Genomic DNA, 54,031 nt, shown 5'->3' on the forward strand with positions numbered 1-54,031 from the left:
CATCGTGCTGGCTGCAGCCAGCACGATGCACTCCGGATCCGCCATCCGGCCGGTGCCGACGCGGTCACAGGCCAGCAGTCCAGCCTGCGGAGCCAGAGGCAGCACCCGGGGATCGTCGTGGAGCCTGCTCCAATTGCGCTGAACGGCCGGGTGTTGCCACATGGCCGTGTTCATGGCGCTTGCGGCCAGAACCGGGCACTCGCAGGCCAACAGAAGGCTGGCCAGCAGTCCCTGGCCATCACCGTGCACCCATCGCGCCAGAGAGCTTGCGCTGAGGGGCGCCACAATCAGCAGGTCTGCCCATTCCGCGAGCTCGATGTGCAGAGGCCGTGGGCGAGAGGGATCCCATTGGTCAGCGTCCTGAAGGCAGGGATTGCGACTGAGACACGCCAGTGCGACAGGACTCACCAGTTGAGAACCGCTGCTGGTGACCACACAGCGGACCTGCGCCCCCTCCTTGATCAGCGCGCTGACCAACAGTGGAGTCTTCACAGCCGCAATGCTTCCGCAGGCCGCAACAATCACCCGCTGTCCTTGCAGCAGCCCGGCCATGGATCAGTCCTCGTCGAAGGGTTCCTGATCGATCAGGTGGACGTACGGGCGCGTGAGCTCGGGGCGATGGATCGCGAGAGCACGCAACAAGTGCCAGTCGCTCAGACCCGCAAACGGGGTGGGGTAGTCGTCGTCTTCCAGGCGTCGGGCCAGGGAAGCCACCGACGCTTCATCGAAGGAAGCCAGACGCTCCGGCGTAATCGGCATGCAGAGCGTGGACGCTCGCTTCATTGTGCCTGGCCTCTTGCACAAAACACAGACGCTAGGTTTCAGGCACGGGGGGTTAGCTCAGTTGGTAGAGCGCTGCGATCGCACCGCAGAGGTCAGGGGTTCGAATCCCCTATCCTCCATTCGTAGTCATCGCTGAGGACATGGATTGGACGGCCGAAGCCGAACAAGCGCTTCGCGAAGTTCCTTTCTTTGTTCGTCCAGCTGTGCGTCGCAAAATTGAGGCGCTAGCAACAGAACTCAGCCGAAATCTGATCGACGAGGCCTTCTACCAAGAGGCACGCGCCAAATTTTCACGCCGCTCGTCATGACCACGTTTGGCATCACCCGCAGAAGCTGGCGACCGCTTCTGCTGACGCTGCTGGGATGCGCTGTGATGGCGTCGATTCCTGTGCGGCCATCAGCCTTACTCACCTACGTCTTGATCCTCATGGCCGGCGGTCTGGCACGCCGCTGACCCAGGCCCATTGATCGGCAGCTGCGGGCCATGAGGTAAAAGAGAAGCTGAAAGGCCCTTGGTTGATGTCTCAGTCAAAACGAGAACAGGTTGTGAGTCACCTGCGCTACATCCGCCAAGAACTGCGGGAGATGCACCAAGGTGTCATGGAAGACGGCCTTCTCCCGGAGGCAGGCGAAGTGCGTGGCGTGATGGCACAGATGGAAGCCCTGCTCGAACTTCTCGAGGGCAAGAGCTCTCGCAAGGCCAAGGCTGAATCCGACTGATTTCAAACAGCCACTTGCCAAGTGGTGAAGTTCAAGCTTTCCTTCGCCAGTCCCCATCATCCGGCCCGGGCTGAGCCTGGGCTTTTTTCTTAGAAGTCCAAGATGTAGCGCCTGATAAAGGCAAAAACACCACAAATGGTGTATACAAAGGTCGGCAGGGTCTGGGTCGGGTGATGGGGATCACCGGTGCACCTCCCTGCCTCTTCCCTGAGCGGCTGCCCTCATGACCGCCCGTCTTCAGTCGACCAGGCTTCAACGCAGTCTTGGTGAAGCTTCAACCCGCCTCGATCATTGGGCGACCAATCCATGGCGCCGCATCTCCCTGCTCCTGATCGCGCTAACGGGAAGCTTCATGTTGGGGAATGGAATCGCCGCAATCTCCGGATCCCTGAATTTGATGGATCCCCTGGCAGCGATGCTGAGTGTGGGCGTGCTGGAAGTGATGGTGCGCGTGAGGCGTCACTGGGCCCGGGATCATCAGACGCATCTGGGCCGACAGCTTCTCGACATGGTTCGGATCGGCCTTCTTTACGGCCTTCTGCTCGAGGGATTCAAGCTGCTCTGACGCCCTGATTGGCACCGACCTGATTGGCGCCGCAGCGCACGGACAAAACCACGTTCAATCCATACCCTACGGATAGATCTGCTGAAGTTCTGGCCATGGCTGGTGAGCGTTTCTATCTCGAGCTGGAGCCCCCTGAAGAACGCCTACGCCACGCTCCTCACGTGGTGATCGTTGGCGGCGGCTTCGCCGGCGTCAGAGCCTGCAAAGCCCTGGCCAATGCCGACGTTCGAATCAGCCTGATCGACAAACGCAACTTCAATCTGTTTCAGCCGCTCCTGTATCAGGTGGCCACCGGCTTGGTGTCCCGAGGGGATGTGGCCACACCCCTGCGGCAGCTTGTGGGACGGCAGCGCAATGTGCAGGTGCTGCTGGGTGAAGTGACCCAGATCAACCCTGAAGGCAAGCAGATCGTTTTCAACGGCAAGGGCTACGGCTACGACTATCTCGTTCTGGCCACCGGTTCAGGCAGCACGTTCTTCGGCCATGAAAACTGGCGCACCTTTGCGCCACCGATGAAGATCCTCGAACACGCTGAAGAGATCCGCCGGCGCCTGTTGATGGCGATGGAGCAGGCGGAGCAGACCCCTGACCCGGAAGCGCGTCGCTTCCTGCAAACCGTTGTGATCGTGGGCGGCGGCCCCACGGGCTGCGAAATGGCAGGAGCCACCTCAGAACTGATGCGCAATGCCATGCGCCGTGAGTTCCGCCAGCTCAATCCGGCTGATACGAGAATCGTTCTGGTGGATCCCGGCGACCGTGTGCTGCGGGCGATGCCGGAAGCGCTGTCTCAAGCAGCCCAGGAAACCCTTGAGGCCCTCGGCGTGGAAATGCTCTTCAAGGGTCGGGTGCAGACGATGCAGCCCGGCGAAGTGACCGTGGGCACTCCCGATGGAGACCAACGACTTCAGGCCGCCACCGTGATCTGGACAGCTGGTGTACGCCCCTCCCATCTTGGCAAAAAGCTGGCCGACGCCATCGGCTGCGAAACCGACCGGAGCGGACGGGTGATCGTGGAACCGGACTTCTCGGTGCAAGGCCACCCGGAAATCCGTGTGGTGGGCGATCTCTGCTCGTACAAGCACACCAAAGACGGCAACCCCCTGCCGGGGATGGCGGGTCCCGCCACCCAGGCCGGCGGTTTCGTTGGCAAAGACATTGCCGCCATGGTGGGCGGACAATCGCGTCCAACATTCAGCTGGTTTGACTTCGGCAGCATGGCCGTGCTCGACCGGGTTGACGCGGTAGCCGATCTGCGTGGTTTCAAGTTCAAGGGTGGCATCGGTTGGCTGCTCTGGGCTGCCGCCCACCTCGCCTTCATGCCCGATCGGGAAAACCGCTACACCCTGCTGATCAAATGGATCTTTGCAGTGGTGTCGCAGTCGAGAGCATCGATGCTGCTCACGGGGATGCCCAGTCAACACATGGGACTGGATGCCCCAGATGCTGCATTCCCAATGCAGCCTGGCTCTGGCCCCTCGATCGCCGAACCCGGAGCTGCCCTACGGGCCGCGATGGATTACTACTCCAACCAGGTGTCCGGGCTCCCCACTCAGAGCGAAAGCGGAGACTCCGCAGCCGCCATTAAATAAAGCAGTGCCATCCGGATCGGGATGCCATTGCGCACCTGATCCTCCACACGATTGGCGCTCAGATCATCGAGAAGGGCACCGCTCATCTCCACACCCCGGTTCACCGGGCCAGGGTGGAGCACAGGAATGGGAACCTGGCAGACCTGCAGTCGCTCATGGCTGAGCCCAAAGTCGCGGTGATAGCGATCCAAGCTGGTGAGCATGTGCTGACGCATGCGCTCCTTCTGCAAACGCAGGGTCATCACCGCATCGGCTCCGGCCAGCGCATCATCAAGATTGCGCACCACGGTCAATGCGCCCCGATCAGCAACGGGGTCTGAGGCTTGTCCAGGCGGCGGCTGGGCTACGAACTGCGCAAAGGCCTCAGGAACAAGGCTTGGCGGACCGCAGAGAATCACATCCGCGCCACAGGCGGTGAGGGCCCAGAGATTGGAGCGCGCCACTCTGGAGTGGAGAACATCGCCCACGATCACAATGCGGCGTCCGCGCAGGGCTTCCGGCAACGGGTGACTGGGGTTGAAATGCTGCGCCAGGGTGTAGAGATCGAGCAGCCCCTGGCTTGGATGGCTGTGCAAGCCATCGCCGCCATTGAGCACCACGGTGCGCTCACCCGTGCGTTCGAGGGCTTCAGCCAACTGCCTGGGCACGCCTGTGCAGCGGTGGCGCACCACCAGCACATCGGCGCCCATGGCCACATAGGTGCGAGCTGTATCGAGCAGGGACTCTCCCTTGCTGAGCGAACTGCTGGAGGGCGAGAAGCTGGAGACGTCGGCAGACAAGCGCTTGGCTGCCAGCTCAAAGCTGCTGCGGGTGCGGGTGCTTGGTTCAAAGAAGAGTGTGGCTACCAGCCGCCCCTGGAGCGCCGGCAGCCGACGCGCGCCGGTGACGGGCATCGCGCTGAAGCGATGGGCCAGCTCCAGAACAGCCGCGTAATCCTCCCTGGAGAAGGTGGAGAGATCGAGGATGTGGCGGTGGGTCCACGCGCTCAACTGGGCGTCCGCTCACTCTGCTGAAGCTTAGTGGGAGGAGATCCATTCGCCCAGGCAGCATTGGGGTGGTAAGCGGCTTGCAGCAGTGGCTTGCGATCTCCCTTGGCCCGTTTGCTCACACTGCGGCTGGCTTGGAGGTACCAGCGCCACGGCCACTCCTGCGCTCGGGCAATCCCGATGCGGGTGGTGGTGACCAGCGCCAGATCCTGAAGCTCCGAAGGGCGCGGAGCGATCCAGAGATCCTGCCCGGAGCAGGCGGAACAACCATCCATCTGCCGGTCGATCCCGAAGCGACGGGCCAGCAGCCCAGGTCCCGCTGCCACGCGCTCAGGCTCACCCGGCAGCGCCACGGCCCTGAGCAACACACCATTGGCCCAGTCCGCCCGATCGGTGACCACATTCACGCAGTGGTGAATGCCGTAGCTCACATACACATAAAAACGCCCAGGCTCCCCGAAGAGCGTCTCGTTTTGAGGGCTCCTGCGCCGATAGCCGTGGCAGGCAGGCTCCTCCTGGGAATACGCCTCGGTTTCCACAATCACGCCCCAGAGCAAGCTGTCGCCCTCTTGGCGTTTCACCAGCAGGCAACCAATCAAGTCGGGGGCGACCAGCTCGGCGGGGCGGCAGAAGAAGGCTGGGAGGAGGGCTGGGAAATCCTTAGCGATGGGAAGGGTATTTATGGATACAACCAGTGCTTAAACCTAGAACCGACATCCCATTCTGATCATGACTTTGCGCTTCCGAATACTTGCCAAAACCGCCAGCTACTGCTAACCAACATTTAAAGTCAATACTTTTTCAACCATGTCGGCAGAGCAATTCAAAAATTTTCTAGATGCCGTCGCAACTAATTCAGAACTTCAAGGAAAACTCAAGGCAGCCGCCAATCCCGATGCCGTTGTGGCAATTGCCAAAGCAGCGGGCTTTACGATCTCAGCTGATGACATCACGCAAGCCCACTCAGTTGCTGAGGATGAACTCTCCGACGACGAAATGATGAATGCTGCTGGTGGCTTCGCAAAAGTCAATCTACCAGGCCCTACGAATTTGGCAGTGAACGGTGGCATAGCACCGCCCAGCAATGAACAAGTCAAAGCATTTAAACAGTTTATCAACAGCATTGGTTAAAATTAATTAATAGCTATCACGGTATCGAATCCCGGCGTTTAATCCAAATTCCAAAATACCCGCAATAAAGATTTACCATTTTATTTAGCTTGTGCAATCATTTCCTTAGCTCAAAAGCTTAATAGCTCGTTCAGATTCGCCACCCCCATGCAATTGGCTCGTCTAGATCTCATGATAATTGCAACTCCTCATAATTCCTTAAACGCGTTAACGACCCCCGATCGAATTGTTTCCAAACTTCTGGAGTGGTGACAGGGAAGCAGACTGCCGCCAGGCTGCATTTCGATCTCCATGCTCGCAGCGATGAACGCCTCAATCCAGGCACGCCGCGACTTTGTCTTTCTGGCTCTTGCAGGGCTGTTCCTCGGCACCCTGGGGATGCTCAACATCCTTGGCCTCACCCGCTTCCTGGAACTGGGGCACATCGGGTCGTGGCCGATCGTGGTGGCCGTTGGCGCCCTTCCCTATCCGATCACGTTTCTGTGCACGGATCTGATCAGTGAGTTGTGGGGTGAGAAGCGAGCCAGCCAGGTGGTGTGGGTCGGCCTCCTTCTCAACGGCTGGGTCGTGCTGATCCTCTGGTTGGGCGGCTTGCTCCCCGGCGTGGAGGGGGCTCCAGACTCCACATTTTTCGAAATCCAGAGACTGGCCTTCGGCTCCGTCTTGGCCTCCATGGCGGCCTACCTCACCGCCCAGTTCGTGGACGTCCGTCTCTTTCACTTCTGGAAACAGTTCAGCGGCGGGCGGGCTCTCTGGTTGCGCAACAACGGTTCAACCCTGGTGAGCCAGCTGGTGGACACCAGCGCTGTGGTGCTGATCAGCCACTACGCCTCCGGCGTCCTCCCCGTTCGCCCCGGCGAACCTGTGGCACCGCAGCTGCTGTCATTCATCGCCAGTGGTTACCTCTTCAAGGCCATGGCCGCAGTGATCGACACCATGCCTTTCATCTGGCTCACCAGCTGGCTGCGCCAGTGGTTGGCCGTGCCTCGCACGGGCAGCGAAATCGGCGGAAGTGACGATCCGATCATGCAAGGCGTGACATCGAGCGCATCCTTGCCAGGCTTGAACAAGTGGACCTAATTCAGATGGACGCCGCCCTCTCCGGATTCAACCTGGGCACAGTTCTGCTCTTCGGCAGTGGACTGTTCGTGCTGACCACCCTCTTCTTTGGCACCCGAGGCGGTTACTACAACACCGACAAGTACGACGGCAACGGCACCGCCCACTGAGCGCCAGGATCTCTGTCAGTCGTGAAACGGCCATGACCTCTTCGCTCCCGGGCCCGGTGGACCACACCGATGCCATTCGTTTAGCCCTGCAGAGCTGGCCGGACGTGGACCGGTACCTGCAGAGCTGCAAAGGGGTGATCATTCCTCTGGGTTCCACCGAGCAGCACGGACCGACCGGTGCCATCGGCACCGATGCCCTCACCGCTGAAGCCGTGGCCCTGGAACTGGGACGACGCAGCGGTGTGCTGGTCACGCCGGTGCAGGCTTTCGGCATGGCCGAGCACCACCTCGGCTTTGCCGGCACCATGAGCCTTCAGCCCGCCACCCTGCTGGCCGTGTTGCATGACATGGTGCTCTCCCTGGCCACCCATGGATTCGAGCGCATCTTTGTGGTGAACGGCCATGGGGGCAACATGGCCACCACCAGGGCCGCCTTCGCCCAGGCCTATGGCACCGCTGCCAGCCGCGGCCTCGAGGTGGCACCCCGTCTGCGCTGCAAGCTGTCCAACTGGTTCATGGCCGGCCCAGTGATGCGGCGGGCCCGCGAGCTTTACGGCGACCGTGAAGGCCAGCACGCCACCCCCAGCGAAATCGCCGTCACCCTGCATCTGCACAACAGCCTCATCGCCAAACAGCGGGCGCTGCCGGAGGCGGCCCCCTGCGGATCCATTCATGGGCCAGCCGATTTCCGCCGCCGCTATCCCGACGGGCGCATGGGCTCCGATCCCTATCTGGCCAAACCGGAACATGGCCTGGAGCTGTTGAACACGGCCGCGGAGGCGTTGCGCGAGGATCTCAGCACTTTCCTCACTGCCGCATGAGCAACATCACGGCCGACGACGTGCGCAAGGTGGCCCACCTGGCCCGGCTCGATCTCCCTGAGGACACCATCGCCACCTACACCGGTCAACTGGAGCGGATCCTGGATTACGTCGACCAGCTTCAGGCCGTTGACACCGAAGGCGTGCCGGCAACCACCCGCGCCGTTGAGGTTGTCAATGTCACCCGTGAGGACAAGGTGGAAGCAACCGAAGTGAGGGAAGATCTGCTGGAGCAGGCTCCCCTGCGGGAGGGAGATTTCTTCCGAGTGCCGAAGATCCTGGCCGAATGAGTCAGGGTGAGTGAGGCCGCCGTGGCTGGGTTTTGATGGCACTGCGGTCGACGAAACCCAACCAACTGCGCTGCAGGGCGCGGCCAGGAATGAAGCGGGCGGCGCGGCGCATCTTGCCCTTGCGGTGCTTATGACTGCGCACGCCCACGAGGATGTCGTAGAGGAAATTGGCCCCATCCGCTCGGGTTTCAAAAATGCCAAGCCGTTGCGGTGATCCCTTGGCATCGAGAAGGGGTTTGGTGGCCTCGTAAGCGGGCTTGTACTCAAACCAGGGCACCGATGGCCAGAGATGGTGCACCAGGTGATAGTTCTGACCCATGATCAGCCAATTCATCAGCCTGCCTGGATAGATCCGGGCATTGGTCCAGCGATTTCTGGAGGTGAAGGGACGGTGGGGCAGGTAGTCGAAGAAGAGCCCGAGGGTGACTCCCACCATCAGAGCCGGCGCGAACCAGCAATTGAAGATGAAAGGAAGAAAATCAAAGGTGACTGCAGCGGCGATGATCGTGAAGAACACAGCCCGCTCCAATCCCCACTGCATCAACTCCCAGCGCTTCCAGAGCTTGCGCTGAAAGAAAAAGACCTCGTGATAAAAAAATCGCGGAGCGATCAGCCACAGCGGGCCGAAGGTGCTCACGATGTGGTCGGGATCATTCTTTGGATCGTTGACATGGGCGTGGTGCTCAAGGTGTACCCGGGTGAAAACCGGAAAACTGAAACCCAGCAACAACGCCGACCCATGCCCCATCAATTGATTCACCCAGGGCACGGGATGGGCCGATTTGTGGCAGGCATCGTGAACAACGGTTCCCTCCAGATGCAGCGCCAGAAACCCAGTGATCAGCAGCACCGGCAACGGCCAACCAGCAGCAAACCAGCCCCAGATGGTGAGCGCAGCGAAGGCATAGCCACCCAGGAACAGACCCACCGTGGGGTTCCAGGCAGCCGGAGGGTCAACGAACTGTTTGGGAACAGATCGCCAACGCACCTCCGCAGCCGGCATTTCAGGTTGTGCGAAAGCCTGGGTCATTCAGCGAAAGCGCGTCAGCCGACTGCTAAGAGCCACCAAATTAGAGAAACGGATGCCCACCGGGGGACTTGAACCCCCACGACCGAAGCCACTGGTACCTAAAACCAGCGCGTCTACCAATTCCGCCAGATGGGCAAGGTGGCAACTTTAGGCAGCAGCCCAGAATGGGTTGATCCATGGAGCCCGCGATGCTGGCCACCCTTGCTGGAGATCTCTGTCTGGTGTTGGGCCTGGCGGTGCTGCTGCTTCCGCTTCTGGTCACGGAACTGAGCCGACCCCGCGATGGAGTTTGGGGTGCGGTGGTTTTGCTGCTTGGGCTGGTGCTGGTGACCAGCAGCGACCGCCTCCGGGGTGCACCGATGTTGGCGGTGGTTTGCGCAGGGCTGCTGATCAGCCGCCTCGGCAGCGAAGTGGCTCAGTCCCGCTGGCAGCAGCTGAGCCCCGAAGAACAACAGCGCTTGAAATCCACTGAGCGCTGGTCCACCAGCCTCCAGCAGCTCTCTGCCACCCTCAACGCGCTGCTGAGCAACACCGGCCAGGCCCTGGGAAGCCTGAAACCCAAAGCGCCAGCGGCTGACCGCCCTGAAGGCAGCAGCCGCACGGGCAAGCGCTGGGTCAGGCCCGAACCGCAAGCCGCTGACGCCCAAGACGCCAAAGCTGAAGCGGCGAAAAGCGAAGCAGTGAGCGAGGCCGTGAGCGAAGCAGTGAACGCTGAAGCACCAGAACAAGAAGCCCCGGAACCGACAGCGCCTGACCAAGAAGCCGCAACCCCACCCAGCGAAGACGGATAATTCCGGTTGCAGCTGCCCCAACGTGAGCAAGGAGACCCGCGACGCCGCCGAGGGACGTCCCTCCTACAAGGACACGCTCAACCTGCTGCAAACAGGCTTTGGCATGCGCGCCAACGCGGTGAAGCGGGAGCCGGAGCTGCAGGCCTTCTGGCGCGACAACGGCATCGATGGGCAACTGGGGCTCAACAACAGCGGGCCCACCTTCACGCTTCACGACGGGCCTCCCTACGCCAACGGTGCCTTGCACATGGGCCATGCCCTGAACAAGGTGCTCAAGGATGTGATCAACAAATATCAAGTGCTGCAGGGCCGCAGGGTGCGCTACGTGCCTGGCTGGGACTGCCACGGTCTGCCGATCGAACTCAAGGTGCTGCAGTCGATGGATCAGGAACAGCGCCAAGCGCTGACACCGATCAAGCTGCGCAAGAAAGCCGCTGCTTACGCCCGCAAGCAGGTGGATGGCCAGATGAAGGGCTTCCAGCGCTGGGGCATCTGGGCCGACTGGGACCAGCCCTATCTCACCCTGCAGAAGGAGTACGAAGCCGCCCAGATCAAGGTGTTCGGCGAGATGGTGCTCAAGGGCCACATCTACAGGGGCCTGAAGCCCGTGCACTGGAGCCCCAGTTCCCGCACCGCCCTGGCCGAAGCCGAGCTGGAATACCCCGACGGCCACACCAGCCCCAGCGTGTATGTGGCCTTTCCGGCGGTGGAGGTTCCCGTCCCCCTGCGGGAGACCCTGCAGAGCCATGGCGTCGAGCTGCCCGCTGATGCGGCCGCCCTTGGCCAGGCCCTGCAAGTGGCGATCTGGACCACCACCCCCTGGACGCTTCCCGCCAACCTGGCGGTGTCCGTCAACGAACGGCTCGACTACGCCTTGGTCGACGATGGCAACGGCCGGTTGCTGGTGGTGGCTGCCGAACTGATCGAGTCGCTCAGCAAAACCCTCGAGCGTCCCCTCCAGCAGCGCGCCACGGTGAAAGGTGCCCTGCTTGCTGGGCTCGTCTATCGGCACCCGCTGCTGGATCGCACCAGCCCCGTAGTGATCGGCGGCGACTACATCACCACCGAATCCGGCACAGGCCTTGTGCACACCGCCCCGGGGCATGGCGTCGACGACTTTCATACCGGCCAGAAGCACGGCCTGCCCGTGCTGTGCCCCGTGGACGAAGCCGGCACCCTCACCGCAGAGGCAGGTCCTTTCGCAGGCCTGAACGTGCTCAAGGACGCCAATCCAGGGATCATCGAGGCCCTCGAGCAAGCCGGAGCACTGCTCAAGCAGGAGGCCTACAGCCACCGCTACCCCTACGACTGGCGCACCAAGAAACCCACCATCTTCCGCGCCACGGAACAGTGGTTCGCGTCGGTGGAGGGCTTCCGCCAGGACGCCCTCGACGCCATCGACCAGGTGCAGTGGACCCCAGCCTCAGGTCGCAACCGCATCGAAGCGATGGTGAAGGAGCGGGGGGACTGGTGCATCTCCCGCCAACGCACCTGGGGAGTGCCGATCCCCGTGTTTTATCACCGCAGCAACGGCGAGGTGCTGCTCAACGCCGACACCCTGAGCCATATCGAGACGTTGATCGCCGCCCACGGCGGCGACGTGTGGTGGGAGAAAGACGAAGCAGATCTGCTGCCACCCGCCTACGCCGACCAGGCCGATCAATGGCGCAAGGGCACCGACACCATGGATGTGTGGTTCGACTCCGGATCCAGCTGGGCTGCCGTGTCAAGCCAGCGAGAGTCGCTCAGCTACCCCGCCGACCTCTACCTCGAGGGATCCGATCAGCACCGCGGCTGGTTCCAGAGCTCGTTGCTCACCTCCGTGGCCGTCAACGGCCATGCCCCCTACAAACGCGTTCTCACCCATGGGTTCGCCCTCGACGAGAAGGGGCGAAAGATGAGCAAATCCCTCGGCAATGTGGTCGACCCGATGGTGATCATCGAGGGAGGCAAAAACCAGAAGCAGGAGCCGGCCTACGGCGCTGATGTGCTGCGGCTCTGGGTGAGCTCGGTGGACTACTCCACCGATGTGCCCATCGGCGCCGGAATTCTGCGCCAGCTCGCTGACGTTTACCGGAAAGTGCGCAACACCAGCCGCTACCTGCTCGGCAATCTGCACGACTTCAATCCCGCCACCGATGCCATCGCGGTGGAGGACCTGCCCCTGCTGGACCGCTGGATGCTGCAGCGCACGGCTGAAGTGATGGATGAGATCACGGAAGCCTTCGAGAGCTACGAGTTTTTCCGCTTCTTCCAGCTGCTGCAGAACTTCTGCGTCACCGACCTCTCCAACTTCTACCTCGACATCGCCAAAGACCGGCTGTACGTGAGCGCCCCGGCCGACCGGCGCCGGCGTAGCTGTCAGACCGTGATGGCCTTGATCATCGAACGCCTGGCCGGCTTGATTGCGCCTGTGCTCTGCCACATGGCCGAAGACATCTGGCAAAACCTCCCCTACCCGGTGGAGGAGACCTCGGTCTTCCAACGCGGTTGGCCAACCGCTCCGGACCGTTGGCGCGACGCGTCCTTGAACGAACCGATGCAGCAACTGCGCGAACTGCGGACATCAGTGAACAAAGTGCTGGAAGACTGCCGCAGCCGTGGGGAGCTGGGCGCATCGCTAGAAGCAGCGGTTCGCCTTGAGGCCCACAATCCAAGCCTGCAATCGGCTCTGCAGTGGCTCAACGACCAGGGCCATGCCGAGGTGGATGGGCTGCGTGACTGGCTGCTGGTGTCCCAGTTGCAGATTGGCGGTGAGCCCTGGGCGGAACTGCTCGCCAACCATGACGACGACGTCGCGCTCATTGAAGTGGCCCGGGCTCGCGGCAGCAAATGCGAGCGCTGCTGGCATTACGAGAGTGATGTGGGCCAGCATGCCGACCACCCCCATCTCTGCGGCCGCTGCGTCAGCGTTCTGGGGAGGCTTTGACCCAGTGCTCGTCGCTCAGCAGAGCGCCAGGCTGCATCGGACCTGCCAAAACAATCTCATTGGCTGGTGATAACGGACCTCGCAGCACTTCAACCTGATCCAGCAGCGTGCCCTCGGGCAGAACAGAGGCGTCTGGATCAAACGCGGTGGGGTGGGTTGTGCTGCTGCTGAAGCCTCGAAAAATCAAGAGTTCGAAAGGCTCCGCATCGACCCGTCCCCGCAAGCGCACCACACGGTCGGAATGTTGGCGGGTGCGCTCCTCGAGCGCGTGAACCAGATCATCGTCAACCGGCATCAGAATTCACCGGCCACGCGCCCTTGGCGCGGGAGGCGCACCAGCAGCCACTGCAACAGACCCACCGCATAGGCCACAAGAGCCACATAGCCGATGAAGGCGGCAACGGCTTCCGTCCACTGGCCGCCGAATACAAAATCAAACAGACGTTCGGCAACCCGGTGCAGTCCCTGGGGCGCTTCCAGCCAGATCTTGCACTCGGCAGCCTCCAGCGCGCGGGCACAGCCCAGCGCCGATCCCGACATCCCCACGGCAAACACCGCAAACACCGTGAGGGACCAGCGCCAGATGCGCACGGTCATCGGCAGAGCCCGGCCCGGGGGACTATCGGCCAGTTCCTCGTTGAGATCCACCCAGAACCACACCGATCCAGCCATCAGCAGGGGGGCCAGCAAGGCCGTGACGTAACCAATCGGCCTCTGATCGGTGAGCAACAGCACGCTGATCGCCAGCAGGCTGGCCACCTTCCAGTAAATGCTCAGCAGACGCACGAGGGCCGGATCACGGCGCACTCCAGCCCAGATCAGCAGGATCAAGGGAAGACCGAGAGCAATCGTGGCGCCCAGGCGGTAGGTCAGCCACACCAGGGTTCGGGTCGTGAGATCAGGCACCAGCCAGGCACATCAGCACGTCATTATCAGTGCCATCCATCAAGACCACAGGATTGGTAAGGTCCAATTCATGGTTCCGTTTAATCCTCTCGATTGGTTCCGGAGTTCGGGTTCCCAAGCGCGTTGCCGCCATGCCCTCTCCCATCAGCCATCCATGGAGGAGGCCGTTCGGGATGTGTCCAGCACCCTTGGGGGCAACGCCGCCGATGTTGCCCTGGTGTTTGTGTCCAGTCACTTCGCCAGTGATCTGCCTCGTTTGCTGCCCCTGCTTCAGCAGCGCTTGCACGCCAGCCACTGGCTTGGATGTCTCGGCGGTGGCGTGGTGGGCACCACCGCAGCCAACGAAGCCCATGAAGTGGAGCAGAACCCGGCGTTGAGCGTGATGCTGCTCAACCTTCCCGGAGCCGAGCTTCAGAGCGTGCAACTCAGCGGCAGCGACCTTCCAGATCTCGACGGTGCTGCGCAGCACTGGCACGAGTGGGTGGGACTGAAGCCGGGATCCAGTCGATCCCTTCTGCTGTTGATCGATCCCACATGCAGCGGCATCAATGATCTGATCAGCGGTCTGGATTACGCCTACCCCGAGGTGGACAAGATCGGTGGAATCGCCATCCCCCACAACGCGGCCCATGGCTCCCTGCTCTGCGCTGATGGCATTGCAGCCGGGGCCGTTGCTCTGAGCATTGGCGGCGATTGGTCTCTCGACCCTGTGGTGGCGCAGGGGTGCCGACCGATTGGGCCGGTGTTTGCCATCGAACAGGCCCAGCGCAACGTGCTGCTGGAACTCAGTGATGGCGAGCGGCGCGACAGCCCCGTGGCTTGCCTGCAGCGGGTGCTTGCAGGATTGAGCGCCGAGGATCGTGAACTGGTGCAGCACTCCCTGTTTCTGGGTGTGGAGCGGCAGGAACTCTCCGCAGGGGCTGCACTGGCCAAGCTGCAGCGGATCCAATCCGAGAGCGAACAGCCGGAACCACAAGCCGACGACGAGCAGGAGCGCACCTTTCTTGTGCGCAACTTGATCGGGGTGGATCCCCGCAACGGAGCCGTCGCTGTCGCCGAGCGCGTGCGCGCGGGACAGAACGTGCAATTTCAACTGCGGGAAGCGCAGGCCTCCCGCCAGGAAGCACGCCAACTGCTGCAAGCCAGCAGGGCAACCGCAGCCACAAAAGCTCCTCTTTGCGGGCTGTTGTTCGCCTGCCTCGGACGAGGCAGCGGCCTGTTCGGTGGCGCTGACGGTGATGTGACCATCGCCCGAGAGGTCATCCCCGATCTCCCCATTGCCGGAAGCTTCTGCAACGGGGAGATCGGTCCCCTCGGCGGCGCGACCCATCTGCATGGTTACACCGCCTGCTGGGGCCTTCTCCGCCATGCACCGCTCGCGTCCTCACCGTCCTGATGCGTCAGCACGTCAATCCCCTCAGCCGGTTCTTTCAGCTGCCGCTGGAGCTGCCTGCTCCGGAGCAACTGTTCGATGATCCCGGCCGTCCCATCCATCTCGACATCGGCTGCGCCCGAGGGATCTGCCTGCAGGAGCTGGCCGCCCTAAGACCGGATCGCAATCACCTGGGTGTGGAAATCAGACGGCCCCTGGTGCGGTCCGCCCAGCGCGATCGGGACCAGCTGGAACGCCTCAACCTGCACTACTTGTTCTGCAACGCCAATGTGAGCCTGGAAGGGTGGATGGCCGCGCTGCCGCAGGATCGCCTGCAGCTGGTGAGCATTCAGTTTCCGGATCCCTGGTTCAAGCGACGCCACCGCAAACGGCGCGTGCTGCAGCCCTCCCTGTTGCTGGCCATTGCCGCAACCCTGCAACCGGGGCGGGAACTGTTTGTGCAGAGTGACGTGCTGGCCGTGATCGACCCGATGGTGGCGTTGGTTGAGCTGAGCGGTTGTTTCGATCGCCCCGCCGAGGACGCCCGACCGTGGCGAGCCGACAACCCCCTGCCGGTACCCACGGAGCGGGAACGCTACGTGCAGGAGCTGGGGCTTCCGGCCTATCGGGTGCTCTACCGGCGCAATCGGCAGCCACTGCCGGATCCTGAAGAGCTGGAGATTGCTTGGCAACGGGTCGATAATCCCGCCAACGACGCAGTCCCCCCGGATGGCTGAGGCTTCAGAACCGTCTCCATGGTTGCTGCGCTGGCAAGGATGTCTCCCCAGCTCGGCAGCCCAACAAAAGCGCCTCGCCAATCTGGCCGGCATTGTTTTGATCCTCCTGCTTGCAGGACTGCCCCTGGTGACGCGCACGGGGCTGGGACTGATCGTGCTGGCGTGTGGTGCGCTCTGGCTGCTGTGGTCGCTCAGCAAGCCTCCCGAGCGGCTGGGTGAAATCAGCGGTTGGCTGCTGCTGTTCCTGGCTGTCGCCGTGCTGGCCACAGGCTTCTCGCCAGTTCCCGCCGCGGCCCTCAAGGGGCTGGTGAAGCTGCTCAGCTATCTGGGGGTTTATGCACTGATGCGCCAGCTTCTCGCCGTTCGCCCTGCATGGTGGGACCGGCTGCTGGCGGCTCTGCTCGGGGGATCGTTGCTGACCGATGTGCTCGCCCTGCGCCAGCTCTATGCCCCCACCGAAGAGCTGGCCCGCTGGGCTGATCCGAATTCAGTGGCCGCAGGAACGATCCGGATCTATGGGCCGCTCGGCAACCCCAATCTGTTGGCGGGCTACCTGGTGCCGATCCTGCCGCTGGCGCTTGTGGCCTGCATCCGCTGGCGCGGATGGGGCAGCCGGGCTTTTGCCGCAACGGCCTTCAGCCTCGGCTGTGCATCGGTGCTCTTCAGCTACAGCCGGGGGGGATGGCTCGCCCTTGTGGCTGCGATCGGCAGCCTGGTGCTGCTGCTGGTGCTTCGCGCCATTCGCCACTGGCCCCCACTCTGGAAGCGATTGGTGCCCCTGGCCCTGCTGGGAGCCGGGGGGCTTCTGCTGGCCCTGGCCGTCACCCAGGTCGACCCGATCCGCACCCGGGTGATGAGCCTGCTTGCCGGTCGCGGTGACAGCTCCAACAACTTCCGGATCAATGTGTGGCTGGCTGCGATCGACATGATCCAAGACCGCCCCTGGCTGGGGATCGGTCCGGGGAACGCAGCCTTCAACAGCGTCTACCCCCTCTATCAACAACCGAAGTTCAATGCCCTGAGCGCCTACTCCGTGCCGCTCGAACTTCTGGTGGAAACAGGCATTCCCGGCCTGATCGCCTGCATCGGCCTCGCCCTTGCCAGCCTGCGCAGAGGCTTGAGAGCGTTGGCGTCCGATGCGGATCTGGCCTTGCCCTGCATCGGCTGCCTTGCCGCGATCACCGGGCTTCTGGTGCATGGCGCTGCCGACACGATCTTCTTCCGCCCCGAAGTGCAGATCACTGGTTGGTTCTGTTTGGCCACCCTCAGCCAATGCCGGCAGAGGGCATGACTGACAGTTCGACAAGCAACTCCCTGGTTCTGGCCGGATTCGATGCAGGCCAGACCCATTGCCGCTGTCGGCTCAGTCGCTGGACCCCGGCTGGCTGGCAGTGTTTGGGAGAAGGCACGGGCACGGGCGTCAGCCATCTGGATGCCCCTGGAGGAGAGGAGCGCTTCCGGGAAGCCATCCGCTCAAGCCTGCATGCCGCCTGGCCCGATCATCAGGACGAGCCCCTATCCGCTGCAGCGGTTGGCGCCAGTGGCGTGGAAGCGGGCACAGGTTTGCAGGCCCGCGCGGCATCCCTGCTCCGCGAGGTGGTGCATCTCCCCAACGATCGCTGCGTCGCCACTGGCGATGAACGCACCGCCCTTCGCGGTGCCTTCGCCGAGCAAGCGGGAATCGTGCTGATCAGTGGAACGGGGATGATTGTGGTGGGACGCAACACCCTCGGCGAAGAACAACGCTGCGGCGGCTGGGGCTGGCGCCTTGATGGTGCAGGCTCAGCCTTCGACCTCGGGCACCAGGGCCTGCAGGTGAGCCTGCGCATGGCCGATGGGCGACTGGCGGATGGACCGTTGCGCGAATCGCTGTGGGAACGGCTCGGCTGCCGGTCGGCCAACGACCTCAAATCCCTGGTGGTGCAGCCAGATCATCAACCTGCTGATCTGGCACGCCTGGCACCGCTGGTGGACGAGGCCGCCGCCCAGGGAGATCGCGAAGCCCAGCGCATCCTTGATCGATCGGCATTCGCTCTGGCCGAAGCCGCCGGCGCTGTGGCCAGGACGCTGCACCTGAAGACCCCCAACCTTTGCGCCCACGGAGGCGCACTCTTGAATCTCACGGAATTCAAGGGCGCCGTACGCCGGTCGGTGCAGGAGCACCTACCCGGTGCTCGCTGGACCCAGCCCCTGGGCGACGCCTGTGATGGCGCCCTGACCCTGGCCCGCGATTGCTGTCAGCTCAAGCCGCATTGAGGTGCTGGTCCGCCGCTTCAGCCAGGCGCTGGGTCCAGTGCTCAACGGCCTTGGGATCGGCCGCCTCCACCATCACCCGCAGGAGTGGCTCGGTGCCACTGGCCCGCACCAGCACACGCCCATCGCCCGCCATGCTGCGCTCAGCCTCCTGCACGAGTGCGGTGAGGGATTGGCAGTCTGCCCAGGCCTTGCGCCGTGAGCGATCAGGCACCCGCACATTCACCAGCTTCTGGGGATAGGCCTCAAAGCTGCGATCCAACCAATCGGCCAGGGTGATCCCCTGGCCATGGCAAAGGCTGGCCAATTGCAGGGCCGTCAGCACCCCATCACCGGAAAGCCCGTGGGCGGAGGAGAGAATGTGGCCAGATTGCTCCCCACCAAGTGCCGCACCACTGCGGACCATGGCGGCGTGCACATGCTGATCACCCACTGGAGTGCGATCAAGCTGCCCACCTCGCGCCTGCCAGGCCCGCTCAAATCCCAGATTGGACATCACCGTGGCCACCAGTCTCTGGTCGGGGAGCACGCCGCTGTCCTGCAGGGCCGAACCCCAGAGGAAAAGCACATGGTCGCCATCAACGATGCGGCCCCGGCCATCCACCGCCAACATCCGATCGGCATCGCCATCAAACGCGAAGCCCATGGCCGCCCCACGCTCCAGCACGGCCCGCCGCAAGGGCTCGAGATGGGTGGACCCGCAATCCACATTGATCCGCTCCCCGTCGGCCTCGCCATGGAGCACCGTGACATCAGCGCCGAGCTCGGAGAACACCGCGGCGCCGCAGGCTGTGGCCGAGCCCCAGCACAGATCCAGCACAATCGGCACACCATCCAGCCGCTGATGGCGCACGCTGCTGAGAAGGTCCTGTTTGTAGAGATCGAGGAGATCAGAGCGCTGGTGGGATGCACCGAACGCATGGGCTTGCGCTGACGCTGGCTCCTCACCGCGCAAACCGGCTTCGATGCGCGACTGCAGAGCTGAGCCAAGCTTGCTGCCATCGGCACCGAACACCTTGATGCCGTTGTCCTCCGGTGGGTTGTGGCTGGCGGACACCATCAAGCCACCGGCTGCTCCAAACCGGCGAATCAGGCCGGGGACTGCCGGGGTGGGACAGAGCCCAAGGGTCCAGACCTCGCGCCCGGCTGCGGTCAGACCGGCCGCGAGTGCAGAGACGAGCATGGATCCACTCGTGCGGGAATCCATCCCGATCAGCACGGGGCCATCCGCGGGGAGAACCCGCCCGCACCAGAAACCCACCTGCAAAGCCAGCGTGGAGGTGATTGCCGAACCGACATGGCCGCGCAGGCCATCGGTGCCAAAACTCACCTGGGCCGGATCAGGACAATCCAGGGGATGGAATGCAGGTGAGGCCATGGAGTCTCATTGATGGAATGAACCTTAAAAGGCCTGACAGCGTTCGCCCTTCCGCGCAAGGACAGGCCCATAGCTGCACGCCAGGGGTTCAACGCCAGCGCTGGGGGAGCAAAAGAATGGCAACCAGTTCCAGCAATGCCCAGGCGCCAACCAACAGCACCACCCATCCAGGCAGCCACTGCAACGGCCAGAGCCAACGCATCCCCCACACCACAAGGGCGACACAGCAGACGCTCAAGCAACGCAGTCGCTGCCGCCGCCCGGGGCGGGGCGTGCGCGGATCCGCACCCATCCATTGCCTGCCACTGGGCACAGAATGGCAGCAGTTCAGAGAGCCTGTGTGAGTGCTGGACCGACGCGCGGACTTCTGCTCCTCGGAGGCACGTCGATTCTCACGCTGATGGCGATCGTGGGCGGGCAGCGGTTGCTGCGTCAGCGAGCCATCGCTGTGACCCCTCGGATGGACAGCGCGCAGGTGTGGGCGCGCTATCGCTGGTCGCTTGACCCGGTGCAGCGCAGGGAAGCGGCCCTGCTCCTGGCCAGCCGCAGCAAAGACTCGCCACAACGCCAGCGACGGTTGCTCGCCGGCCAGGGGTGGGGACCGGCGCCCCTGGCCGCCGTGGCGCTCAAGCAGCAAGCCCTGGCCGCTCAACGGCTGGGCCGGCCTGCAGAAGCAAAACAGCGCTGGCGCAGCCTGCTCGAGCGCTTCCCCACCAGCGCTGCCAGCGCCGATGCCCGTTACTACCTCAAGGGCAAGGACGCGCAGCTGAAGCAACAACTGCTGTCCCAGCAGCCTGCCCATCCCGCCGCCCTTGCAGCAGCAGCAGAACTCCCCGACGACGCCAGTGAGGACAGGCTTCAGGCCAATGCCTTGCACCTGGCACGCTGGGGCCCCCACTGGCCAGGTGCGGCCAGCCTCATGCGCCGCAGCTGCGGGACGCTCAGCGGCATCGGACTCTCGCAAGAGCAACGGCTCAGCCTGGCCTCAGCCCTGGCCGAACTCGGCGATGGCCAGGCCGCGGAGCTCTGCCTTCAGGGCACTCCGCTGCAACCGCCCCAGGAACTGATCATCGGTCGCACCCTGCTGCGCGGAACCCCAGTCCAGAAACGTCGCGGGGAAGCGCTGCTTCTCGACTTGGCCAATGCCCATCCTCAATCCGAGGAAGCCCTCAAGGCTGCGGCTCTCCTCAGTGAGCCACTGAGGCCCAAGCAAGCGCTGCTGGATGCGCTGCCGCTGTCGCTGCAAGAGCGTTCAGCGGATGTGGCCGCAGCCCGCGTGCGCCTGAATGGCGACCCAAACGGACTGGAGGTGTTGACGCGATGGCCTGACCACCCGGCGATCTGGCAACTGCAATGGGATCTGGCCCGTAACGCCTTGCTGGACGACCAGTGGGAGCAGGCCCTCAGCGTTCTGACAACGATCCCGGGGAACAAGCTTCCCGATCCCCTCGCCGCACGGCAGCAGTTTTGGATCGGCTTCAGCCTGGCCAAGCTGGGGAAGCAGGAGCAGGCAGAGCGCGTCTGGGACTCCTTGGTGAAGGACTATCCCCCTGGGTACTACACCTGGCGCGCTGAAGCCCGACTCGGCGGCGGCGATCTGCCAGCCCTGAGGGCGGAGACGGCTGCCGCTGCAACCCGAACCATCAAGGCCAACACCGGGATAGGCCAGGGCTGGAGCCCTTTGAACAGCGGCCTTCCCTTGGTGGATCAACTCTGGAGACTGGGATTACGCCAGGAGGCCTGGGACACCTGGCGCAGTAGCCAAGCCGACGTCAAACCCTCTCCACAAAGCCAGCTGATCGAAGGGCGGCTGCGCCTGGGCGTGCAGGACTACTGGACAGGCCTGAATCGGTTGTGGAGGGCCAATCTGCGGCTGGTTGCGCCCGATGACGAAACGCAGCTGCAGCTGCACCAGAGCCAGCATCCGCGACCTCTTCTTCCTGAGTTCAGCGCCGCAGCGCAGCAGGAAGCGGTGCGCCTGGAATTGCTTCTGGCGATCGCCCGTCAGGAATCGCGCTTTTCCCCGGGCGTGCGCTCACCGGTAGGCGCCGTGGGCCTGTTGCAGCTGATGCCGGCCACTGCTGCGGAGATGGCGGCCGCTCCCATCAGCGACGACGACCTTCAAGAACCCGGTCGCAACGCAATCCTGGGCGCGCGCTACCTGGCCTGGTTACTCGAGGAGTGGCAGGGCAACATCTGGCTCACCGCCGCCAGCTACAACGCCGGACCAGGAGCCGCTGGTTCGTGGCGGAGTGAGGAACTCGCCCAAGATCCGGAGCTGTGGGTCGAGCGCATTCCTTACCCGGAAACCAGGCTTTACACGAAAAAGGTGCTGGGCAATCTCTGGGCCTATCTCAAACCGGACTGGGCAGGTCGTGACCGATCCAGATCCCGCTGATCACGATCACAGCAAGCCAAAAGGCTGTGACCTGAGGCGCCGGCACCACTTTGATTCTGGTGAGGTCCAAGCGGGCGAGCAGGGTGGCTGACGCCAGGATCAACACATCAGAGAGCAGGCTGAGGCTGAGCACGTACAAACCAACGGTGATCACCAGGGTGAGCGTGACCACCAGGCTGAGCACCCGGCTGGAGGCCATGAGCAGGGAGAGCTGACGCAGCAGCAGATCCGGCATGGTGCAGATCACCACCACCACCAGTGCCTGAATCAGCTCGATCGTCCAGAACACTTGGACACTCATCTGATGGGCCTGCGCAAGCCACGTTTCCTCGATCGCCCAGTGGTGGCCGAGGAACAACGACACACCGAAAAGCACAAGGAGCAAGGGAGCTCTCAGGGGCAGCAGCAGAAAGCGCAGAAGTGGCATCAACGTGGCGAAGTTCCCTGGTGGACAGACACCGTTTAGCGATGCTGGATCCGCGGCCAAACGCTAGCAACAGCAGCTGGTTTGTCCTGTCAGGATGGGGTCCCAAACCCTTGCAGGGATGACCGGCACTCCCGAGAGCACCAGCCTCACCGCACTGCAGAAAGGTCTACTGCTCGTGTCGGCAATTGCCTTAGCCGTGAGTTTGTTTCTGGTGCGCAATGGAGGGATGACGGAATCACCTCTCGACCAGCTGGCCCGCCGCTCGCTGGCACCAGAGGTGGCCCTCAGCAATGGCAAGCCCACGATTCTGGAGTTCTACGCCGATTGGTGTGAGGTCTGCCGGGAGATGGCTCCCGCGATGCTGGCGATGGAAAACGCCCACGCAGGCGAACTCGACGTGGTGCTCGTGAACATCGACAACCCTCGCTGGCTCGACCTCACCGACCGCTACGACGTGACGGGGATTCCTCAGCTCAACCTTTTCGCTGCTGACGGTGATCTGCGGGGCCGCTCCCTCGGTGGCCGCACGGAAGGCGAGCTGAACACCCTGGCCGCCGCGCTGGTGACGAACGCCCCATTGCCAAAACTGACAGGCGTTGGCGGCAGCAGCCCTCTGCCAGAGCCGGCCTCGATGGCCTCCGCAGCAGGACCCCGCAGCCATTCCTAACCTGCGCAGCCATTCCCAGGCAGACCGGCCATGATCGACGCACGCCTGTTTCCCAATCCGACGTGACCATGGATCCCCGCTTCCGCGTCGACCTGATCGCTGCAACGCCAAACCCCCAGCAGTGCGTGTACGCCGGCATGCATCAGGACTACAGCGAGGGGTTTGTGGCTGCCGACCGCGCCGACTGGCCTGACGAAACCAAAGCCGGCGAGATCTGCGTGAAGCGTCTTCTGGCCGGAGAGCGCGGTCACTACGGTCCGCTCGAGCACGCCCAGATCGTGCTGAATGTGGGCTGGTTTCCGCACTCGGTGATGCAGCAGGCCCGCACCCACCGGGTGGGGGTGAGCTTCGATGTGCAATCGATGCGCTACACCGGCGATCGCATTGCCAGGGCTGCCGATGGCGACCTGGACCTGGAGGATGTTTTCTATCTCAGGCCAGTGGGGGATTACAGCGATCGCCAGGGCAAGAAATATCACTACAGCCCAGAGTTAAGACAACAAGATCTGGAGCTGTGCAGGCAGGCGGCGGCCCGCTATCGGGATCTGCTTCAAGCTGGATTCGCAGAAGAGCACGCCCGGGGGATTCTCCCGTTTGATTACCGCCAGCACTTCGTGGTGAGCTTCAGCTTGCGCGCTTTTCTGCACTTCATGGATCTGCGCGCCAAGCTCGATGCCCAGCAGGAAATCCGTGAACTCTGCGATTTGCTCTGGCCGCACCTGCAAACCTGGGCCCCTGAGTTCGCGGCCTGGTACGAAAAAAGTCGACTCCATAAAGCGAGACTGGCGCCCTGAAGGCAAGGTTCCCGCAGGCTTTTAAACCTTGGCCAGGGTGACCCGCTCGGGCTGATGCTGATACTTGCCTTGGCGGTCGCTGTAGGTGGTGTCGCAGGGATCACCTTCAAAGAACAGCAACTGGCAGATGCCTTCATTGGCGTAAATGCGGCAATCAGCCCCTGAGCTATTGCTGAACTCCAGGGTGAGATGTCCTTCCCAGCTCGCTTCCGCCGGCGTGGTGTTCACGATGATGCCCAAGCGGGCATAGGTGCTCTTGCCAAGGCAGATCACCGTGATGTTGGGCGGCACCTTCATCTTTTCCAGCGCCACACCAAGCCCATAGGAGTGGGCCGGGAGGATGAAGTAATCACCATCCTCGTCGTGGTGAAGCTCGGTGGGTTCCAAATTGGCAGGGTTGAACCGCTTGGGATTCATCACCGTGCCGGGCACGTGCTTGAAGATCAAAAACTCCTGCGGCGAAAGGCGCAGGTCGTAGCCATACGACGAACAACCAAAACTGAGCACCGGGCGGAGCTTTTGGTCTGGCTCCAAATGACGGACCAGTCCCGATTGAAACGGCTCCAGCATCCCCTGAGCCGCTTGCTCGGTGATCCAGCGATCGTTTTTCAGCATCAGAACCCTCTGCGCAATTCCGTGACCTGATCAGCCAGAGCCATCAGCGAGTCGGGGATGGATGGCCCAGTGATGATCACATCCATCGATGCTGGACGCTGCTCCAGACGACACAGCACCTCCTGTTCATCGAGGTAGCCGAAGGCAATCGCCAAACCGAGCTCATCAAGCACCAGCTGATCAAGATCTCCCCGACTGAGATGGGTGGAGCAGGCGCTCCAGATTGATTGCACCGCATCCACAACCGCTGATTCCGCTTGCGCAGCAGGCTGGGACAAACACTCGAGCACGGCCGGACGCATCCAGATAAGACGGTCACACAGCGTGACCGCCGCATCAGGCCCCTGCACCACACCGCCTTTGAGGAACTGGGCCACCATCACCCGGCTCCCCAGCCCTGCGCTGCGCAGAGCCTGACTTAACACGGTCCCGTAACTACCGCGGTACGGGGCCGTGTGAACCTGCAGCTGTCCTTCCGGTGCCACCAGGTGTAGCGGTGGCCGCGGCTCCAAGGCCGGCAGGCCGCGCAGACCGGCTTGCTCCAGCGTCCGGTGGTCCGCACTGCGGACGTCTCGGGCTCGGTGGCTGGGGCTCAGGCTGGTGGTCATCTCGTTCGCTGGCGTCAGGGCTGGTGTCCAGACGGCCCAGCAGAATTCGAATCTAGCGGTGCGGATCCGATCCACAAGCCCTTTGACACCATCCATGGTGTCTTGGCCCATGGTGTACCGGTCCAACTGGCAGGCTCAAGCAAGCCATCGTCGCCAGGCATGAACACCACCTCCCGCAAGGACGGACGCCAAGCATCCGCACTCAGGCCCTTCGCCGTTGAATGGGATCCCATGGGCTTCGCCCTCAGCTCCGTGATCGTGCGCACCGGCCGAACCGCTGTGCTCTGCAGCGTTTGCCATGAAGAAGGCGTGCCCCGTTGGCGCCGTGACCAGGGCCTCGGCTGGCTCAGCGCGGAATACCGGCTGCTTCCGGGGTCCACCCCCGAACGCCAGCGACGGGAATGGCTCAAGCTCTCCGGCCGCACCCAGGAGATTCAACGCCTGATCGGTCGCAGCTTGCGCGCAGCACTCTCCATGGAGGCACTTGGGGAGAACACCCTGCTGATCGACTGCGACGTGATTCAGGCTGATGCGGGCACACGCACGGCCTCGGTCACTGGAGCCTGGCTTGCCCTGCAGAACGCCTGTGAATCCCTCGTGAAGCAGGGAGTGCTGCAGAGCAATCCGGTCTGCTCGCAGGTGGCAGCCGTTTCGGTGGGACTGCTCGGAGGCGAGGCCCTGCTTGATCTGGATTACAGCGAGGATTCCCAGGCTGACGTGGACCTCAACGTGGTGATGAATGACAGTGGCGAGCTGCTGGAACTTCAGGGCACAGCGGAAGGCAAAGCCTTCAGCAGACAGCAACTGAACCTGCTCCTCGACCGCGCGGAGCCTGGACTGAAGCAACTGATGGACGCCCAGAAGGAAGCGCTACGACTGCGCTGAGCCCCTGGAACCGTGTGCGTTGCTACAGGGTGGGAATCGATCGCTCCTTAATTTCCTTGAAGCGAGGTGCTGGCCATGCCCGAAGTAATCCGCGGCTTCAGCCGCACAGTGCCCCAGCAGGGCCGCATAGGCAACGTGAGCCTCGCCAACGCACCCGCTCCCACCAGCAGAACCCTGTTGGAGGTGATCCGCGACCTCGACGGTGCCAACACGGAGCTGATCGAACGCAACAAGACCATTTTCTTCCCCGGCGATCCGGCGGAAAAGGTGTATCTGATCCGACGAGGTGCAGTGCGCCTCTCTCGCGTTTATGAGTCAGGGGAAGAGATCACCGTGGCGCTGCTTCGAGAGAACAGCCTGTTCGGTGTGCTCTCCCTGCTCACCGGCCATCGCTCTGATCGCTTCTACCACTCCGTGGCCTTCACGAGAGTGGAAATGGTCACGGCTCCCGCCACCTCGGTCCGCCAAGCCATCGAAGCCGATACCTCGGTTGGACTGCTCTTGCTGCAGGGACTCTCCAGCCGAATCCTCCAAACGGAGACCATGATCGAGACGCTCACCCACCGCGATATGTCGTCCCGCCTGGTGAGTTTTCTGCTGGTGCTTTGCCGCGACTTCGGCATTCCTGGAAGCCAGGGGATCACCATCGATCTGCGGCTGTCGCATCAAGCCATCGCCGAGGCCATCGGATCCACCCGAGTCACGATCACTCGTCTGCTTGGAGACCTTCGCAATTCAGGGCTCGTGGAGATTGACCGCAAAAAAATCACGGTTCTCGATCCAATTGCCCTGGCCAAACGCTTCAGTTGAACGTTGGACAGGTGAAGATAGCGGCGTTCAAGCTGCACGCCCTGCGATGAATTCTCTGTGACCGGCTGGTTACTGCTGCTGTCATTGCTGGTGCTTGGGGGTGTGCTCTCGACCTTGGGGGATCGCCTCGGCTCCAAGGTGGGCAAGGCACGCCTGAGCCTTTTCGGCCTGCGTCCCCGCCAGACCGCGGTGGTGATCACCGTGCTCACCGGCAGCTTGATCAGCGTCCTCTCCCTGGGGCTGATGCTGCTCGTCAGCAGGCAGTTGCGCGTCGGCCTGTTTGAGTTGAACGACCTTCAGGCGCGCCTGCGCAGCAGCCGTGCCGATCTCAAGTCCAGTCGGTCGGCACAGCGACAGTCCAGACGACAACTGGAGACAGCGCGCAAGGATGAGATTGAAGTGCGTCGTCGCCTTGAGGAAGCGCGCAAACAAGCCACGGAGCTGAGAGACACCCTCAAACCCCTGCAGGAGCAAACCCGCCGACTGGAAGCCGAACGACAACGCCTGAGCCAGGACGTTCGCCAACGCGATGACGAAATCCGCAGAACCGACCGCGAGCTCGCCGCGGTGCGGGATCGCATTCGCTCCGGCGAAGCCGAATTGAAACAGCTCGAAGACAATCTTCTGGCCCTGCGCCGCGGCAACGTGGCCATCAGCAGTGGTCAGCCCTTGGCAACAGTCACGCTCAGGCTTGAACGCCCTGACCAGGCGCGCCAGGTAATCGACCAGGTGTTGCGGGAAGCCAATCTTCAGGCCTATCAGCAGGTTTTGCCGGGGCAAACACCCGACAAGCAGATCCTCTTGGTGCCCCGTCAGGACATCAAACGCCTGGAAGACGCCATCCGCAAACCAGGCACCTGGGTTGTGCTGCTGCGCTCGGCCGCCAACGTGCTCCAGGGGGAAACGGTTGTGTATGCCTTTCCTGAGGTCAGGCCGAACCTCACCATCACCCGCGATGGCGAGGTGCTTGCCGCAACCGCACTGGCCAGCACAGAAACATCTGCCGAGGAGGTGCGCAACAGGTTGAACCTGCTTCTGGCCTCAACACTGGCGGAGATTCAACGGCGGGGATCGATCAGCAAGGGACTGCAATTCGACTCCCAGGCGCTGAATGCGCTTGGACAGACCTTGATCGAGCGCAGCACCGGGCGGGTTGAGCTGGAGGCGGTGGCCCTTGGCGACACTGAAACAGCCGATCCCGTGGCGATTGAGCTTCGGGTGCAACGCAGCTTCCAATCCGCCCCTGCGGGGGATTCACTGTGACCCGCATCGCCGCCCTGGATCCAGGCCGAAGCAAATGCGGGCTTGTGCTCGTTGACCTGGACTTGGGACGCGTTCTTGAAGGCCAGGTCGCACCGGCAGAGTCCGTCTTGGCAACCCTGGAGCAGTGGCGCGGTGTGGGTCCACTTGAGCGCATGGTGATCGGCAACGGCACTGCCAGTGCCCACTGGCGTGACCAACTGCCAGCGGACCTGCCACTCACCGTTGTCGACGAACGCGGCACCACCCTTGCGGCCAGACGTCGCTACTGGGAGCTCTGGCCTCCTCAAGGTTGGCGGCGACTGCTCCCTGAGGGTCTGCGCATCCCCCCCTGCGATCTCGATGCTGTCGCAGCTCTGGTGATTCTCGAGTCTGCGCTCAACCGCCGATTGCAATGGCCGGCACCGGCTCCCCTCAGAACTTGGCTCGAACCGTGAAGCTGTAATCCCCTCCGGCTTCGAGCCGGTAGTCGGATTTCACCAAAAATCGCTGCAGCGCATCCTGGATCAAGGCGCGTCCGAGCGACGGCTCAACGTTCAATTCACCGCGGTTGAAGAACCACTGAAACTGCCAGAGAAAACCACCAGCCTGAACTTCACCTTCCAGACACTGCTCGCTGAAACTCTGGCGGTGCACCCTCAGATGGGCTGTGGTGACTGGCAACGGTGCCATCACACCGACTCACTCTGAGCAGGGGCAAGATTCAGCGCATTGATGTGATTGCCCGCCCGCTCCAGTCCCTGACGCTGGATGCGTTCCAACCCGGCAAGAACCTCGTTTAAGACCTCCTTGAGCAAAGGCTCTTCTTCACGGCTGAATGCCCCCAGCACGTGGGACACCGTGCGCGCCCGGCGCTCCTCGGGAGAACGCCCTGGAGCGCCGATCCCAATGCGAAGACGGGCGAACTCCTGCGTACCGAGATGCTGAATGGTGCTTTTCAATCCGTTGTGGCCACCGGCACTGCCCCGGGCCCGCAAGCGCAGCCGCCCCAGGGGAAGGTCCATGTCATCGACGAGAACGATGACTTGCCCCAGATTCAAACCAAACCAGTCGAGGGTGGCGCGGATCGATCGGCCGCTCTCATTCATGTAGGTGTTCGGCATCAGCAGGCGCAGCCGATCCGAGCCGGCACCCACATCGGCCAAATCACCTTGAAGCTTGGCCATGGCGCGGAAGCGAGCATGATCCCGGGCAGCGAGCTGCTCGAGAGCCATGAACCCCACGTTGTGACGCGTGGAGGCGTAACGATCACCGGGGTTACCAAGCCCCACCACCAACCGGAGGTCGCCGGACTTGATCACGATCAGTCGGTGCTGACGTCTTTTGCTGCTGGCGTGCTGTCCTTCGAGGACTCAGACGCTTCAGGAAGCCTTTCGGGCTCGGCCATGGCTTTGTTGATTTCCCGTTCGAATTCCTTGGAAGCGGATTGAAATCCCTTCAAGGTTTTTCCCAGGGTGCGACCGAGCTCAGGCAGACGTTTCGGACCGAAGACAAGCAATGCCACGGCGCCGATAACGGCCATCTCAGGAAGGCCGATTCCAAACACATTCATGAGCCTGACCCGCGAAAGGGATGAGCCGGCAGCAATCAGCCAGCCCCGTTCCAGTTGACATTGATGCCCTCAAGGATCAACGACTGGTTGTACAGCTGCAGGATGACGAGCAGGAAGACCAGGAACAGCACCATGAAAATTCCCATCACGGGCGTGGTACCCCAGCCAGGCACGACCTTGCCGTACTCAGAGTTCAGGGGACGGAGCAGATCGCCCAGACGAGTGCGTTGAGCCATAACGGCGCTTGGGTCTCGGGTGAAGTTCAGTCCGGATACTCTAGGGGTCCCGGCCCGGATGAGGCCGATCCTGTCGAGAGATGTGATGGAAAGTTCTTCGCCGGCTCTGTCCGTCGCGATCGCTGTTTTGGCTGCTTTGCTTGGCCTCACCGGTTTCGGGGTGTACACAGCCTTCGGTCCGCCGTCGAAACGGCTTGACGATCCCTTTGACGATCACGAGGACTGACGGACCAAGCGAACCTCCCGGAGTTCACCGGGCCTGAGCTCGATCCGGTTGGTTCCATCAGGGACCGCCCAGTCCTCCGTTAACTGCCATTGCAAGCGCTGAGCTCCGGGATTCAGCAGCTGGATCACGAGTGCTGAAGCGTCTGTTGAGGGCTTGATGGCCAAGGGAATCAGCCCATCCGGAACTGCGGGAAGCCCCTGCCAGACGCGCTTCAGATCCACAGGACCATGCCACCCCGGTTCGCGGAAGCGAATGGCGGCTTGCGGCACACCATTGCGCATCCATCCCTCCGCCAATGGCATCAGAGCGATGCGCTGCCGATGCCAGCCCGCATCAGCCGAGGGGTCCGGCCAGGTGGGGCCTCTGAGCAGAGACACCCCGAGGTGATCAGGGCTTGCGTCAGCGCCCTGGGGTCCGTCGAGCAACACCGCCAGGCCACCTCCCGGAGCGGCAGGCACGCTGGCCAGCCAGGAAATCACGGGCACCTCCCAACGGGCTTTTTCCATAGGCGTGTGCAGCTTGGCGGGCCGCTCGATCACACCACCACTGGTGTCTGAGGCCCAGCGCACCGCAGGGGTCTGCAAGGGGCATTCAAGCCGCAACACCTCATGGGACTGGCGCCACTGAACGCTGAGGCGCAGCTCCACAAACGGAGCGTCAGCAGCGAGCAGCACATCAAGGCGAAGGCTGCTGTTGCCGAACTGACCGCGAAGGGTGACGCGGCCCACCAATGGGCCGCTGTCTTGCAGCTCCACCTGCCATCGCTCTGGCATGGGCAATGGATGCGTGCGGTAATCAGCGGCAAGATCCCAGGCATCCCAGAATTCACCGTGATCGCTGTAGCGGCTCAGGCGCAGTGGGGCCGCCAGATGGGAGCGTCCCTCCGCATCGCCCAAAGCGATCAAACCCTCAGGTCCAACCTCGATTGTGAGGCGAGCATTGCCCAGCCTCCAACCTCCGTCTTCGCGGGCTGTGACGCCAACGGGGTCGCGAATAGCCGTGGCGATCTGGCCAGGATCAGCCCCATGGTCGGTGCGCTCGAGCGGCACTGCACTCACGCCATCAACCACGGGCAGCTGCACCCACACGCCACCGGCTGCAGCAACCTGCACCGGCAGCTGCCGACCAGCACTGCACCAATGCCCTCGCGGCAGGCGCACAAGCGGCGACCAGAGCGGCAAGGGCTGCAGCGCACACCAGGCCCAACGCCTGGGACAGGAGCTGCCACCGCCGTGGCCTGCCGTTTCAGCACCGAGGAGATGCCTCAGGCCTGCATCACGGGCCGCAGCCGCTGCGCGACGGGCCGCGCGCCACTGCGGTTCGGCCTGATCGAACACCTCAGGGATGGCGGTGCCGGGAAGAATGTCGTGGAACTGATGAAAGAGCAGAACCGACCAGGCCCAGTCCTGCCCCTCCCGGCCCAGCAGTGCCGCCACCAGATCGGCTTCCCGCAGCAGACGCTCCAGGGTTCGGTTGTGGCGTTTCTGATCGGGGCGTGAGGTGGCACAACCGCGATGCAGCTCGAGATAAAGCTCATCACGCCAAACCGGCAATCCCTCGCGCAGAGGCTCAAGGTGCTGCAAAAAACCGCGCACGGTTCCACCGTCCCGAGCCGCCGCCTGGGGATGGCGCTGCCAGAGCTGGAGCTGCTCCAGCATCTCGGCCGTGGGGCCACCACCGTGGTCTCCCACACCGGGAAGCCACAACGCCCGGTCGATGCCCGTGCTCTGTTGAAATTCGAGCTGCTCAGAGTCCATGGCCACGGGATCGGCATCGGTGCCGATTCCAGGGAGCATCAGGGCCATCACCTCAGCGGAGCCACGGCCCCGCCAGCGAAACAACCTGTGGGGGAATGCATTCGTGGCGTTCCAGGCCAGTTTGTGGGTACAGAACCACTGCACGCCGGTGGCGTTGGCAACGGCAGGCAGCCCGGCAGCAAAGCCGAAGCTGTCGGGCAGCCAGGCAAGGTCATGCCTCCATTCAGGAAACTGCTGCCGACTGAAGTGCTGACCGCGGTCGAACTGTCTCCAGAGGGAGGCCGTGCTGATCAAAACGCAGTCAGTTTCAACCCAGGGGCCATTGATGGGCTCCCAACGCCCCTTGCGACTGGCGTCCTGGATCCGGGCAAACAGGGCAGGCCGATGCTGGGCCATCCAGGCGTAGAGAGCCGGTGTGGAGTGGGCGAAATGCAGATCCGGCCAACGCTCCATCAACGCCAGGGCCGATTGGAACGTCCGTTCGGCCGCCTGCCAGGTATCGGCCACGGGCCAGAGCCAGGCCAGATCCAGGTGGGCATGGCCAACCCAATGCACAACACCGCCGGCGGAGGCCTGCTCGGCGAGGTGAGCCTGCACCAACGCAGCAGCCCGGTCCGAGTCGGGCGCACAGTCGAGCCAGGGCTCGGGGATTGAAGACTGCCTGAGCTGCTGAAGATCCAGCGCTTCCGGCAGCAGGCAACCGTCTGGGTCCACCTGGGGATTGCGCGGCTCCCGCACCAGCCGGCTGCTGATCAGCGCACCATCGTCATGGCATGGGCTGCGCAGCTCAAGCCGAACCCGCAGTCCGGAACCGCTGCGCCAACGCTCCGGCAGAACCCAACGGCAACGGGTATCGAAGAGATCGCCGCTGTGCACGAGCACATCATCAACCCAGACCCGGACCTCATCCGCCCACCAACTGAGAACAAGACGCTCCTGCTGATGTGGACTCTGATTCCAGTGCGATGGCCAGCGGATCAGCTGCTCAATCGTCAGCCACACACCACCCCTGGGCCAGATCAGCAGCCCCCGCTCAGCCCAGTCAGGACGGTGGATGCCCCCCCAGGGGTCCGCCAGTGCAGACCGTTGCTGATGGTCACCGCGGCGGTGCCACCCAGGCAGGAGATCGAGGCTGCTGCGGCGCCGAAACGTTTCAATCCACGCCAATCGCCGGGGCTGTAGAGGGTCCTGCATCGTGAACTCCCATCCTTGACCCATAAGATGATGACGCTGTCCCAGACGCCGGTCGGTCTCCATGCTCGCCCTCAAGATCTCCGTTTACTCGGTCGTCTTCTTTTTCCTCGGGATCTTCGTGTTCGGCTTCCTCGCGAGCGACCCCAGCCGCACACCGAGCCGCAAGGATCTCGAAGATTGATGCCTTATCTCCTGCCCTGACATTCGTCGGGTCCACGCCGATCACTGGTCATCCAACGCGTCCTGACGCTCCTGCCCATGGGAGGATCGCCGGCCACTGCTGAGCGGGTTTGCCAGCCTTCCGGGCGCCAATCACCATCACGGGGCTGCTAGCCATCGCCTCTGCTCTTGTCGTTCCTGTCAGAGCGGCCGAGGGTGAAGACCTGGTTGAGTTCGGGATCGTTCCTGAAGTCAACGCAGAGGTGCGCGCACAGGAGCCGCCTGGAGATGATCCTGACCCGGGGCCCCAAAGCCCTGAAGTGCGGAATCGTCAGCCAGCCGAGGTTCGGCCTCCTGCCGAATTGCTGTTGCGTGCGAATCGCCAGTTTTATGACGCTCGCCGCAATCTGTTCATCGCCACAGGTGATGTGCAAGCCACCCTCAACGGTGGTGTGCTTCAGGCCGACCGAATCGAATTCGACGCTGGGTTCAACACGCTCCTGGCGCGCGGCAGTGTGCGCTTCCGCAGGGGGGCTCAGTACTTCCAGGCCAGCACCCTGCGCTTAAGCCTGATCCAGGGCAGTGGGGAGATGGAGGATGTTTACGGCGTGTTGGACCTCGACACAGCGGCCGTTGACTTCAACCCCTTCCCATCGGCAAGCGCTACCGACCCTGGGCGACCGCGTACGCCCGCGGGAGCTCCCCAACGCAGGCTCCCCGTGCTGGAAAGCAGTGGTCTGGGCTTTCCCACCGCCATCGACATCGACCTTGAGGCCAGCACCGCAGAGCGGCTGAGTCCGCAGGGGGACAACGGCACGTTCTGGGATTTAGAACGCCCCCCCTCTCCGGAATGGCTCGTTCCTGAAGCGTCAACCCCTGAGGATCCTGAAGATCAGGCCGCTGAGGACCAGGACGGCATGGCCTGTCCTCCGGAGCTACCTCCGATTCCCGACTGGCATCCCCATCCCTGGGCGATCACCGCCTGGGGCGGCCAGATGATCGATTCCAATTTCGGTGACACCTTTCTCTTCAATGGGCGCTTGCGTCCGGAATATCTGCTGGGCGTCAGCATGCAAAAGCGCATCTGGAGGGCAGGCCCGCTTGCGATCGAACTGGAAGCCGATCTGTTCGGCCACCAGGCTTACAAACAGCAAGGCGGCCCCTTCAACCAGAGCGTCCCCAATGCCGACACCCCGGATCAAACTTTCGCCGAGGGCATCATCGGCATCGGCGCTCGCCTCTGGGTGCAGCCATGGCTGAGCTTCGGGTTTGTGGAAGGCATCAGTTACAACACCTCCGTCAGCAACTACGAGCGCACCTACCGGGAGAACTTCGCCCAGCTCCTCAACTACCTCGCCTTTGAACTGGAGGCAGCTGTGTCTCCAGAACTCTCCCTGGTCGGCCGCATCCACCACCGATCCGGTGCATTCGGCACCTACAGCGGTGTGAAAGAAGGCAGCAACGCCTATCTGATCGGCATCCGTTACCGCTGGGGACAGGACAAGCCTGCAGCCTTGTCAGCGCAGGCACCGCCGCCCCTGGGTTGCCCTGACCCAGGACGCAGCGCCCGGGTTGCCCCCCAGACCCTGAATGAGCAACTCGAAGACATCACGCTCGGCAACCCCACGCGTCGCGACCAGCCGAGCGCAGCCGAGGCACCATCGTCGCCATCCTTCTCTCAAACACAACACTCCACCTTGTCGCTCAGGGAGCAGGAGCGGCTGCGAGCCGAAGCCATCGCCGCCATCGATCAGCGCATCAGCAGCATTCAGCTGCAGCAGCGCCTTGTGTTCGAACGCAGCCGTGGATCCGACAATCTCCGCAACAACGAGGTGCTGGCAGCCAATCGCTACGGCGGCGTGCGGCCATCCCAGCTCAATCAAAAAGGGCGCACGCAGTTCATCACCGGTGAAATCAGCCGCTGGCGCATTCAGGCCGCCAGGGTCCGGCTCACTCCAGATGGGTGGAGTGCCGATCGGATGGGGTTCACCAACGATCCGTTCACCCCGGCGCAGACCCGCATCGATGCTGAAAACGTTGTGGCAACGGAAGAAGACAATGGCGACATCTTGATCAAGAGTGAACGCAATCGCCTGATCGTTGAGGAGCGTCTGCCGATTCCTGTCTCGCGAACACAACGCATCCAGAAGCAGGAAGAGGTGGAGAACCGTTGGGTGTTGGGCATCGACAACGACGACCGCAGTGGCTTCTTCATCGGCCGCAACCTTCGCCCCATCGAGTTCTCAGAAGACCTCGTGCTCGAGCTTCAGCCCCAGTTCTTGTTGCAGCGTGCCATCAATGGTGACAACAACAGCTACGTGGCGCCCGGATCGTCCATCGACAGCAACAAGGTCACCCAGGACAACACCGTCGGTGACCTGTTCGGGTTGGAGGCGGAACTAAACAGCGAATTCCTCGGCTTATCAACCAAGATTGAAGCTGACATCAGCACCTTCAATCCCAGCAACTTCAGCGACGGCAGCCGCTTCTGGGGCACCACACGACGAACCGTCACCCTTCCGTGGATCGGAGATGTGAGCGCACGCGTGTTCGGCGCTTATCGCTACCGCACCTGGAACGGATCGTTGGGTGAAACCGATGTGTACAGCGCCTATGGCGGCTTTGCCGAACAGAAGGGCAACTGGAGCTGGGGACAACTGAAGAACGACTACATCTGGCGTTTCGGCGTAGGCAATTACCAGGCTGAAAGCTTCACCAGCACCAACCTGATCGACACCCTGCGCGCCAACTTCTATGGATCGCTCAACAGCCGCTACCAACTGTGGCGAGGTCAGCCAGCGGAGCTAACGCCTGAAGCGGCCTACCGCTACAGCCCCGTCGCCATTGTTCCTGGGCTGGAGCTGCGCACCAACGTGAACACCTCGCTGGCAGCGTTCGGTGATGGCAACCGCCAGAACACCATCAGCCTCACGGGGGGACCCACCCTCACCCTCGGCACCTTCAGCAAACCCTTCCTGGATTACACCCAACTCTCGATCGCAGGCGGAGGCACGTTGAAGCAGGGATCCAGTCCCTTCGAATTCGACCAAGCCATCGACCTGGGCACCCTGGGGATCGGCCTGACACAGCAGATTGCAGGCCCTCTGCTGCTCAATGCGGGCGTGGGCGTGAACATCGATCCAGCCTCTGAGTTCTACGGAAACGTGATCAATTCGAACATCGAACTGCGTTGGCAGCGACGCAGTTATGACCTCGGCTTCTACTACAACCCCTATGAAGGCATCGGTGGATTCCGCTTCCGCCTCAACGATTTCAACTTCACGGGAACCGGTCGACCGTTCATTCCCTATTCATCAGACCCTCTCCCCAACGCCCTCGATAGTCGCCCGTTCTAGAGCGCTTCCAATCAGTCGGGACCGCCGCCATAGATCAGATGACTGCCGGTGAGATCCGCTCCGGCAAAGCGCATGCCATCCGTTCGTACATTCGGTGCATAGGCATTGATCACCACCGCATCGCGCAGGTCTGCCCGTCGCAGGTCCGTGTCCGTGAGGTCGGCATTGCTGAGCCGTGCGCCGCGCAGATCCGCGCCATCGAGTCGAGCACCACTGAGGTCTGCCCCTTCGAGATTGGCCTCGCGCAGATCCACTCCGTGGAGGTCAGCGTCGCGCAGATCCACACCGATCAGATGCTCACCCTGAAGGTTGAGCCCACGCAGATCGCATCCAGCGCAGGCTCCAAGCTGAAGCAGTCGCTCCTGCGGCGTCCCGTAGGGAACAACCTCGACGGATTGTGGCGTTCCCGCCTGGAGAGCCGAGGGTGTCAGCAGTGCTGTCAGCAATGCCGCAACCCATGAAGCCGCCTTGGGATTCGCCATGACCTGAGCCCCTCTGTCTCATTCATAGACAATCCTGGATGCGGCTGCCGCGTCAGAACCCTCGAAGGTAAGGAAGGTTGTCCATGGTGCGTGTGAGTTCCGCATCGCGAGCCACCAACTGGCCTGTGGCATCCCACTGGCCACTACGCAGCATGTCGAGGGCACCCGAACCCACCTGAATCGGCTCGGAAACAGCACCGGCGGAAAACGTAAGACCGTTGAGATCGAGCTGCCAGTTCAGCGCAGGATCCGCGGCCACAGCATCCTGGAGAACGCTGATCTGCTGCGACGAAGCCGTGGCGCAGGGAATCCCAAGCGCAAGGCAGTTGCCGTAAAAGATCTCAGCAAAGCTCACACCCACCAGCGCCCTGATTCCCCAGCGCATCAGCGCCTGGGGAGCGTGCTCGCGGCTGGACCCGCAGCCGAAATTGTCGTTGACCACCAAGATCGAAGCCCCGGCGTGCACCGACTGATCAAAGGGATGGCGACCGGCCAGCTCCTGGCGATCATCCGCAAAGGCCTGTGCACCGAGGGCCTCGAAACTGACGCACTTCAGAAAGCGCGCGGGAATAATCCGATCGGTGTCGATGTCGTCACCGCGCAGCACCAGGGCGCGCCCCCTCACCATCGCGATCGAACCTTGCGGGAACGGAGTGGTCTCAGTCATCAGTCAGTCGTCATGCAGTTCAACTGCCGCACATCACGAACCTGCCCGGTGATCGCGGCGGCGGCAACCATCGCGGGACTCATCAGCAGGGTTCGGCCACTCGCCGAACCCTGCCGACCTTTGAAATTGCGATTGCTCGAGCTGGCGCTGATCTGACGCCCCTCCAGCCGATCAGGATTCATGGCCAGACACATGGAACAGCCCGGTTCCCGCCATTCAAAACCGGCTTCACGGAACACAGCATCAAGCCCTTCGGCTTCCGCAGCCCGGGCCACCTGTTCAGAACCAGGAACCACAAACGCACGGATGCCTGAGGCCACATGACGGCCCTTGGCCACTGCGGCCGCGGCCTGCAGGTCACTGAGTCGTCCATTGGTGCAGCTGCCGATGAAGCACACATCCACAGGCACCCCTGCGATGGCCTGACCGGGCGCCAGATCCATGTAGCGATAGGCCTCCTCGGCAATGGGGCGATCGGCTGGGTCCAGCTGCTCAGGCCTGGGCACGGTTTCATCCACACCGATTCCCTGACCGGGTGTGATGCCCCAGGTCACCGTGGGGGCAATGGTGGCAGCGTCAAAACGCACCTCATCGTCGAAGCAGGCATCAGCACCGGAAGCCAGGGAGCGCCACCAGCTCACCGCCCGGTCCCAGGCCTCTGCCGAAGGCGCCTGCGCACGCCCATGGAGATAGTCGAAGGTGGTTTGATCAGGGTTCACGTACCCGCAGCGCGCCCCCCCTTCAATCGCCATGTTGCAGAGGGTCATGCGCTCCTCCATCGACAGGGCCTCGATGGCTGGACCTGAGAACTCATAGGCGTATCCAACCCCTGCCTTCACGCCCAGGGAGCGAATCACGTGCAGGATCAAATCTTTGGCGAACACCCCTGGGCTGAGCTGGTTCTCCACCCAAATCCGACGCACCTTGAGTTTGTTCATCGCCAGGCTCTGGCTGGCGAGGACGTCGCGCACCTGACTGGTGCCGATCCCGAAGGCGATGGCTCCGAAGGCGCCGTGCGTGGAGGTGTGCGAGTCACCGCAGGCCACGGTCATTCCCGGCTGGGTCAGGCCAAGCTCCGGCGCGATCACATGCACGATGCCCTGGCGACCACTGCCAAGACCATGCAGGGTGATGCCGTGATGGGAACAGTTGCGTTCCAGGGTGCTCAGCATCTCCTCGGCGAGAGGATCCGCAAAGGGTCTGGCCTGACTGGTGGTGGGCACGATGTGGTCCACCGTGGCCACGGTGCGCTGCGGACAGCGCACCGTGAGTCCCTTGTCTTCGAGAGCCGCAAAAGCCTGGGGACTGGTTACCTCATGGATCAGGTGCAGGCCGATGAACAGCTGGGTGGATCCACCGGGAAGATCAGCGACGCGATGCAGATCCCAAACCTTGTCGTAAAGGGTCCCGCTGCTCATTTCCAGGTCAGCCGTAAAGAATCAACTTAACGGCTAATGGCCTTCAGCTTCAGTGTGGGTCTGCCCCGATTCGGCTGCCATCAACCGCAGCCTCAGGCGGTTGAGAGCCTCCCCGGCGCTCACCAGCCGGATCCAGTCCCGTCCTTGGGACGCGGCCAGCCGGATGGGATGACTCTCACAACCGTCCGGTCCCGCTACAGCGATATGCACGAGCCCGACCGGTTTTTCATCGCTCCCACCTCCCGGACCGGCGATTCCCGTGAGGGCGAGCGCCCAGTCGCTGCCTGTCAGCCGTCGCACCCCCTCCGCCATCGCCTGAGCGACCGGATCACTCACAGCGCCAACCTCCTCCAGCAGGGAGGAGGGCACACCCAGCAATTCACACTTCACCGCATTGGCGTAAGCGATCACACCACCGAGGAGCACCTGCGAGGAACCAGGCACTGCGGTGAGCTCGGCGCCAAGTCCTCCGCCCGTACAGGATTCCGCCACAGCCAGGGTCTCCCCTCGCGCGCGCAGATGCGCGAGCACCACGGACGCGAGTGAAGCCTCATCGGCCCCGAAACAGAGATCACCTGTACGGGAGCGGAGATCGCGTTCGGTCTCATCCACGAGCGCAAGGGCTTCAGGCTGATCCGAGGCGCAGGCGGTGATGCGCAGCTTCACTTCGCCGCGGCCGGCGTAGGGAGCCACAGTGGGATTGGTCTGATTGAGCAGATCCCTGACCTGCTCAGCGAGGGTGGATTCACCAATCCCCCAGAAGCGCAGCGTCCGACTGACAAACACGCCGCTGGAGAGTCCGGACTGGCGGAACCAGGGAGCCGCGGTGGCTTGCCACATGGCACGCATCTCACTGGGTACGCCAGGAAAAGTGAGCACCGTGAAGTGGTCGGTGGGGGACCAGACCATCCCCGGCGCCGTTCCAGTGGGATTGGGAAGCACCGTCGCGCCCACTGGCAGGAGGGCCTGACGCCTGGTTTCCGGGCCAGGCTCCCGGCCACGACTGCGCGACTTGGCTGTGATGTCAGCCCAGACGTCGGCACGTTCCTCGAGGGGCGTTTGAAAGGCCGCCGCGATCGCTTCAGTGGTGAGGTCATCGGGAGTCGGGCCCAACCCCCCCGTGGTGATCAACACCCGAGAGCGACTCGCAATCTCTCGCACCTCAGCGATCAATCGATCCCGATTGTCTCCAACCACGGTCTGCCGGAAATGGGGCAAGCCCAGAGCCGCCAGCTCCTCCGCCAGCCAGCGTGCATTGCCATTCACAATGTTTCCGAGCAAAAGCTCCGTGCCGATGCAGAGAACCTCCACACCGGAACGGCCAGCAGCGTCAGCCATGGTGTTCGCAGGAGCAGGATTGCGCCGTGTCGGAAAGGGACTCCGCCTCCGCCTTGCACCGAGCGAGCTCGGCCTGTTTCTGCCTCTGCATCACCACCACGGTGCCCACGAGGATGGCGGTCGCCAGACCCAACCAGAGAAAGCGCAGTTCCACGTTGGCCACCACCATGGCCATGGCAGCAAGCCACTGGGTGAACACGTAAATCAGCAGCACGGTGCGGCGGTGACTGAATCCGGCCCTGAGCAAACGGTGATGCAGATGGCGGCGATCTGGATAAAAGGGCGAATGCCCCGAACGCAAGCGCCCCATGATCACGGCTGACATGTCGGCCAGTGGCAGCGAAAGAATGAGCAAGGGCAGCAGCAAACTCACCGTGGTGAGGCCTTTGGCTGGGCCAACGATGCTGATCGCCGCAAGGCTGAAGCCGAGAAAATAAGACCCGCCATCACCCATGAAAATGCGAGCGGGATTGAAGTTGTGGCGAAGGAAACCAAGGCAACTTCCCGCCAGCGCAGCCGCCAGGAATGCAGCAGCGACCTGATGCAACGAGAAACTCACGGACACCAGTCCGATGGCTGCAATCCCTGCAACGCCCGCCGCCAGGCCATCGAGTCCGTCAAGCCAGTTGATCGCATTGGTGATGCCCACAAGCCAGATCACCGTGGCGATCAGGCTGAGCATGCCGGGAAGCACAACAGCGTCGGCGGTGCTGGACGCCCAGGGCAAATCGATAGCGCCAATTCTCACGCCCTGAGACCAAACCACCATGGCAACGGCAACCTGGCCCGCCAGGCGGGGCCAGGGTGACAGCGAAAAGAGGTCATCGGCTAAGCCGATGATGAAGAAACAGAGAGACCCCGCCAGCGTGGTCCAGATCAGCTGATCCCGCGCGGGGGTAAGCATGCCGAAGCCACCGGCTAGCCAGGTGAGGCCTAGCGCAACACTGAAACCAAGCACCATGGCCACACCACCGAGGCGGACCATCGGCACACTGTGCTGCTTGCGCGAATCAGGGGTATCGGTGAAACCATGGCGAAGGGCGAGCCTGCGCACGAGCGGCACGGTCACCGTGGTGACCAGAGCCGCCGCCAGGAAAATCACCACAGCGACAGCAAGAGGAGTGCTCGCGATGGTCACGCAAAACCCCGGTGAGGACGGCCCGAAACGGGCGGATGACTCCCAATGTAGGCAGACCTGGATTGGGAATCCAGGTCAGCTTGGTCCAGTCAGACAAGCGCCGGTTCCGTTGCCATCGCGTAGAGGGGAAAACGCCGACAGAGACTGGCCACCCGCTCCAGGCAACGGGCCTGAATGGCATCGTCTTCTGGATTGAGCAAACGATCAGCAATCACCTCGGCCACTTCAGCGAACGCGTCAGCATCGAAGCCACGGGTCGTGAGCGCAGCGGTTCCTAAGCGCAGACCGCTGGTGACGAAGGGTGATTCTGGATCAAACGGAACCGTGTTCTTGTTCGCGGTGATGTGCACATCGCTGACCAGCAGGTCGGCCACCTTCCCGGTCATGCCGATGCTGCGCAGATCAAGCAGCACCACATGGTTATCGGTCCCTCCGCTCACCACATCGATGCCACGGGCCATCAGGCGGTCGGCCAGGGCCTGGGCATTGGCCACCACCTGTTGGCTGTAAGCCTTGAACGCAGGACGGAGTGCCTCGCCAAAGGCCACGGCTTTGGCTGCGATCACATGCTCAAGGGGTCCACCTTGCGAACCGGGGAAAACGGCCTTGTCGAACTTTTTGGCGAACTCGGCATCCCGGCAAAGGATCAGACCACCGCGGGGACCGCGCAGGGTTTTGTGCGTGGTGGTGGTGACCACATCGCAATGGGGGACCGGGCTGGGATGGACGCCGGCTGCCACCAGGCCTGCGATATGGGCCATATCAGCCAGGAGGTAAGCCCCAACCTCATCAGCAATCGCACGGAACGCCGCAAAATCGATGGTGCGGGGGTAAGCCGAAAAACCGCAAACGATCAGCTTGGGCTTGTGCTCGAGGGCGAGCTGACGGATCGCCTCCATATCCAAGCGCTGGGTCTCTTTGTCGACCCCGTACTGGACAACGTTGAACCATTTGCCGCTCACATTCACCGGTGAGCCATGGGTCAGGTGGCCCCCATGGGACAGGTCCAGACCCATGATCGTGTCGCCGGGCTGCAGCAGGGCCAGGAAGACAGCGAAATTGGCCTGAGCACCACTGTGCGGCTGAACGTTGGCCCAGGCAGCACCGAAGAGTTCCTTGGCCCGCTCAATCGCCAGGTCTTCAATGGCATCCACGTGCTCACAACCGCCGTAGTAGCGCTTGTTCGGCAGGCCTTCCGCGTATTTATTGGTCAACACCGAGCCCTGAGCAGCCATCACGGCGCTCGATGCGAAGTTTTCCGAGGCAATCAGCTCGAGATGGGTTTCCTGGCGATCGCGCTCCTGATCGATCAAACGGGCAATCGCTGGATCAGACTCTGCCAGTGGTGCATTGATCGGAGCGGTTTCGAAATCCACCATGGGTTGCCTCGATGCGTTGATTGGATGGTAGGCAACGGTCAACAGCAGCAGTGCTGAACAAAAAAAAACTGCCCGAAGGCAGTTGAGTCACGCGCCTGGAGAGATTCGAACTCCCGACCCTCTGATCCGTAGTCAGATGCTCTAATCCGCTGAGCTACAAGCGCTGGCGTCCCCCTATCTGACCCCACGGAGGGGCCCTTCGTCAACTGGGGCACATCCCCACGCCAGAATCGTTGCGCTTCCCTCGGTCTCTCTCCATGCCAATCCGCTGGTACGGGCCTGCTGACCCCACTGATCCCACTTACCGGCACTTCAACCGGGTGGTGAATCTCACACTCCACGGCATGGCGTTTGCAGCCGTGAACAGCGGGCTCTGGTTTTTCCAGGAGATGCGCCATCCCTGGAGCCACCTCAACGTTGTGACAGGTCTGTGGCTGGTGGGACTGGTGATCCATCTCACGGTGGTGCTGAGACTGCGCCCCGAACCGGAACCAGACAACCCGGCGTCGTGAAGCCAACATGCGACTGACCGTTCGCCATGACCATCTCTTGCCATGACCATGGACGCTGCTGATCTGCAGGATCTGACCTCAGCCATCGGTGATCGCCTGTATCTGCAGATCTCCGGCTGGCACCTGTATCTGAAGGATGCAGGCCTGGCCGAGTCGCTGGCGATCGAATGCAGCGCACTCCTCGATCAGGGAGCAGCAATTGCCGCGCGACAGGCGCTCGAGCGTGTCCAGGTCCCGATCGGCGGCGGGAGCAGTCGGTTGCCCCTCGCCAGGCTGTTGCCGTCCTCGCAACTGTCCGACCTCGAACAGATCCTTGAGGACCACTGCCGATAAGGTTGCCCCGATTGGGGAACCTGCGTGCTGATTATTGAGGTCACCAACGCACGTGACGTGGTGCGGCAGCGCATCGGCCGACTGGGTGAGCGCCTGATCGGCAAGGTGGTGGATCCTGAAGCCCAGGTGGAAAAAGCCCTGATTCAGGAGCTTGATACAGCCTTCCGCGAGTTCGGCATTGAAGCCAGGATCGTGTCGGTGCAGGGGCCACAGCTCGTGGGGCGGCAGCAGCTCGAATTGCCCATTCAGGTGCGCGACGACCGAACGGTGACTCTCAGCGACGAGTAATCCTGCGTGCAACAACCTGGTTGATCTCAACAACTTCAGCGATCCCCAGCGCCTGCCCGCACAACGCAAACAGAACGCCGCCGACCCCAGCGGAAAGGGCCACCTGCAGCCCACGGCCGATCAAGCTGGAGGGCCAGTGAACCGTTGCGCTGAGCCCCCAGGCGACCACACCGGCCAGGGCTGCCGCTGCTGTGAGGCGTAGGGCGTCGTACCCCCAGCTGCGCAGTGGCAGACCACCCAAGCGTTGCTGCAGAAGCAGCAGCAGCGCAAGGCAGGTGAGGGCATTGATCAGCACCGTGGCCAGCACCAACCCGGGCGCCCCGAAATTGAAGGGCAGCTGAGGCCCCCAGGGGGAAGGCCCCCCAACCAAAGCCCAGTCGAACAGCACATTCAGGCCAATACCGGCCATCGACAATCGGAAGGGCGTCGTGCCGTCCCCGAGGGCGTAGAACACACGCACGAGCACATCGCGGCCGAGATAAGCCGGCATGCCGATTCCGTAAGCCATCAACAGCCCGGTGACCAACTGCGCCGCTTGCGCATCGAAGGCACCGCGCTCGTACACAAGAGCGACAATTGGAGCAGCCAAGGCCAGAAACAAGGCGCCCAACGGCAGCATCGAGGCAGTGGAGAGCATCAGGCCCTGGCGGATCCTGGCGATGAGCTGAGGCCGATCCTCCGGAGCCGTGAGCCTGGAGAACGTGGGGAGCAGCGGCACCAAGAGGGCATTGGAAATCAACCCGAGCGGTGTCTGCACCAGAAGATTCGCGTAGCCAAGCCCTGCCGCTGCACCGAGGATCCCCGAGGCGAAGAACAGATCGGTGAAGACATTGATCTGCAGCATTCCGGACGACAAGGTGGCGGGGCCCATCACCTGCCAGACCTCTTGCACACCGGGGTGACGCCAATCCCAGGACAACTTGAATCGGGCGAGACGCTGCCGAATCAACGCCGGCAACTGCAACAACCACTGCAAGCCGGCACCAACGAGCGTGGCCAGGGCCAGCACAACCCCTCCCCAGAGGGCATGCTCCGGCAAAGCGATGGCCGACCCGAGCTGCCACCAGAGCAAACCGACACCAACGATGAGCGCCAGGCTCGACATCAGGGGCGAAATCGCTGGAATCCAGAACTCATCGGCGGCATTGAGGGATCCAAATCCCAGACCGATCAAACCAGCCAGCAAGGCCATGGGAGCCATGACCTGCAGCTGGACGACAGCGATGCGGTGCAGCTCTGGCGGCAGGCCTGGCCCAACCAGGGTGATCAACGGACCAGCAGCCAGGACCAGCACCACGGTGACCGCCAGCAGCAGGGCACTCACCGTGGTGTTCAGAGTGGCCAGGATGTGAGCGCCCTCGTTTCTGGGCCTGCGACTGAGCACACTCACCATGGCGCTGTGGAAGGGTCCATTGATGCCCCCCAGAAGGATGAGGAGAAAACCAGGCAGCACGTAGGCGTAGTTGTAAGCGTCGTAGGCAGCACCAACGCCGAACGCCGCTGCGATCACCAATTGGCGAACAAGGCCTCCGAATTTGCTGAAGAGGGTCCCCACGGTGACCACCAGGGCAATGCGCTTGAGAGAACCCGCCATCAGCGCAGCCAAACCACCTTTACGCGCCCAATTCTCGGTTGATTCCCAGGCACCATGGCGTTCGACCTGCCCGCCCCCATGACCGGCACCCCTCTCCTCTCCTTTGAACCGCTCACAGAGGGGATTTTGCTCAAGCGCTACAAGCGTTTTCTGGCAGACATCGAACTGGAGGACGGATCGTGCGTGACCGCCCACTGCGCGAACACAGGACCGATGACGGGCGTTTTGATTCCAGGCCAACGGGTGCGCCTGCGCCATGCCCCCTCTCCAACCCGCAAGCTGGCCTGGACCTGGGAACAGGCCGAAGTACCCGGTGCTGATGGACAACTCTGTTGGGTGGGGATCAACACCGCATTACCCAACCGTCTGATCCGGGCAACGATCGAAGCAGGCTGCCTGCGTGAGCAGCTGGGAGAGATCGAAAGCATCCGCGCCGAAGTCGTTTACGGCAAAAACCGCAAAAGCCGCATTGATCTCCTGCTTCAACCGTCACGCGAAGCGATCGATCAGCGCCCGATCTATGTGGAAGTTAAAAACACCACCTGGAGCACCGGCAGCACTGCACTGTTTCCAGACACTGTGACCACCCGTGGCCAGAAACACCTGCAGGAACTTATGGATGTGCTTCCGGAAGCCAGGGCCGTTTTGATTCCCTGCCTGAGCCGCCCCGATGTCACGGCCTTTGCACCCGGAGACAGCGCCGATCCCCGCTACGGGGAGCTGTTCCGCAACGCCCTGGATGCAGGAGTGGAGGTGCTGCCCTGTTGCTTCCGCTTTGATCGTGATGGCGTGACCTGGCAAGGGACGCGTCCGGCACAAGGCCAGCAACCCTCTGCAGCTCTCTAATGGCATCAACGGCTACCAACCGCCAAGCCGAACGCACCTTTCTGGGGTGTTTGGTATCAACAACTACTTGAGGGGTCCGCTTGGGCAGCCACCTTTGCTCTTAGCAGTAGGAATCCCTACTGGCCTTGCAGCCCTGCTTCTCGTTTATGACAACTGCTCTGCATTCGCCTTCCAGGCGGAGCAAGTCGCGGCTTCAGGAGGTCAGCCTTCTGAATGGACCCATGCTTCTCCTGAAAAGCATCCGCGGCCTCCGCAGCCACCGCGCCCTTGCGTGGCTTGCCTGTGCGCCGATCGCTCTTCTCGGTCTCGGCGTTTTCAATCTCTCCGCACGAGCCGGTGTAGGTCTCGGGAATCTTGACGGCGCCCAAGCCGCAAAGTTCCTTGCAGACAACCTTTGGCTTCTGGTCGCCGCTGCATTGGTGATCTTTATGAATGCCGGCTTCGCCATGGTCGAAGCTGGCATGTGTCGGCAGAAAAATGCCGTCAACATCCTCGCCAAGAACCTGTTCGTGTTCGGCCTGGCCGTCACCGCTTATTGGGTTGTCGGTTATTCCTTGATGTACGGCAGTTCCGTCGTCGACGGATGGCTGTCTTTCCAAGGATTCTTCTTTGATTGGAACGCTGCTGACGCGCTCACCTGTGCCGCAGGTCAAGGTGAAGAGGGCTGCTCCCAGCTTGTGCCTTCGGTTGATTTCCTCTTCCAAGCAGCTTTCGCAGGCACTGCCGCAACAATCGTTTCCGGTCTTGTCGCCGAGCGCGTCAAGTTTGGTGAGTTTGTGATCTTCTCACTTGTGCTGACTGCGGTGATCTATCCGATCGCAGGTTCTTGGGAGTGGAACGGTGGCTGGCTGAACAACGTTGGCAATAAGGAGTTCATCGACTTTGCTGGCTCCTCCATCGTTCACTCCGTCGGTGCATGGGCCGGCCTGATCGGGGCCGTGCTGCTCGGACCCCGCATTGGCAAGTACGTGAATGGCCGCACGCAAGCCATTCCAGGTCACAACATGGCCATCGCCACATTGGGTGCCTTGATTCTTTGGATCGGCTGGTACGGCTTCAACCCCGGTTCTCAGCTCGGCATGGATGAGTGGGTTCCCTACATCGCAGTGACCACGACTCTTGCCGCTGCAGGCGGTGCCATTGGCGCCACCATCATCTCCACGCTGACCTCGGGCAAGCCCGATCTCACCATGATCATCAACGGCATCCTTGCCGGCTTGGTGAGCATCACCGCTGGCTGCGCAAACCTCACCTGGGTAGGCGCATGGGTGGCTGGTCTGATCGGTGGAATCATCGTTGTCTTTGCTGTTTCCGCTCTCGATAAAGCTGGAATTGACGATCCCGTTGGCGCTTTCTCCGTGCACGGCGTCTGCGGCATCTGGGGCACCTTGGTGATCGGCCTCTGGGGCTTCGATATCCAGGGTGAAGGCACTGCCCTTGGCTTGTTCAATGGTGGTGGCATCGAGCAACTTGGTATCCAAGCTCTTGGCACCGCTGCCTATGCCATCTGGACTGTGGTGACCTGCCTGATCACCTGGAGCATCATCGGTACTGTCTTCGGTGGCATCCGCGTCAGCGAAGAGGAAGAGACCATGGGTCTTGACATCGGTGAGCACGGCATGGAGGCCTATCCCGATTTCGCATCGTCCGGAAATTGAGATCCGGATTGTGATGTTTGACACCCCGGCCCCAGGGCCGGGGCTTTTTTTTGCAGGATTGCTCCATCGCATGCCGATGGGTCAAGCCTGACCCGCAGCCCATAGAGTCATCGCATCGTCGTCGCGACCATGGATACCCACGCCTTCAAGCGCTCCCTGCACCACTCCGACCGTTACAACCGCCGAGGGTTCGGACGTGCCGAAGAGGTGGCCGGAAGTCTCGAGCAGGCCTACCAGAGCAGCCTGATTGGATCGATCCGCGACAACGGGTATCGCTTGAACCATGGTCGGCTTCAAGTGCGCCTCGCCAAGGATTTCGGCTTCTGCTGGGGTGTGGAGCGCGCTGTTGCCATGGCCTATGAAACCCGAAAGCACTACCCCAGTGAGCGCTTGTGGATCACCAACGAGATCATTCACAACCCTTCCGTGAATGACCACCTCCGCGAGATGAACGTTCAATTCATCCCCGTCGAGCAAGGGGTGAAGGACTTCTCTGGTGTCACCTCGGGTGATGTGGTGATTCTTCCCGCCTTTGGCGCAACAGTTCAAGAGATGCAGCTTCTCAACGAACGGGGATGCCACATCGTTGACACCACCTGCCCCTGGGTCTCCAAGGTTTGGAACACCGTGGAGAAGCACAAGAAGCAGACATTCACCTCAATCATTCACGGCAAGGTAAAGCACGAGGAGACCTTGGCCACCAGCTCATTCGCTGGAACTTATCTCGTGGTGCTTGACCTCGAAGAAGCCCAGATCGTTGCCGATTACATCCTCGGGAACGGAGACCGCGACAGCTTCATGGCTCGCTTTTCCAAAGCCTGCTCCCCAGGATTCGATCCTGATCAGGATCTCGAAAAACTCGGCGTTGCCAACCAAACCACCATGCTCAAACGGGAAACCGAAGAAATCGGTCGTTTGTTTGAACGCACCATGCTCAGCAAATTCGGCCCAACGCAACTCAATGAGCATTTCCTGGCGTTCAACACCATCTGCGATGCCACCCAGGAACGCCAAGACGCGATGTTTTCCCTTGTGGATGAACCGCTCGACTTGATGGTGGTCATCGGCGGCTACAACTCCTCCAACACCACCCATCTGCAGGAAATCGCCATCAACCGCGGCATCCGCTCCTTCCACATCGACACCCCGGAGCGCATCAGTGCCGACAACAGCATCGAACACAAGCCTCTCGGCCAGGAGCTGATCCGCGAACTGGAGTTCCTGCCTAGCGGAACAGTCACCGTGGGCATCACATCCGGAGCCTCCACCCCGGATCGCGTCGTGGAGCACGTGATCCAGCGCTTGATCAGTCTCAGCGAAGAAAACTGAAGACCTGCTCGCTTTACATTGGTTGACCTTGGGGTCAACCCCTGCCAGGGACTCTCATCCGTGCTGCTCTTGTCGAGACCATCAGCCGATTCCCTCCGTTCGTGCCATGGCCAGGACCCACAGGTGCGCTGTTACCGCAGTCACTTCAGTGACTGCATGGAGATGCGCGCCAGCCATGCGGTGGTGGCTCGCCATCTCGATCGACACGACGATTGGTTCCGCCGCTGCGCCGCACCGATGCAGGTGGAGGCCCTCGATGCCCAGACCTATGCGCTGACCCTGGGTCGGTTCGGGAATTTTGGCTTCGAAGTGGAACCGACCATCGCCTTGCGCCTTCTCCCAGGCCATGAAGGCACGTATGCCATCGAAACGGTGACGCAGCCAGACAGGGATCCAGCGTTGGCCGCGCTCTACGACGTTGATTTCCAGGCAGGTCTCACACTGAATGACGACACGCACCAGGGCTTGCCGACGACCTGTGTGCGTTGGGAGCTGGATCTCAGCATCTGGATCTCCCTTCCCAAGGTGATCACCATGCTTCCCGAGGGCCTGGTGCAATCCAGCGGCGATCGACTGCTGCGTCAGATCGTGAGGCAAATCTCAAGACGACTCACCTGGAAGGTGCAGGAAGATTTCCATGGAAGCCATGGACTTGTTTGCCCGCCAAGGCGCCGGGCGACCTTCTGACCGCCCGGTGCGGCTTCAGCGGCTCGACCAGATCTTGTTGACGATTTCCATGCCGCTGACCGCCTGCCACAGGAAGAGGGTCATCATCCCCATGTTGAGGCCGACATGGGCTTTGCGGGCGATCACATTGCCTTGCTGCATGAAAGGTGACAGGGATGCGGCGACCGCGATCATGGCCGTCATGGCGAGTCCGGCCAGCAGGTGAGGACCAACGAACAACTTGCCGTTGTTCAGATAGGTCACGGCCATACCACCGATGCTGCCCAGAACGATCAGACCAAGCAGCAGTCCGCCCCAACGGAAATGACGCTGAGCGAACTTCCCAGGGATCAGGGTCTTGCGCTCCTCGGGCGTTCCAGTGCGCGTTTTCTTGGCCTTGATCCCCAGATACATCGCATAGGCAGACGCCAGAAGCAACACCCACATCATCAGTGGGTGAACGAAACTCAGGGCAAAGGGCAGCGCGGCAAGCGTCATCAGAAGTGATCGCATTGAAGTTGGCGCGAGGCTAGGACTCCGTGGTCTTCAGCAGCGATACAGACGCACTTCCTTAGTGCAGGAAATGACGCTGCCCTGTGAGCAGCATGGCGAGCCCCAGTTCATTGCAGGCCTTGATGGAGTCCTGATCGCGCTTGCTACCGCCTGGATGAATCACAGCCGTGATGCCGTGCTGCGCCGCCAAACGCACCGTGTCATCAAAGGGGAAGAAGCCATCACTGGCGAGGACGGCTCCACGGGCGCCATCCCCTGACGCCTCAAGAGCGATCCTGGCCGAACCAACCCGGTTCATCTGCCCCGCACCAATGCCGAGGCTCTGACCGTTTCTGGCCACGACAATGGCATTGGAACGGACATGACGGACCAACTGCCAGGCAAAGCACAGGTCATCACGCTCTGCCTGACTGGGGGCCCGCTCGCTGGCCACGGTCCATCCGTCCGCCGCGACCGGTTGGTCATCAAGGTCCTGCACCAGCAGGCCACCCAGGATGCTGCGCACGTGGTCATGGCCGGCAGCATCGATGGCCGTGGGTGGGAGTTCCAAAAGCCTGAGATTGCCTTTGGACGCCAGAATCTCCCTGGCTTCGGGGGCATACTCTGGCGCCACCACGCACTCCAGGAACAAACTGGTGAGTTCACGGGCTGCGGGCGCATCCACACGGCCATTCACCGCCACGATCCCCCCGAACGCACTGACCCGATCACCATCCAGCGCCCGGGTGAGAGCGGCCGCGTGGCCATCGGCGACCGCCACACCGCAGGGATTGGTGTGCTTCACCACAACAGCTGCCGGCCGCTGAGCGGGATGGCTCCCACCCTCGCCATAGCCGAACTCCCGCACGGTGGCCAGGGCTGCTTCGAGATCGAGGAGATTGTTGGTGCTCAGTTCCTTCCCCTGCAACTGAATGGCGCCTCCCCAGCCAGCCTTGGGTGCGCTGTACCAAGCCGCCCCTTGATGGGGGTTCTCGCCGTAGCGCAGTCGCTGACGCAAAGGCAAGGCTTCCAGCCAGGGCAGTGAGGATGCCGATCCGTCATCCGCTGGCTGCAACTCAGGCCGGTTCTGCATCCAGCGCGTGATCGCGGCGTCGTACGCCGCTGTGTGCGCGAAGGCGTCCAAGGCAAGCCGCCGCCGAACCGCAGCACTCACGGCCCCCCCCGATGCAGCCAGGTCCTGGAGAAAGCGGTCGTACTGATCCGGATCGGTCAGCACAGCCACGTGGTCATGGTTTTTGGCAGCGGAGCGCACCATGGTGGGACCTCCGATATCGATGTTCTCAATCGCCCGCTCCCAGCTCACAGCGGGATCGGAGACGGTCTCGCGAAAGGGATAGAGATTGACCACCACCACATCAATGGGCGTGATCTGCTGGGCCTGCAGATCCGCTTCATGCGCAGGATCTCCGCGACGGGCCAGGATTCCGCCATGGATCCGGGGATGGAGCGTCTTCACACGACCACCCAAAATCTCCGGGGCACCGGTGTGATCAGCCACAGGGGTGACCGGCAGACCGGCCTCTTGCAGCACCTTGGCTGTGCCGCCGCTGGAAAGAAGTTGATACCCGTAACGCTCGTGCAGGGTCTTGGCTAAGGGCAACAGACCACTCTTGTCAGACACACTCAGCAGCGCTGTGGGGGCCATGGCAACAGGACGCAGGGGATACCATCCGCCAACCTACGCAGCAGTCGGTCTCGATCCCCATGGACGACCTCCTGATCCAGCGCGGCCAGGAACCAGCTCGGACGCGCCTGGTGCTTCTGCATGGCTGGGGGGCCGATGCCCGTGATCTGATGCCGTTAGGCGAGTGTCTGAGCCAAGCATCGGGGTTGGCCATCGAGTGCATGGCCTTGAACGCGCCGGAGCTTCACCCCGCAGGCTCTGGGCGCCAGTGGTACGGATTGTTCCCAGAGCAGTGGGCCGATGCTGCCCAAGCAGTCCATGAACTCAAACAGCGCATCGAAGCGCTTGATCAACGTCAGATTCCGCTTTCAAAAACAGTCCTTCTGGGGTTTTCCCAGGGTGGCGCCATGGCCTTGAACGTGGGATGTCAGCTGCCGTTGGCGGGAATCATCGCCTGCAGTGCCTATCCCCATCCCCATTGGCAACCACAAAAATCACGGCCGCCAGTCATGCTCCTGCACGGCCGTGATGATGACGTTGTCCCCGTCGAAGCGCAGCGAAGACTCGCTGAACAGCTGGGTGGAGACAGTGAATCCTGTCGCCTGCACACGTTCGATGGCGGGCACACCATTCCCAACGACACTGTTCCGCTGATGCTTGAGGCCTTGCGGTCCTGGCTGAACCCAGTCAGCCAAGACTTCTAGACAGGAGACTCAAACGAAGGCGTATTCGTATTCCTCCATTTCCTCCCAGTCGTCGGAGGCAAGCTCGAGACCCTCGAAGATCACCTCTTCGCCGATCTTGTCGACAATCAGACGCAGGGATGGGAACAGGAAGTGGTTTTCTTCGGCGTACTGAGCGCTGAACAGACCCTTTTCTCCCCAGAAGAAGCGATCCGTGGTGTGCTCGTTGCGCCGCACATTCAGGAGGGCAGGAGGCACCAGACCACCCTCGGCAATGAAGCGCCGGGCAGCGGTGACGGGCTTGTGCTCGCCGGTTTCCAGATGAAACGTGGGCACATGGGCAAGAACCCGTTGGCCGGCGAGACGGCGGCGGCTGATCCGCTTGCGCTTCTTGGACATGATGTTGAATTCCCCGAAGAGGGATAGAAGAGAGAACAGTGGACAGGCGGGAAGAGCCGTAATTCAGCGCGTACCGCAGGACGCTTATCGCAAGCATCCAGAAATCAGCGCCCCGAACCACGCAGTAACCGGCAAAACCGCCTTCGTGATTGGACACGCACCGTTGAATTCGCCAACAGGGCTGCTGACGACAACAGGAGATTCATCAACCTCTGCTGTAACCTTGGTAGCGCGCAAAGCGCAACCTTGATCCAGCAATCGACAATTCCAGACCTCCACGAGGTCGGGCTTTGGTCGTTCATCTGATCTTAAGACTTTTTGCTGAATTGGCAAGCCTCGGGCGTCTGTCGCCTCTTTGACAGTTTTCGAAGACCGCCCAGCTGATGCATCTCTCTGATCAGTTTCTGGCGCTGGCACAGCAACATCTCAACGCCCTCAGCGCCGACGGAGCCGCCGATCGTCTTGCTCTGTACCTCACGGAGCGCCAGGAAGGGAGCACACCCAGCCTCACCCTCGTCGCCCAGTCGCCCGAGGGAGTGGCCCTTCCCGATTCAATCGCCCAGGACCCAAGCCTGCGCAGTTCAGCGCCGGAACGACGTTGGTACCCCCTGCGCTATCGCTCCTTGCTCCTTGGGGTGCTGCGAGCTGAACAGAGTGAGGACGGAGGGCAAGCCGCTGCCCACAACCGCCGCCTGCAAACCTGCGCCGAA

At 62.2% G+C, this 54,031-nt stretch carries 62 protein-coding genes and 3 tRNA genes (1 of these 65 cut by a window edge); 36 read left to right on the top strand and 29 right to left on the bottom strand.

All coding sequences use genetic code 11. The features are described 5' to 3' along the window. Together KQ296_RS02320 and KQ296_RS02325 are read right to left on the bottom strand one after the other, a co-directional pair. Positions 1–552, bottom strand: a 552-nt coding sequence (locus KQ296_RS02320) for a flavoprotein (protein WP_311133851.1), incomplete at its 3' end; no start/stop codon positions are given. Between the two features lie 3 nt (positions 553–555). Then, complete coding sequence (locus KQ296_RS02325; protein ID WP_011932275.1) at positions 556–759, bottom strand: DUF2555 domain-containing protein; 204 nt, start codon at positions 757–759, stop codon at positions 556–558. 70 nt (positions 760–829) lie between these two features. On the opposite strand from KQ296_RS02325, the gene KQ296_RS02330 reads away from it, so the two are divergent. The 6 genes from KQ296_RS02330 (at position 830) to KQ296_RS02355 (ending at position 3,657) form a co-directional block, all read left to right on the top strand. After that, positions 830–902, top strand: a tRNA-Ala gene (locus KQ296_RS02330). A 21-nt stretch (positions 903–923) separates the two neighbouring features. Beyond that, entirely contained in the window at positions 924–1,091 is a 168-nt protein-coding gene (locus KQ296_RS02335) for a PCP reductase family protein (protein WP_011932274.1), read from the top strand. Next, positions 1,088–1,237: a hypothetical protein gene (locus tag KQ296_RS02340; RefSeq protein WP_011932273.1), complete on the top strand. Its 150-nt coding sequence runs from the start codon at positions 1,088–1,090 to the stop codon at positions 1,235–1,237. The genes KQ296_RS02335 and KQ296_RS02340 overlap by 4 nt, the downstream gene beginning before the upstream one ends. A 65-nt stretch (positions 1,238–1,302) precedes the next feature. After that, positions 1,303–1,503 carry a hypothetical protein gene (locus KQ296_RS02345; RefSeq protein ID WP_006042295.1) on the top strand — a complete coding sequence of 67 codons (201 nt, stop codon included), beginning with the start codon at positions 1,303–1,305 and terminating at the stop codon, positions 1,501–1,503. Between the two features lie 223 nt (positions 1,504–1,726). Then, positions 1,727–2,068: a DUF565 domain-containing protein gene (locus tag KQ296_RS02350; protein WP_011932272.1), complete on the top strand. Its 342-nt coding sequence runs from the start codon at positions 1,727–1,729 to the stop codon at positions 2,066–2,068. A 95-nt stretch (positions 2,069–2,163) separates the two neighbouring features. Next, positions 2,164–3,657 carry an NAD(P)/FAD-dependent oxidoreductase gene (locus KQ296_RS02355; RefSeq protein ID WP_011932271.1) on the top strand — a complete coding sequence of 498 codons (1,494 nt, stop codon included), beginning with the start codon at positions 2,164–2,166 and terminating at the stop codon, positions 3,655–3,657. Here KQ296_RS02355 and KQ296_RS02360 read toward each other — a convergent pair. Both KQ296_RS02360 and KQ296_RS02365 read right to left on the bottom strand, forming a co-directional pair. Continuing rightward, entirely contained in the window at positions 3,618–4,646 is a 1,029-nt protein-coding gene (locus tag KQ296_RS02360; protein WP_011932270.1) for an aspartate carbamoyltransferase catalytic subunit, read from the bottom strand. The genes KQ296_RS02355 and KQ296_RS02360 overlap by 40 nt on opposite strands. Next, positions 4,643–5,311, bottom strand: coding sequence for a DNA-3-methyladenine glycosylase (locus KQ296_RS02365; RefSeq protein WP_050815871.1), 669 nt, complete (start codon positions 5,309–5,311; stop codon positions 4,643–4,645). Before KQ296_RS02365 ends, KQ296_RS02360 begins: the two co-directional genes overlap by 4 nt. A 139-nt stretch (positions 5,312–5,450) precedes the next feature. On the opposite strand from KQ296_RS02365, the gene KQ296_RS02370 reads away from it, so the two are divergent. The 5 genes from KQ296_RS02370 (at position 5,451) to gatC (ending at position 8,114) form a co-directional block, all read left to right on the top strand. Continuing rightward, entirely contained in the window at positions 5,451–5,774 is a 324-nt protein-coding gene (locus KQ296_RS02370; protein ID WP_011932268.1) for a Nif11-like leader peptide family natural product precursor, read from the top strand. 303 nt (positions 5,775–6,077) lie between these two features. Continuing rightward, positions 6,078–6,854, top strand: a complete 777-nt coding sequence (locus tag KQ296_RS02375) for a queuosine precursor transporter (protein ID WP_259726324.1) — start codon at positions 6,078–6,080, stop codon at positions 6,852–6,854. 5 nt (positions 6,855–6,859) lie between these two features. Further along, positions 6,860–7,003: a hypothetical protein gene (locus tag KQ296_RS02380; RefSeq protein ID WP_011932266.1), complete on the top strand. Its 144-nt coding sequence runs from the start codon at positions 6,860–6,862 to the stop codon at positions 7,001–7,003. A gap of 32 nt (positions 7,004–7,035) precedes the next feature. Beyond that, a complete protein-coding gene (locus tag KQ296_RS02385; protein ID WP_011932265.1) occupies positions 7,036–7,824 on the top strand; it encodes a creatininase family protein in 789 nt (262 codons plus the stop codon). Beyond that, a complete protein-coding gene (gene gatC, locus KQ296_RS02390; RefSeq protein WP_011932264.1) occupies positions 7,821–8,114 on the top strand; it encodes an Asp-tRNA(Asn)/Glu-tRNA(Gln) amidotransferase subunit GatC in 294 nt (97 codons plus the stop codon). The genes KQ296_RS02385 and gatC overlap by 4 nt, the downstream gene beginning before the upstream one ends. A gap of 1 nt (position 8,115) precedes the next feature. On the opposite strand, the gene crtR is transcribed toward gatC, so the two are convergent. Both crtR and KQ296_RS02400 read right to left on the bottom strand, forming a co-directional pair. Next, entirely contained in the window at positions 8,116–9,144 is a 1,029-nt protein-coding gene (crtR, locus tag KQ296_RS02395) for a beta-carotene hydroxylase (RefSeq protein ID WP_041428338.1), read from the bottom strand. 53 nt (positions 9,145–9,197) lie between these two features. Next, positions 9,198–9,279, bottom strand: a tRNA-Leu gene (locus KQ296_RS02400). A gap of 53 nt (positions 9,280–9,332) precedes the next feature. Here KQ296_RS02400 and KQ296_RS02405 point away from each other — a divergent pair. Both KQ296_RS02405 and ileS read left to right on the top strand, forming a co-directional pair. Continuing rightward, the gene (locus KQ296_RS02405) at positions 9,333–9,935 is read left to right on the top strand and encodes a Ycf66 family protein (protein WP_041428746.1); all 603 of its coding nucleotides are present in this window, start codon (positions 9,333–9,335) and stop codon (positions 9,933–9,935) included. A gap of 22 nt (positions 9,936–9,957) precedes the next feature. Further along, entirely contained in the window at positions 9,958–12,864 is a 2,907-nt protein-coding gene (gene ileS, locus KQ296_RS02410) for an isoleucine--tRNA ligase (RefSeq protein WP_011932261.1), read from the top strand. On the opposite strand, the gene KQ296_RS02415 is transcribed toward ileS, so the two are convergent. After that, positions 12,842–13,159: a hypothetical protein gene (locus KQ296_RS02415; protein ID WP_011932260.1), complete on the bottom strand. Its 318-nt coding sequence runs from the start codon at positions 13,157–13,159 to the stop codon at positions 12,842–12,844. The two genes, ileS and KQ296_RS02415, sit on opposite strands and share 23 nt — an antisense overlap. Next, positions 13,159–13,770: a DUF3177 family protein gene (locus KQ296_RS02420; protein WP_011932259.1), complete on the bottom strand. Its 612-nt coding sequence runs from the start codon at positions 13,768–13,770 to the stop codon at positions 13,159–13,161. The genes KQ296_RS02415 and KQ296_RS02420 overlap by 1 nt, the downstream gene beginning before the upstream one ends. A 70-nt stretch (positions 13,771–13,840) precedes the next feature. On the opposite strand from KQ296_RS02420, the gene KQ296_RS02425 reads away from it, so the two are divergent. From KQ296_RS02425 to KQ296_RS02440, 4 genes are read left to right on the top strand one after another with little or no spacing between them, the layout of a single operon-like run. Continuing rightward, positions 13,841–15,166 carry an FIST N-terminal domain-containing protein gene (locus KQ296_RS02425; RefSeq protein ID WP_011932258.1) on the top strand — a complete coding sequence of 442 codons (1,326 nt, stop codon included), beginning with the start codon at positions 13,841–13,843 and terminating at the stop codon, positions 15,164–15,166. Then, positions 15,166–15,879: a tRNA (guanosine(46)-N7)-methyltransferase TrmB gene (trmB, locus tag KQ296_RS02430; RefSeq protein ID WP_011932257.1), complete on the top strand. Its 714-nt coding sequence runs from the start codon at positions 15,166–15,168 to the stop codon at positions 15,877–15,879. The genes KQ296_RS02425 and trmB overlap by 1 nt, the downstream gene beginning before the upstream one ends. Continuing rightward, positions 15,872–17,170: an IctB family putative bicarbonate transporter gene (locus KQ296_RS02435; RefSeq protein ID WP_011932256.1), complete on the top strand. Its 1,299-nt coding sequence runs from the start codon at positions 15,872–15,874 to the stop codon at positions 17,168–17,170. Before trmB ends, KQ296_RS02435 begins: the two co-directional genes overlap by 8 nt. Beyond that, complete coding sequence (locus KQ296_RS02440) at positions 17,167–18,135, top strand: BadF/BadG/BcrA/BcrD ATPase family protein (RefSeq protein WP_011932255.1); 969 nt, start codon at positions 17,167–17,169, stop codon at positions 18,133–18,135. The genes KQ296_RS02435 and KQ296_RS02440 overlap by 4 nt, the downstream gene beginning before the upstream one ends. Here KQ296_RS02440 and glmM read toward each other — a convergent pair. Continuing rightward, positions 18,122–19,510 (bottom strand): phosphoglucosamine mutase, encoded by a 1,389-nt coding sequence (glmM, locus tag KQ296_RS02445; RefSeq protein WP_011932254.1) that lies wholly within the window; start codon positions 19,508–19,510, stop codon positions 18,122–18,124. The genes KQ296_RS02440 and glmM overlap by 14 nt on opposite strands. 88 nt (positions 19,511–19,598) lie before the next feature. Next, positions 19,599–19,802 (bottom strand): hypothetical protein, encoded by a 204-nt coding sequence (locus KQ296_RS02450; RefSeq protein WP_011932253.1) that lies wholly within the window; start codon positions 19,800–19,802, stop codon positions 19,599–19,601. Between the two features lie 24 nt (positions 19,803–19,826). Here KQ296_RS02450 and KQ296_RS02455 point away from each other — a divergent pair, with 24 nt between their 5' ends. After that, positions 19,827–21,908 carry a lytic transglycosylase domain-containing protein gene (locus KQ296_RS02455; RefSeq protein WP_041428337.1) on the top strand — a complete coding sequence of 694 codons (2,082 nt, stop codon included), beginning with the start codon at positions 19,827–19,829 and terminating at the stop codon, positions 21,906–21,908. On the opposite strand, the gene KQ296_RS02460 is transcribed toward KQ296_RS02455, so the two are convergent. Beyond that, on the bottom strand, positions 21,865–22,335 hold the full coding sequence (locus KQ296_RS02460; RefSeq protein WP_011932251.1) for a hypothetical protein: 471 nt from the start codon (positions 22,333–22,335) through the stop codon (positions 21,865–21,867). The two genes, KQ296_RS02455 and KQ296_RS02460, sit on opposite strands and share 44 nt — an antisense overlap. A gap of 118 nt (positions 22,336–22,453) precedes the next feature. Between KQ296_RS02460 and KQ296_RS02465 the strand changes: the two genes are divergently transcribed. Continuing rightward, positions 22,454–23,002 (top strand): thioredoxin domain-containing protein, encoded by a 549-nt coding sequence (locus tag KQ296_RS02465; protein WP_011932250.1) that lies wholly within the window; start codon positions 22,454–22,456, stop codon positions 23,000–23,002. Between the two features lie 68 nt (positions 23,003–23,070). Continuing rightward, complete coding sequence (gene thyX, locus KQ296_RS02470) at positions 23,071–23,796, top strand: FAD-dependent thymidylate synthase (RefSeq protein ID WP_011932249.1); 726 nt, start codon at positions 23,071–23,073, stop codon at positions 23,794–23,796. Between the two features lie 21 nt (positions 23,797–23,817). Here thyX and dcd read toward each other — a convergent pair whose 3' ends face one another. Both dcd and KQ296_RS02480 read right to left on the bottom strand, forming a co-directional pair. Then, positions 23,818–24,411, bottom strand: a complete 594-nt coding sequence (dcd, locus tag KQ296_RS02475) for a dCTP deaminase (protein WP_011932248.1) — start codon at positions 24,409–24,411, stop codon at positions 23,818–23,820. After that, positions 24,411–25,019: a cob(I)yrinic acid a,c-diamide adenosyltransferase gene (locus KQ296_RS02480; protein ID WP_011932247.1), complete on the bottom strand. Its 609-nt coding sequence runs from the start codon at positions 25,017–25,019 to the stop codon at positions 24,411–24,413. The genes dcd and KQ296_RS02480 overlap by 1 nt, the downstream gene beginning before the upstream one ends. Before the next feature lie 159 nt (positions 25,020–25,178). Here KQ296_RS02480 and rph point away from each other — a divergent pair, with 159 nt between their 5' ends. The 4 genes from rph to KQ296_RS02500 all read left to right on the top strand — a co-directional run bounded on the left by rph (position 25,179) and on the right by KQ296_RS02500 (position 28,411). Further along, positions 25,179–25,904, top strand: a complete 726-nt coding sequence (gene rph, locus KQ296_RS02485) for a ribonuclease PH (RefSeq protein ID WP_011932246.1) — start codon at positions 25,179–25,181, stop codon at positions 25,902–25,904. 75 nt (positions 25,905–25,979) lie between these two features. Then, on the top strand, positions 25,980–26,714 hold the full coding sequence (gene ntcA, locus KQ296_RS02490) for a global nitrogen regulator NtcA (protein WP_011932245.1): 735 nt from the start codon (positions 25,980–25,982) through the stop codon (positions 26,712–26,714). 57 nt (positions 26,715–26,771) lie between these two features. Continuing rightward, the gene (locus KQ296_RS02495; RefSeq protein WP_011932244.1) at positions 26,772–27,977 is read left to right on the top strand and encodes a DUF3084 domain-containing protein; all 1,206 of its coding nucleotides are present in this window, start codon (positions 26,772–26,774) and stop codon (positions 27,975–27,977) included. Then, positions 27,974–28,411, top strand: coding sequence for a resolvase (locus tag KQ296_RS02500; RefSeq protein ID WP_011932243.1), 438 nt, complete (start codon positions 27,974–27,976; stop codon positions 28,409–28,411). Before KQ296_RS02495 ends, KQ296_RS02500 begins: the two co-directional genes overlap by 4 nt. On the opposite strand, the gene KQ296_RS02505 is transcribed toward KQ296_RS02500, so the two are convergent. Genes KQ296_RS02505 through psbH form a run of 4 tightly spaced genes read right to left on the bottom strand, consistent with a single transcriptional unit; the run spans position 28,389 to position 29,762 of the window. Beyond that, a complete protein-coding gene (locus KQ296_RS02505; protein ID WP_011932242.1) occupies positions 28,389–28,646 on the bottom strand; it encodes a DUF3146 family protein in 258 nt (85 codons plus the stop codon). The two genes, KQ296_RS02500 and KQ296_RS02505, sit on opposite strands and share 23 nt — an antisense overlap. Beyond that, entirely contained in the window at positions 28,646–29,272 is a 627-nt protein-coding gene (pth, locus tag KQ296_RS02510) for an aminoacyl-tRNA hydrolase (RefSeq protein WP_041428745.1), read from the bottom strand. Before pth ends, KQ296_RS02505 begins: the two co-directional genes overlap by 1 nt. 5 nt (positions 29,273–29,277) lie before the next feature. Next, positions 29,278–29,526 (bottom strand): TatA/E family twin arginine-targeting protein translocase, encoded by a 249-nt coding sequence (locus KQ296_RS02515; RefSeq protein ID WP_011932240.1) that lies wholly within the window; start codon positions 29,524–29,526, stop codon positions 29,278–29,280. A gap of 35 nt (positions 29,527–29,561) precedes the next feature. Then, on the bottom strand, positions 29,562–29,762 hold the full coding sequence (gene psbH / locus KQ296_RS02520; RefSeq protein ID WP_006042330.1) for a photosystem II reaction center phosphoprotein PsbH: 201 nt from the start codon (positions 29,760–29,762) through the stop codon (positions 29,562–29,564). A gap of 85 nt (positions 29,763–29,847) precedes the next feature. Here psbH and psbN point away from each other — a divergent pair, with 85 nt between their 5' ends. Then, positions 29,848–29,988 carry a photosystem II reaction center protein PsbN gene (gene psbN, locus KQ296_RS02525; protein ID WP_011932239.1) on the top strand — a complete coding sequence of 47 codons (141 nt, stop codon included), beginning with the start codon at positions 29,848–29,850 and terminating at the stop codon, positions 29,986–29,988. Here the strand turns inward: psbN and KQ296_RS02530 are convergent. Beyond that, positions 29,976–32,939, bottom strand: coding sequence for a glycoside hydrolase family 38 C-terminal domain-containing protein (locus KQ296_RS02530; protein ID WP_041428744.1), 2,964 nt, complete (start codon positions 32,937–32,939; stop codon positions 29,976–29,978). The genes psbN and KQ296_RS02530 overlap by 13 nt on opposite strands. 61 nt (positions 32,940–33,000) lie before the next feature. Between KQ296_RS02530 and KQ296_RS02535 the strand changes: the two genes are divergently transcribed. Both KQ296_RS02535 and KQ296_RS02540 read left to right on the top strand, forming a co-directional pair. After that, the gene (locus tag KQ296_RS02535) at positions 33,001–33,120 is read left to right on the top strand and encodes a photosystem II reaction center protein I (RefSeq protein ID WP_006042333.1); all 120 of its coding nucleotides are present in this window, start codon (positions 33,001–33,003) and stop codon (positions 33,118–33,120) included. Positions 33,121–33,229: 109 nt separating this feature from the next. Continuing rightward, positions 33,230–36,454 (top strand): DUF3769 domain-containing protein, encoded by a 3,225-nt coding sequence (locus KQ296_RS02540; RefSeq protein ID WP_011932237.1) that lies wholly within the window; start codon positions 33,230–33,232, stop codon positions 36,452–36,454. 11 nt (positions 36,455–36,465) lie between these two features. On the opposite strand, the gene KQ296_RS02545 is transcribed toward KQ296_RS02540, so the two are convergent. From KQ296_RS02545 to KQ296_RS02575, 7 genes are all read right to left on the bottom strand, one after another. Next, a complete protein-coding gene (locus KQ296_RS02545) occupies positions 36,466–36,936 on the bottom strand; it encodes a pentapeptide repeat-containing protein (RefSeq protein ID WP_011932236.1) in 471 nt (156 codons plus the stop codon). Between the two features lie 52 nt (positions 36,937–36,988). After that, complete coding sequence (locus KQ296_RS02550) at positions 36,989–37,603, bottom strand: 3-isopropylmalate dehydratase small subunit 2 (RefSeq protein ID WP_011932235.1); 615 nt, start codon at positions 37,601–37,603, stop codon at positions 36,989–36,991. Next, entirely contained in the window at positions 37,603–39,021 is a 1,419-nt protein-coding gene (leuC, locus tag KQ296_RS02555) for a 3-isopropylmalate dehydratase large subunit (RefSeq protein WP_011932234.1), read from the bottom strand. Before leuC ends, KQ296_RS02550 begins: the two co-directional genes overlap by 1 nt. 33 nt (positions 39,022–39,054) lie before the next feature. Continuing rightward, positions 39,055–40,359 (bottom strand): competence/damage-inducible protein A, encoded by a 1,305-nt coding sequence (locus KQ296_RS02560; RefSeq protein WP_011932233.1) that lies wholly within the window; start codon positions 40,357–40,359, stop codon positions 39,055–39,057. Continuing rightward, on the bottom strand, positions 40,352–41,497 hold the full coding sequence (locus KQ296_RS02565) for a glycosyltransferase family 4 protein (RefSeq protein WP_011932232.1): 1,146 nt from the start codon (positions 41,495–41,497) through the stop codon (positions 40,352–40,354). Before KQ296_RS02565 ends, KQ296_RS02560 begins: the two co-directional genes overlap by 8 nt. 89 nt (positions 41,498–41,586) lie before the next feature. Next, the gene (glyA, locus tag KQ296_RS02570) at positions 41,587–42,876 is read right to left on the bottom strand and encodes a serine hydroxymethyltransferase (protein ID WP_011932231.1); all 1,290 of its coding nucleotides are present in this window, start codon (positions 42,874–42,876) and stop codon (positions 41,587–41,589) included. 90 nt (positions 42,877–42,966) lie between these two features. Next, positions 42,967–43,040: transfer RNA gene (locus KQ296_RS02575), tRNA-Arg, on the bottom strand. A gap of 93 nt (positions 43,041–43,133) precedes the next feature. On the opposite strand from KQ296_RS02575, the gene KQ296_RS02580 reads away from it, so the two are divergent. The 3 genes from KQ296_RS02580 to KQ296_RS02590 are packed head-to-tail and all read left to right on the top strand — an operon-like array spanning position 43,134 to position 44,009. After that, positions 43,134–43,388, top strand: coding sequence for a hypothetical protein (locus tag KQ296_RS02580; RefSeq protein WP_011932230.1), 255 nt, complete (start codon positions 43,134–43,136; stop codon positions 43,386–43,388). A gap of 42 nt (positions 43,389–43,430) precedes the next feature. Next, entirely contained in the window at positions 43,431–43,721 is a 291-nt protein-coding gene (locus KQ296_RS02585) for a DUF3181 family protein (protein ID WP_011932229.1), read from the top strand. Between the two features lie 24 nt (positions 43,722–43,745). Continuing rightward, on the top strand, positions 43,746–44,009 hold the full coding sequence (locus KQ296_RS02590; protein ID WP_011932228.1) for a hypothetical protein: 264 nt from the start codon (positions 43,746–43,748) through the stop codon (positions 44,007–44,009). Here the strand turns inward: KQ296_RS02590 and murJ are convergent. Further along, positions 43,996–45,603 (bottom strand): murein biosynthesis integral membrane protein MurJ, encoded by a 1,608-nt coding sequence (murJ, locus tag KQ296_RS02595; RefSeq protein ID WP_041428743.1) that lies wholly within the window; start codon positions 45,601–45,603, stop codon positions 43,996–43,998. The genes KQ296_RS02590 and murJ overlap by 14 nt on opposite strands. A 78-nt stretch (positions 45,604–45,681) precedes the next feature. On the opposite strand from murJ, the gene sfsA reads away from it, so the two are divergent. The 4 genes from sfsA to KQ296_RS02615 all read left to right on the top strand — a co-directional run bounded on the left by sfsA (position 45,682) and on the right by KQ296_RS02615 (position 50,123). After that, positions 45,682–46,449: a DNA/RNA nuclease SfsA gene (gene sfsA, locus KQ296_RS02600; protein ID WP_011932226.1), complete on the top strand. Its 768-nt coding sequence runs from the start codon at positions 45,682–45,684 to the stop codon at positions 46,447–46,449. A gap of 146 nt (positions 46,450–46,595) precedes the next feature. Then, the gene (locus KQ296_RS02605; RefSeq protein WP_011932225.1) at positions 46,596–48,107 is read left to right on the top strand and encodes an ammonium transporter; all 1,512 of its coding nucleotides are present in this window, start codon (positions 46,596–46,598) and stop codon (positions 48,105–48,107) included. Between the two features lie 129 nt (positions 48,108–48,236). After that, entirely contained in the window at positions 48,237–49,436 is a 1,200-nt protein-coding gene (locus tag KQ296_RS02610; RefSeq protein ID WP_011932224.1) for a 4-hydroxy-3-methylbut-2-enyl diphosphate reductase, read from the top strand. 60 nt (positions 49,437–49,496) lie between these two features. Continuing rightward, entirely contained in the window at positions 49,497–50,123 is a 627-nt protein-coding gene (locus tag KQ296_RS02615) for a DUF1997 domain-containing protein (protein WP_011932223.1), read from the top strand. A gap of 15 nt (positions 50,124–50,138) precedes the next feature. Here KQ296_RS02615 and KQ296_RS02620 read toward each other — a convergent pair whose 3' ends face one another. Both KQ296_RS02620 and purH read right to left on the bottom strand, forming a co-directional pair. Then, a complete protein-coding gene (locus tag KQ296_RS02620; RefSeq protein ID WP_011932222.1) occupies positions 50,139–50,600 on the bottom strand; it encodes a DUF4079 domain-containing protein in 462 nt (153 codons plus the stop codon). 73 nt (positions 50,601–50,673) lie between these two features. Next, on the bottom strand, positions 50,674–52,260 hold the full coding sequence (purH, locus tag KQ296_RS02625) for a bifunctional phosphoribosylaminoimidazolecarboxamide formyltransferase/IMP cyclohydrolase (protein ID WP_011932221.1): 1,587 nt from the start codon (positions 52,258–52,260) through the stop codon (positions 50,674–50,676). Between the two features lie 59 nt (positions 52,261–52,319). On the opposite strand from purH, the gene KQ296_RS02630 reads away from it, so the two are divergent. After that, positions 52,320–52,943, top strand: coding sequence for an alpha/beta hydrolase (locus tag KQ296_RS02630; protein ID WP_011932220.1), 624 nt, complete (start codon positions 52,320–52,322; stop codon positions 52,941–52,943). 9 nt (positions 52,944–52,952) lie between these two features. On the opposite strand, the gene KQ296_RS02635 is transcribed toward KQ296_RS02630, so the two are convergent. Next, a complete protein-coding gene (locus tag KQ296_RS02635; protein WP_011932219.1) occupies positions 52,953–53,321 on the bottom strand; it encodes a DUF3155 domain-containing protein in 369 nt (122 codons plus the stop codon). A 383-nt stretch (positions 53,322–53,704) separates the two neighbouring features. Here KQ296_RS02635 and KQ296_RS02640 point away from each other — a divergent pair, with 383 nt between their 5' ends. Beyond that, a protein-coding gene (locus KQ296_RS02640; protein ID WP_011932218.1) for a sensor histidine kinase KdpD crosses the window boundary here: on the top strand, positions 53,705–54,031 show its 5' portion. It continues 819 nt past the right edge of the window; the window shows 327 of its 1,146 coding nt (coding positions 1–327); the start codon lies at positions 53,705–53,707; the stop codon falls past the right edge of the window.

Origin of the sequence: Synechococcus sp. CS-197, from assembly GCF_025128215.1 — a bacterium.
GTDB lineage: Bacteria > Cyanobacteriota > Cyanobacteriia > PCC-6307 > Cyanobiaceae > Synechococcus_C.

Bases quoted from the DNA above. Each gene is read 5' to 3' on its own strand.
- KQ296_RS02440 (WP_011932255.1), top strand. From the start codon at position 17,167: ATGACTGACAGTTCGACAAGCAACTCCCTGGTTCTGGCCGGATTCGAT.
- gatC (WP_011932264.1), top strand. From the start codon at position 7,821: ATGAGCAACATCACGGCCGACGACGTGCGCAAGGTGGCCCACCTGGCC.
- KQ296_RS02370 (WP_011932268.1), top strand. From the start codon at position 5,451: ATGTCGGCAGAGCAATTCAAAAATTTTCTAGATGCCGTCGCAACTAAT.
- KQ296_RS02635 (WP_011932219.1), bottom strand. From the start codon at position 53,321: ATGTCCAAGAAGCGCAAGCGGATCAGCCGCCGCCGTCTCGCCGGCCAA.
- KQ296_RS02380 (WP_011932266.1), top strand. From the start codon at position 6,860: ATGGACGCCGCCCTCTCCGGATTCAACCTGGGCACAGTTCTGCTCTTC.
- KQ296_RS02515 (WP_011932240.1), bottom strand. From the start codon at position 29,526: ATGAATGTGTTTGGAATCGGCCTTCCTGAGATGGCCGTTATCGGCGCC.
- leuC (WP_011932234.1), bottom strand. From the start codon at position 39,021: ATGAGCAGCGGGACCCTTTACGACAAGGTTTGGGATCTGCATCGCGTC.
- KQ296_RS02535 (WP_006042333.1), top strand. From the start codon at position 33,001: ATGCTCGCCCTCAAGATCTCCGTTTACTCGGTCGTCTTCTTTTTCCTC.
- KQ296_RS02335 (WP_011932274.1), top strand. From the start codon at position 924: ATGGATTGGACGGCCGAAGCCGAACAAGCGCTTCGCGAAGTTCCTTTC.
- KQ296_RS02340 (WP_011932273.1), top strand. From the start codon at position 1,088: ATGACCACGTTTGGCATCACCCGCAGAAGCTGGCGACCGCTTCTGCTG.
- crtR (WP_041428338.1), bottom strand. From the start codon at position 9,144: ATGACCCAGGCTTTCGCACAACCTGAAATGCCGGCTGCGGAGGTGCGT.
- KQ296_RS02545 (WP_011932236.1), bottom strand. From the start codon at position 36,936: ATGGCGAATCCCAAGGCGGCTTCATGGGTTGCGGCATTGCTGACAGCA.
- KQ296_RS02465 (WP_011932250.1), top strand. From the start codon at position 22,454: ATGACCGGCACTCCCGAGAGCACCAGCCTCACCGCACTGCAGAAAGGT.
- glyA (WP_011932231.1), bottom strand. From the start codon at position 42,876: ATGGTGGATTTCGAAACCGCTCCGATCAATGCACCACTGGCAGAGTCT.
- KQ296_RS02450 (WP_011932253.1), bottom strand. From the start codon at position 19,802: ATGGGTGCGGATCCGCGCACGCCCCGCCCCGGGCGGCGGCAGCGACTG.
- sfsA (WP_011932226.1), top strand. From the start codon at position 45,682: ATGACCGGCACCCCTCTCCTCTCCTTTGAACCGCTCACAGAGGGGATT.
- KQ296_RS02350 (WP_011932272.1), top strand. From the start codon at position 1,727: ATGACCGCCCGTCTTCAGTCGACCAGGCTTCAACGCAGTCTTGGTGAA.
- KQ296_RS02560 (WP_011932233.1), bottom strand. From the start codon at position 40,359: ATGGCTGACGCTGCTGGCCGTTCCGGTGTGGAGGTTCTCTGCATCGGC.
- KQ296_RS02385 (WP_011932265.1), top strand. From the start codon at position 7,036: ATGACCTCTTCGCTCCCGGGCCCGGTGGACCACACCGATGCCATTCGT.
- psbN (WP_011932239.1), top strand. From the start codon at position 29,848: ATGGAAAGTTCTTCGCCGGCTCTGTCCGTCGCGATCGCTGTTTTGGCT.
- dcd (WP_011932248.1), bottom strand. From the start codon at position 24,411: ATGCTGAAAAACGATCGCTGGATCACCGAGCAAGCGGCTCAGGGGATG.
- KQ296_RS02610 (WP_011932224.1), top strand. From the start codon at position 48,237: ATGGATACCCACGCCTTCAAGCGCTCCCTGCACCACTCCGACCGTTAC.
- purH (WP_011932221.1), bottom strand. From the start codon at position 52,260: ATGGCCCCCACAGCGCTGCTGAGTGTGTCTGACAAGAGTGGTCTGTTG.
- KQ296_RS02550 (WP_011932235.1), bottom strand. From the start codon at position 37,603: ATGACTGAGACCACTCCGTTCCCGCAAGGTTCGATCGCGATGGTGAGG.
- psbH (WP_006042330.1), bottom strand. From the start codon at position 29,762: ATGGCTCAACGCACTCGTCTGGGCGATCTGCTCCGTCCCCTGAACTCT.
- KQ296_RS02620 (WP_011932222.1), bottom strand. From the start codon at position 50,600: ATGACGCTTGCCGCGCTGCCCTTTGCCCTGAGTTTCGTTCACCCACTG.
- KQ296_RS02530 (WP_041428744.1), bottom strand. From the start codon at position 32,939: ATGCAGGACCCTCTACAGCCCCGGCGATTGGCGTGGATTGAAACGTTT.
- murJ (WP_041428743.1), bottom strand. From the start codon at position 45,603: ATGGCGGGTTCTCTCAAGCGCATTGCCCTGGTGGTCACCGTGGGGACC.
- KQ296_RS02415 (WP_011932260.1), bottom strand. From the start codon at position 13,159: ATGCCGGTTGACGATGATCTGGTTCACGCGCTCGAGGAGCGCACCCGC.
- KQ296_RS02630 (WP_011932220.1), top strand. From the start codon at position 52,320: ATGGACGACCTCCTGATCCAGCGCGGCCAGGAACCAGCTCGGACGCGC.
- KQ296_RS02505 (WP_011932242.1), bottom strand. From the start codon at position 28,646: ATGGCACCGTTGCCAGTCACCACAGCCCATCTGAGGGTGCACCGCCAG.
- trmB (WP_011932257.1), top strand. From the start codon at position 15,166: ATGCGTCAGCACGTCAATCCCCTCAGCCGGTTCTTTCAGCTGCCGCTG.
- ntcA (WP_011932245.1), top strand. From the start codon at position 25,980: ATGCCCGAAGTAATCCGCGGCTTCAGCCGCACAGTGCCCCAGCAGGGC.
- KQ296_RS02605 (WP_011932225.1), top strand. From the start codon at position 46,596: ATGACAACTGCTCTGCATTCGCCTTCCAGGCGGAGCAAGTCGCGGCTT.
- thyX (WP_011932249.1), top strand. From the start codon at position 23,071: ATGGATCCCCGCTTCCGCGTCGACCTGATCGCTGCAACGCCAAACCCC.
- KQ296_RS02585 (WP_011932229.1), top strand. From the start codon at position 43,431: ATGACCATGGACGCTGCTGATCTGCAGGATCTGACCTCAGCCATCGGT.
- glmM (WP_011932254.1), bottom strand. From the start codon at position 19,510: ATGGCCTCACCTGCATTCCATCCCCTGGATTGTCCTGATCCGGCCCAG.
- KQ296_RS02425 (WP_011932258.1), top strand. From the start codon at position 13,841: ATGGTTCCGTTTAATCCTCTCGATTGGTTCCGGAGTTCGGGTTCCCAA.
- KQ296_RS02325 (WP_011932275.1), bottom strand. From the start codon at position 759: ATGCCGATTACGCCGGAGCGTCTGGCTTCCTTCGATGAAGCGTCGGTG.
- KQ296_RS02375 (WP_259726324.1), top strand. From the start codon at position 6,078: ATGAACGCCTCAATCCAGGCACGCCGCGACTTTGTCTTTCTGGCTCTT.
- KQ296_RS02435 (WP_011932256.1), top strand. From the start codon at position 15,872: ATGGCTGAGGCTTCAGAACCGTCTCCATGGTTGCTGCGCTGGCAAGGA.
- KQ296_RS02480 (WP_011932247.1), bottom strand. From the start codon at position 25,019: ATGACCACCAGCCTGAGCCCCAGCCACCGAGCCCGAGACGTCCGCAGT.
- KQ296_RS02460 (WP_011932251.1), bottom strand. From the start codon at position 22,335: ATGCCACTTCTGCGCTTTCTGCTGCTGCCCCTGAGAGCTCCCTTGCTC.
- KQ296_RS02345 (WP_006042295.1), top strand. From the start codon at position 1,303: ATGTCTCAGTCAAAACGAGAACAGGTTGTGAGTCACCTGCGCTACATC.
- rph (WP_011932246.1), top strand. From the start codon at position 25,179: ATGAACACCACCTCCCGCAAGGACGGACGCCAAGCATCCGCACTCAGG.
- KQ296_RS02580 (WP_011932230.1), top strand. From the start codon at position 43,134: ATGCCAATCCGCTGGTACGGGCCTGCTGACCCCACTGATCCCACTTAC.
- KQ296_RS02405 (WP_041428746.1), top strand. From the start codon at position 9,333: ATGCTGGCCACCCTTGCTGGAGATCTCTGTCTGGTGTTGGGCCTGGCG.
- KQ296_RS02455 (WP_041428337.1), top strand. From the start codon at position 19,827: ATGGCAGCAGTTCAGAGAGCCTGTGTGAGTGCTGGACCGACGCGCGGA.
- KQ296_RS02355 (WP_011932271.1), top strand. From the start codon at position 2,164: ATGGCTGGTGAGCGTTTCTATCTCGAGCTGGAGCCCCCTGAAGAACGC.